Annotated in this window: 72 protein-coding genes, 1 rRNA gene and 1 other annotated feature (1 of these 74 only partly in view); of the genes, 4 read left to right on the top strand and 69 right to left on the bottom strand. The window is 48.0% G+C overall.

Going from position 1 to position 54,645, the window contains the following annotated elements; translation table 11 throughout:
• From ACETK5_RS31315 to ACETK5_RS31325, 3 genes are all read right to left on the bottom strand, one after another.
• Positions 1-401 (bottom strand): 16S ribosomal RNA (locus ACETK5_RS31315); the annotation flags it as partial.
• Between the two features lie 320 nt (positions 402-721).
• A complete protein-coding gene (locus ACETK5_RS31320; protein ID WP_009592811.1) occupies positions 722-952 on the bottom strand; it encodes a hypothetical protein in 231 nt (76 codons plus the stop codon).
• Between the two features lie 210 nt (positions 953-1,162).
• Positions 1,163-1,771 carry a stage II sporulation protein M gene (locus ACETK5_RS31325; RefSeq protein WP_100541534.1) on the bottom strand — a complete coding sequence of 203 codons (609 nt, stop codon included), beginning with the start codon at positions 1,769-1,771 and terminating at the stop codon, positions 1,163-1,165.
• 97 nt (positions 1,772-1,868) lie between these two features.
• Between ACETK5_RS31325 and pdaB the strand changes: the two genes are divergently transcribed.
• A complete protein-coding gene (gene pdaB, locus ACETK5_RS31330) occupies positions 1,869-2,672 on the top strand; it encodes a polysaccharide deacetylase family sporulation protein PdaB (protein WP_100541535.1) in 804 nt (267 codons plus the stop codon).
• Positions 2,673-2,730: 58 nt separating this feature from the next.
• On the opposite strand, the gene ACETK5_RS31335 is transcribed toward pdaB, so the two are convergent.
• A complete protein-coding gene (locus tag ACETK5_RS31335) occupies positions 2,731-3,324 on the bottom strand; it encodes a KinB-signaling pathway activation protein (protein WP_100541536.1) in 594 nt (197 codons plus the stop codon).
• Between the two features lie 243 nt (positions 3,325-3,567).
• On the opposite strand from ACETK5_RS31335, the gene gerD reads away from it, so the two are divergent.
• A complete protein-coding gene (gene gerD / locus ACETK5_RS31340) occupies positions 3,568-4,278 on the top strand; it encodes a spore germination lipoprotein GerD (protein WP_100541537.1) in 711 nt (236 codons plus the stop codon).
• A gap of 67 nt (positions 4,279-4,345) precedes the next feature.
• On the opposite strand, the gene ACETK5_RS31345 is transcribed toward gerD, so the two are convergent.
• The 8 genes from ACETK5_RS31345 to rplM all read right to left on the bottom strand — a co-directional run bounded on the left by ACETK5_RS31345 (position 4,346) and on the right by rplM (position 11,736).
• On the bottom strand, positions 4,346-5,440 hold the full coding sequence (locus ACETK5_RS31345) for an Mrp/NBP35 family ATP-binding protein (RefSeq protein WP_100541538.1): 1,095 nt from the start codon (positions 5,438-5,440) through the stop codon (positions 4,346-4,348).
• Positions 5,441-5,502: 62 nt separating this feature from the next.
• Positions 5,503-6,276 carry an N-acetylmuramoyl-L-alanine amidase CwlD gene (gene cwlD, locus ACETK5_RS31350; protein ID WP_100541539.1) on the bottom strand — a complete coding sequence of 258 codons (774 nt, stop codon included), beginning with the start codon at positions 6,274-6,276 and terminating at the stop codon, positions 5,503-5,505.
• Between the two features lie 70 nt (positions 6,277-6,346).
• Positions 6,347-7,516: a sulfate adenylyltransferase gene (gene sat / locus ACETK5_RS31355; protein WP_394059654.1), complete on the bottom strand. Its 1,170-nt coding sequence runs from the start codon at positions 7,514-7,516 to the stop codon at positions 6,347-6,349.
• A 57-nt stretch (positions 7,517-7,573) separates the two neighbouring features.
• Positions 7,574-8,266, bottom strand: a complete 693-nt coding sequence (locus ACETK5_RS31360; RefSeq protein ID WP_100541541.1) for a phosphoadenylyl-sulfate reductase — start codon at positions 8,264-8,266, stop codon at positions 7,574-7,576.
• Between the two features lie 190 nt (positions 8,267-8,456).
• Positions 8,457-10,106: an MDR family MFS transporter gene (locus tag ACETK5_RS31365; protein ID WP_100541542.1), complete on the bottom strand. Its 1,650-nt coding sequence runs from the start codon at positions 10,104-10,106 to the stop codon at positions 8,457-8,459.
• A gap of 9 nt (positions 10,107-10,115) precedes the next feature.
• On the bottom strand, positions 10,116-10,565 hold the full coding sequence (locus ACETK5_RS31370; protein WP_100541543.1) for a MarR family winged helix-turn-helix transcriptional regulator: 450 nt from the start codon (positions 10,563-10,565) through the stop codon (positions 10,116-10,118).
• A gap of 320 nt (positions 10,566-10,885) precedes the next feature.
• A complete protein-coding gene (gene rpsI, locus ACETK5_RS31375; protein ID WP_006212891.1) occupies positions 10,886-11,278 on the bottom strand; it encodes a 30S ribosomal protein S9 in 393 nt (130 codons plus the stop codon).
• Between the two features lie 20 nt (positions 11,279-11,298).
• A complete protein-coding gene (gene rplM, locus ACETK5_RS31380; protein ID WP_100541544.1) occupies positions 11,299-11,736 on the bottom strand; it encodes a 50S ribosomal protein L13 in 438 nt (145 codons plus the stop codon).
• Positions 11,737-11,798: 62 nt separating this feature from the next.
• On the opposite strand from rplM, the gene ACETK5_RS31385 reads away from it, so the two are divergent.
• On the top strand, positions 11,799-12,044 hold the full coding sequence (locus ACETK5_RS31385; RefSeq protein ID WP_165789789.1) for a hypothetical protein: 246 nt from the start codon (positions 11,799-11,801) through the stop codon (positions 12,042-12,044).
• Between the two features lie 2 nt (positions 12,045-12,046).
• Here the strand turns inward: ACETK5_RS31385 and truA are convergent, their stop codons facing one another.
• From truA to cysE, 53 genes are all read right to left on the bottom strand, one after another.
• Entirely contained in the window at positions 12,047-12,829 is a 783-nt protein-coding gene (gene truA, locus ACETK5_RS31390; RefSeq protein ID WP_100541545.1) for a tRNA pseudouridine(38-40) synthase TruA, read from the bottom strand.
• Between the two features lie 404 nt (positions 12,830-13,233).
• A complete protein-coding gene (rplQ, locus tag ACETK5_RS31395; RefSeq protein WP_071221011.1) occupies positions 13,234-13,599 on the bottom strand; it encodes a 50S ribosomal protein L17 in 366 nt (121 codons plus the stop codon).
• A 40-nt stretch (positions 13,600-13,639) separates the two neighbouring features.
• On the bottom strand, positions 13,640-14,584 hold the full coding sequence (locus ACETK5_RS31400) for a DNA-directed RNA polymerase subunit alpha (RefSeq protein ID WP_071221012.1): 945 nt from the start codon (positions 14,582-14,584) through the stop codon (positions 13,640-13,642).
• A gap of 134 nt (positions 14,585-14,718) precedes the next feature.
• The gene (gene rpsK, locus ACETK5_RS31405; RefSeq protein WP_009589209.1) at positions 14,719-15,114 is read right to left on the bottom strand and encodes a 30S ribosomal protein S11; all 396 of its coding nucleotides are present in this window, start codon (positions 15,112-15,114) and stop codon (positions 14,719-14,721) included.
• Between the two features lie 19 nt (positions 15,115-15,133).
• On the bottom strand, positions 15,134-15,502 hold the full coding sequence (gene rpsM, locus ACETK5_RS31410) for a 30S ribosomal protein S13 (protein WP_006212897.1): 369 nt from the start codon (positions 15,500-15,502) through the stop codon (positions 15,134-15,136).
• 20 nt (positions 15,503-15,522) lie between these two features.
• The gene (rpmJ, locus tag ACETK5_RS31415) at positions 15,523-15,636 is read right to left on the bottom strand and encodes a 50S ribosomal protein L36 (RefSeq protein ID WP_003333770.1); all 114 of its coding nucleotides are present in this window, start codon (positions 15,634-15,636) and stop codon (positions 15,523-15,525) included.
• A 131-nt stretch (positions 15,637-15,767) separates the two neighbouring features.
• Positions 15,768-15,983: a translation initiation factor IF-1 gene (gene infA, locus ACETK5_RS31420; RefSeq protein ID WP_006212898.1), complete on the bottom strand. Its 216-nt coding sequence runs from the start codon at positions 15,981-15,983 to the stop codon at positions 15,768-15,770.
• A gap of 2 nt (positions 15,984-15,985) precedes the next feature.
• Positions 15,986-16,291 carry a KOW domain-containing RNA-binding protein gene (locus ACETK5_RS31425; protein WP_100541546.1) on the bottom strand — a complete coding sequence of 102 codons (306 nt, stop codon included), beginning with the start codon at positions 16,289-16,291 and terminating at the stop codon, positions 15,986-15,988.
• A gap of 9 nt (positions 16,292-16,300) precedes the next feature.
• Positions 16,301-17,053 (bottom strand): type I methionyl aminopeptidase, encoded by a 753-nt coding sequence (gene map / locus ACETK5_RS31430; RefSeq protein ID WP_006212900.1) that lies wholly within the window; start codon positions 17,051-17,053, stop codon positions 16,301-16,303.
• A 5-nt stretch (positions 17,054-17,058) separates the two neighbouring features.
• Positions 17,059-17,703 (bottom strand): adenylate kinase, encoded by a 645-nt coding sequence (locus ACETK5_RS31435; RefSeq protein WP_100541547.1) that lies wholly within the window; start codon positions 17,701-17,703, stop codon positions 17,059-17,061.
• Between the two features lie 89 nt (positions 17,704-17,792).
• Positions 17,793-19,091, bottom strand: coding sequence for a preprotein translocase subunit SecY (secY, locus tag ACETK5_RS31440; protein WP_100541548.1), 1,299 nt, complete (start codon positions 19,089-19,091; stop codon positions 17,793-17,795).
• Positions 19,091-19,531, bottom strand: a complete 441-nt coding sequence (gene rplO / locus ACETK5_RS31445; RefSeq protein ID WP_006212903.1) for a 50S ribosomal protein L15 — start codon at positions 19,529-19,531, stop codon at positions 19,091-19,093. Before rplO ends, secY begins: the two co-directional genes overlap by 1 nt.
• Positions 19,532-19,577: 46 nt before the next feature.
• Positions 19,578-19,763, bottom strand: a complete 186-nt coding sequence (gene rpmD, locus ACETK5_RS31450) for a 50S ribosomal protein L30 (RefSeq protein ID WP_006212904.1) — start codon at positions 19,761-19,763, stop codon at positions 19,578-19,580.
• 12 nt (positions 19,764-19,775) lie between these two features.
• Complete coding sequence (rpsE, locus tag ACETK5_RS31455) at positions 19,776-20,273, bottom strand: 30S ribosomal protein S5 (RefSeq protein WP_009589212.1); 498 nt, start codon at positions 20,271-20,273, stop codon at positions 19,776-19,778.
• A 26-nt stretch (positions 20,274-20,299) separates the two neighbouring features.
• Positions 20,300-20,668 carry a 50S ribosomal protein L18 gene (rplR, locus tag ACETK5_RS31460; protein ID WP_071221017.1) on the bottom strand — a complete coding sequence of 123 codons (369 nt, stop codon included), beginning with the start codon at positions 20,666-20,668 and terminating at the stop codon, positions 20,300-20,302.
• Positions 20,669-20,779: 111 nt separating this feature from the next.
• A complete protein-coding gene (rplF, locus tag ACETK5_RS31465; protein WP_071221018.1) occupies positions 20,780-21,322 on the bottom strand; it encodes a 50S ribosomal protein L6 in 543 nt (180 codons plus the stop codon).
• Positions 21,323-21,351: 29 nt separating this feature from the next.
• Positions 21,352-21,750 (bottom strand): 30S ribosomal protein S8, encoded by a 399-nt coding sequence (gene rpsH / locus ACETK5_RS31470; protein ID WP_006212908.1) that lies wholly within the window; start codon positions 21,748-21,750, stop codon positions 21,352-21,354.
• 33 nt (positions 21,751-21,783) lie between these two features.
• Positions 21,784-21,969, bottom strand: coding sequence for a type Z 30S ribosomal protein S14 (locus ACETK5_RS31475; protein ID WP_074961883.1), 186 nt, complete (start codon positions 21,967-21,969; stop codon positions 21,784-21,786).
• Positions 21,970-22,015: 46 nt separating this feature from the next.
• Entirely contained in the window at positions 22,016-22,558 is a 543-nt protein-coding gene (gene rplE / locus ACETK5_RS31480) for a 50S ribosomal protein L5 (RefSeq protein ID WP_007132558.1), read from the bottom strand.
• 28 nt (positions 22,559-22,586) lie between these two features.
• Positions 22,587-22,943, bottom strand: coding sequence for a 50S ribosomal protein L24 (gene rplX, locus ACETK5_RS31485; RefSeq protein WP_006212910.1), 357 nt, complete (start codon positions 22,941-22,943; stop codon positions 22,587-22,589).
• A gap of 77 nt (positions 22,944-23,020) precedes the next feature.
• A complete protein-coding gene (rplN, locus tag ACETK5_RS31490) occupies positions 23,021-23,389 on the bottom strand; it encodes a 50S ribosomal protein L14 (RefSeq protein ID WP_006212911.1) in 369 nt (122 codons plus the stop codon).
• Between the two features lie 36 nt (positions 23,390-23,425).
• The gene (gene rpsQ, locus ACETK5_RS31495; RefSeq protein ID WP_009589223.1) at positions 23,426-23,692 is read right to left on the bottom strand and encodes a 30S ribosomal protein S17; all 267 of its coding nucleotides are present in this window, start codon (positions 23,690-23,692) and stop codon (positions 23,426-23,428) included.
• A gap of 45 nt (positions 23,693-23,737) precedes the next feature.
• Complete coding sequence (rpmC, locus tag ACETK5_RS31500; protein WP_007132561.1) at positions 23,738-23,935, bottom strand: 50S ribosomal protein L29; 198 nt, start codon at positions 23,933-23,935, stop codon at positions 23,738-23,740.
• Positions 23,925-24,359 (bottom strand): 50S ribosomal protein L16, encoded by a 435-nt coding sequence (rplP, locus tag ACETK5_RS31505; RefSeq protein ID WP_009589221.1) that lies wholly within the window; start codon positions 24,357-24,359, stop codon positions 23,925-23,927. Before rplP ends, rpmC begins: the two co-directional genes overlap by 11 nt.
• A 2-nt stretch (positions 24,360-24,361) precedes the next feature.
• Positions 24,362-25,027, bottom strand: coding sequence for a 30S ribosomal protein S3 (rpsC, locus tag ACETK5_RS31510; RefSeq protein ID WP_006212915.1), 666 nt, complete (start codon positions 25,025-25,027; stop codon positions 24,362-24,364).
• A 13-nt stretch (positions 25,028-25,040) separates the two neighbouring features.
• Complete coding sequence (gene rplV, locus ACETK5_RS31515) at positions 25,041-25,373, bottom strand: 50S ribosomal protein L22 (protein WP_015737624.1); 333 nt, start codon at positions 25,371-25,373, stop codon at positions 25,041-25,043.
• 36 nt (positions 25,374-25,409) lie between these two features.
• A complete protein-coding gene (rpsS, locus tag ACETK5_RS31520; protein WP_023964919.1) occupies positions 25,410-25,685 on the bottom strand; it encodes a 30S ribosomal protein S19 in 276 nt (91 codons plus the stop codon).
• A gap of 73 nt (positions 25,686-25,758) precedes the next feature.
• Positions 25,759-26,589, bottom strand: coding sequence for a 50S ribosomal protein L2 (rplB, locus tag ACETK5_RS31525; RefSeq protein ID WP_394059655.1), 831 nt, complete (start codon positions 26,587-26,589; stop codon positions 25,759-25,761).
• A 29-nt stretch (positions 26,590-26,618) separates the two neighbouring features.
• The gene (gene rplW, locus ACETK5_RS31530) at positions 26,619-26,912 is read right to left on the bottom strand and encodes a 50S ribosomal protein L23 (protein WP_006212919.1); all 294 of its coding nucleotides are present in this window, start codon (positions 26,910-26,912) and stop codon (positions 26,619-26,621) included.
• Positions 26,912-27,535 (bottom strand): 50S ribosomal protein L4, encoded by a 624-nt coding sequence (gene rplD / locus ACETK5_RS31535; protein ID WP_009589231.1) that lies wholly within the window; start codon positions 27,533-27,535, stop codon positions 26,912-26,914. The genes rplW and rplD overlap by 1 nt, the downstream gene beginning before the upstream one ends.
• Before the next feature lie 26 nt (positions 27,536-27,561).
• The gene (rplC, locus tag ACETK5_RS31540) at positions 27,562-28,185 is read right to left on the bottom strand and encodes a 50S ribosomal protein L3 (protein WP_009589211.1); all 624 of its coding nucleotides are present in this window, start codon (positions 28,183-28,185) and stop codon (positions 27,562-27,564) included.
• Between the two features lie 41 nt (positions 28,186-28,226).
• Positions 28,227-28,535: a 30S ribosomal protein S10 gene (gene rpsJ, locus ACETK5_RS31545; RefSeq protein WP_009589214.1), complete on the bottom strand. Its 309-nt coding sequence runs from the start codon at positions 28,533-28,535 to the stop codon at positions 28,227-28,229.
• 457 nt (positions 28,536-28,992) lie between these two features.
• On the bottom strand, positions 28,993-30,183 hold the full coding sequence (gene tuf / locus ACETK5_RS31550) for an elongation factor Tu (RefSeq protein WP_100541550.1): 1,191 nt from the start codon (positions 30,181-30,183) through the stop codon (positions 28,993-28,995).
• Between the two features lie 95 nt (positions 30,184-30,278).
• Positions 30,279-32,360, bottom strand: a complete 2,082-nt coding sequence (gene fusA, locus ACETK5_RS31555; RefSeq protein WP_100541551.1) for an elongation factor G — start codon at positions 32,358-32,360, stop codon at positions 30,279-30,281.
• Between the two features lie 48 nt (positions 32,361-32,408).
• Positions 32,409-32,879, bottom strand: a complete 471-nt coding sequence (rpsG, locus tag ACETK5_RS31560) for a 30S ribosomal protein S7 (RefSeq protein ID WP_006212929.1) — start codon at positions 32,877-32,879, stop codon at positions 32,409-32,411.
• Between the two features lie 53 nt (positions 32,880-32,932).
• The gene (rpsL, locus tag ACETK5_RS31565; protein ID WP_006212930.1) at positions 32,933-33,352 is read right to left on the bottom strand and encodes a 30S ribosomal protein S12; all 420 of its coding nucleotides are present in this window, start codon (positions 33,350-33,352) and stop codon (positions 32,933-32,935) included.
• Positions 33,353-33,492: 140 nt separating this feature from the next.
• Positions 33,493-33,744 (bottom strand): ribosomal L7Ae/L30e/S12e/Gadd45 family protein, encoded by a 252-nt coding sequence (locus ACETK5_RS31570; RefSeq protein WP_006212931.1) that lies wholly within the window; start codon positions 33,742-33,744, stop codon positions 33,493-33,495.
• Positions 33,745-33,912: 168 nt separating this feature from the next.
• Positions 33,913-37,527 (bottom strand): DNA-directed RNA polymerase subunit beta', encoded by a 3,615-nt coding sequence (rpoC, locus tag ACETK5_RS31575; RefSeq protein WP_100541552.1) that lies wholly within the window; start codon positions 37,525-37,527, stop codon positions 33,913-33,915.
• 93 nt (positions 37,528-37,620) lie between these two features.
• A complete protein-coding gene (gene rpoB, locus ACETK5_RS31580; RefSeq protein WP_100541553.1) occupies positions 37,621-41,166 on the bottom strand; it encodes a DNA-directed RNA polymerase subunit beta in 3,546 nt (1,181 codons plus the stop codon).
• 348 nt (positions 41,167-41,514) lie between these two features.
• The gene (locus ACETK5_RS31585) at positions 41,515-42,120 is read right to left on the bottom strand and encodes a class I SAM-dependent methyltransferase (RefSeq protein WP_326114816.1); all 606 of its coding nucleotides are present in this window, start codon (positions 42,118-42,120) and stop codon (positions 41,515-41,517) included.
• Positions 42,121-42,303: 183 nt separating this feature from the next.
• Positions 42,304-42,666: a 50S ribosomal protein L7/L12 gene (gene rplL, locus ACETK5_RS31590; RefSeq protein WP_076326231.1), complete on the bottom strand. Its 363-nt coding sequence runs from the start codon at positions 42,664-42,666 to the stop codon at positions 42,304-42,306.
• A 67-nt stretch (positions 42,667-42,733) separates the two neighbouring features.
• Positions 42,734-43,237 carry a 50S ribosomal protein L10 gene (gene rplJ / locus ACETK5_RS31595; protein ID WP_009591975.1) on the bottom strand — a complete coding sequence of 168 codons (504 nt, stop codon included), beginning with the start codon at positions 43,235-43,237 and terminating at the stop codon, positions 42,734-42,736.
• Positions 43,238-43,295: 58 nt separating this feature from the next.
• Positions 43,296-43,454, bottom strand: a sequence feature (ribosomal protein L10 leader region).
• 69 nt (positions 43,455-43,523) lie between these two features.
• The gene (gene rplA / locus ACETK5_RS31600) at positions 43,524-44,216 is read right to left on the bottom strand and encodes a 50S ribosomal protein L1 (RefSeq protein ID WP_009591966.1); all 693 of its coding nucleotides are present in this window, start codon (positions 44,214-44,216) and stop codon (positions 43,524-43,526) included.
• An 80-nt stretch (positions 44,217-44,296) separates the two neighbouring features.
• A complete protein-coding gene (gene rplK / locus ACETK5_RS31605; protein ID WP_076326233.1) occupies positions 44,297-44,722 on the bottom strand; it encodes a 50S ribosomal protein L11 in 426 nt (141 codons plus the stop codon).
• A gap of 71 nt (positions 44,723-44,793) precedes the next feature.
• A complete protein-coding gene (gene nusG / locus ACETK5_RS31610; RefSeq protein WP_006212939.1) occupies positions 44,794-45,327 on the bottom strand; it encodes a transcription termination/antitermination protein NusG in 534 nt (177 codons plus the stop codon).
• Positions 45,328-45,348: 21 nt separating this feature from the next.
• A complete protein-coding gene (gene secE, locus ACETK5_RS31615; protein ID WP_006212940.1) occupies positions 45,349-45,540 on the bottom strand; it encodes a preprotein translocase subunit SecE in 192 nt (63 codons plus the stop codon).
• Positions 45,541-45,564: 24 nt separating this feature from the next.
• Positions 45,565-45,714, bottom strand: coding sequence for a 50S ribosomal protein L33 (gene rpmG / locus ACETK5_RS31620; protein WP_006212941.1), 150 nt, complete (start codon positions 45,712-45,714; stop codon positions 45,565-45,567).
• Between the two features lie 573 nt (positions 45,715-46,287).
• Positions 46,288-46,932: an RNA polymerase sporulation sigma factor SigH gene (gene sigH / locus ACETK5_RS31625; protein ID WP_006212942.1), complete on the bottom strand. Its 645-nt coding sequence runs from the start codon at positions 46,930-46,932 to the stop codon at positions 46,288-46,290.
• A gap of 204 nt (positions 46,933-47,136) precedes the next feature.
• Positions 47,137-47,655 carry an NYN domain-containing protein gene (locus ACETK5_RS31630; RefSeq protein ID WP_100541555.1) on the bottom strand — a complete coding sequence of 173 codons (519 nt, stop codon included), beginning with the start codon at positions 47,653-47,655 and terminating at the stop codon, positions 47,137-47,139.
• Positions 47,656-47,660: 5 nt separating this feature from the next.
• Positions 47,661-48,413: a 23S rRNA (guanosine(2251)-2'-O)-methyltransferase RlmB gene (rlmB, locus tag ACETK5_RS31635; RefSeq protein WP_113061177.1), complete on the bottom strand. Its 753-nt coding sequence runs from the start codon at positions 48,411-48,413 to the stop codon at positions 47,661-47,663.
• An 87-nt stretch (positions 48,414-48,500) separates the two neighbouring features.
• On the bottom strand, positions 48,501-48,944 hold the full coding sequence (locus tag ACETK5_RS31640) for a Mini-ribonuclease 3 (RefSeq protein ID WP_100541557.1): 444 nt from the start codon (positions 48,942-48,944) through the stop codon (positions 48,501-48,503).
• Positions 48,941-50,347 (bottom strand): cysteine--tRNA ligase, encoded by a 1,407-nt coding sequence (gene cysS / locus ACETK5_RS31645; RefSeq protein ID WP_394059656.1) that lies wholly within the window; start codon positions 50,345-50,347, stop codon positions 48,941-48,943. Before cysS ends, ACETK5_RS31640 begins: the two co-directional genes overlap by 4 nt.
• 58 nt (positions 50,348-50,405) lie before the next feature.
• Positions 50,406-51,095: a serine O-acetyltransferase gene (cysE, locus tag ACETK5_RS31650; protein ID WP_100541559.1), complete on the bottom strand. Its 690-nt coding sequence runs from the start codon at positions 51,093-51,095 to the stop codon at positions 50,406-50,408.
• Positions 51,096-51,276: 181 nt separating this feature from the next.
• Between cysE and ACETK5_RS31655 the strand changes: the two genes are divergently transcribed.
• Positions 51,277-51,489: a hypothetical protein gene (locus ACETK5_RS31655; protein WP_326114805.1), complete on the top strand. Its 213-nt coding sequence runs from the start codon at positions 51,277-51,279 to the stop codon at positions 51,487-51,489.
• Positions 51,490-51,771: 282 nt separating this feature from the next.
• Here the strand turns inward: ACETK5_RS31655 and gltX are convergent, their stop codons facing one another.
• The 4 genes from gltX to ACETK5_RS31675 all read right to left on the bottom strand — a co-directional run.
• The gene (gene gltX, locus ACETK5_RS31660) at positions 51,772-53,235 is read right to left on the bottom strand and encodes a glutamate--tRNA ligase (protein WP_394059657.1); all 1,464 of its coding nucleotides are present in this window, start codon (positions 53,233-53,235) and stop codon (positions 51,772-51,774) included.
• A 69-nt stretch (positions 53,236-53,304) separates the two neighbouring features.
• The gene (ispF, locus tag ACETK5_RS31665; RefSeq protein WP_394059658.1) at positions 53,305-53,793 is read right to left on the bottom strand and encodes a 2-C-methyl-D-erythritol 2,4-cyclodiphosphate synthase; all 489 of its coding nucleotides are present in this window, start codon (positions 53,791-53,793) and stop codon (positions 53,305-53,307) included.
• The gene (gene ispD, locus ACETK5_RS31670; RefSeq protein ID WP_326120791.1) at positions 53,790-54,485 is read right to left on the bottom strand and encodes a 2-C-methyl-D-erythritol 4-phosphate cytidylyltransferase; all 696 of its coding nucleotides are present in this window, start codon (positions 54,483-54,485) and stop codon (positions 53,790-53,792) included. Before ispD ends, ispF begins: the two co-directional genes overlap by 4 nt.
• A 77-nt stretch (positions 54,486-54,562) precedes the next feature.
• Positions 54,563-54,645 carry the end of a PIN/TRAM domain-containing protein gene (locus ACETK5_RS31675; protein WP_100541563.1) on the bottom strand. The gene runs 1,006 nt beyond the window's last position, so only the last 83 of its 1,089 coding nucleotides appear in the window; its start codon lies off the right edge, out of view — the gene reads right to left on this strand; the stop codon is at positions 54,563-54,565.

Here is a 54,645-nt window from a genome sequence, read left to right on the forward strand (position 1 = left end):
CGTCAGGCTTTCGCCCATTGCGGAAGATTCCCTACTGCTGCCTCCCGTAGGAGTCTGGGCCGTGTCTCAGTCCCAGTGTGGCCGTTCACCCTCTCAGGTCGGCTACGCATCGTCGCCTTGGTGAGCCATTACCCCACCAACTAGCTAATGCGCCGCAGGCCCATCCCCAAGTGACAGATTGCTCCGTCTTTCATTATTCCACAATGCTGTGAAATAAATTATCCGGTATTAGCTACCGTTTCCGGTAGTTATCCCAGTCTTGAGGGCAGGTTGCCTACGTGTTACTCACCCGTCCGCCGCTAACCTTCAGGAGTGCAAGCACTCCATCAGGTCCGCTCGACTTGCATGTATTAGGCACGCCGCCAGCGTTCGTCCTGAGCCAGGATCAAACTCTCCAATAAAGTTTGACTTGCTCATTTCTTAACTGACGAGAATTTGTTCAATTCTCTATTTCAACGTCCCACCGAAGTGGTTCGTTTTACTCACTCGTTGTTCAGTTTTCAAAGATCAATCTGTGTTTCTCTTTCGTCATCCGCATCTCAGCGGCGACTTTTATAATATATCATACTTCCTATCAACTTTGCAAGTACTTTTTTTAAAAAAGTTTTTTGAAGTTTGTTTTGAAGTTTGATGGCCGCCGGTTGGCGGCATCACCTTCGAAAAGGAAGCGAAAATTAATTTACCATATACTCAGCCGGTTAGTCAACACTTTTTCGCAGAATTAATGTTTGATTTGCGGAAACTTCCCGTTACGCGCATATTTGGAGAGTTCTTTCTGCGGGGCAAACCGGGCATACATGCGGAACACCGTTTTATATCGGTTAGCTATAGCCTGCCTGATGTTTTGGTCCAATCGTTGGTCGCTCAAATCCAGCAGCATCTCATCCAGTTCTTTTCGCAGTACATAATCAAGCTCTTTGCACTCTTTTTCATTGAATAGCATTCCCAGCATGATAGGACCTCCTTGTATAGTTAAGCGAACATGTAACGTCACTCCATCGGATTAAAGCTTCTCTTGCCTATGTAATGGTGATTAACCGTGTTGGCGGGATCTCTAAACCGAATGTATGCTGTCTGCGCATGATGATGAACGCCCTGTCCACGCAGCTCTCTCTTTACTCTGCTAAGCTGCTTTATTAGGTATGCACAATTTCAGGGGAAATTATGACATCAGCCACAACGTAATTGTACTTTCGATCATTGCGGCAACGAGCAGCAGCAAGACAACCCATAAGGAGGCAGTCCCCAGCTTACGCCAAAAGCCGCGCCACTCCGCGCCTATCCCGCTTCTGCGCTCGCCTGTCGCCGTTACGCTTCTTAACACCAGCCCGCCAAAAGCAAGACCATATCCGCAAGCGATCACTATGACCGGTATCTCGATGATCCCATGAGGCAGCAGTCCTTTCACAATCAGATCAAACAGACTCTCTCCGCTCTCCCCCACGACTTTCAGTAAGAAACCAATCACCATACCATTGATGACCAGGAAGAAGAACGGTATCACGCCAAGCAGCAGGCCTGAGAACATGACCAACACACTCTTAATGCTGTTGTTAAGAAAGATAAAGACAAAGAAGCTCCATTCCGGATGCTCGGAGGAACCCAGCTGCTGGCTAATCTCCCCTAATCCTTGAAGCTGACCTAGAAGGAATTGTTCGAACCCCTCTGAACTCGCTCCCGCCACGATTCCGGCTATAAATATGACCGCTGCCAGGAGCAATGCCTTCCGGATGGATCCTAAATCTCTGAGAAAATTGCTAAAACGTAACATTCGAGAACCTCCTAAATTGGTATAACTGGCAAGTACGAGCATATGTTGAAAGTGTAAACAAGCTATTGCACACTGAAGGGAGAGGGGCGTACGTATTATGAATTCTTTTTATGTATTCAACGGCAGAAAGATTAAGCGGTTTTTCTTCGTTCTTGCCGCAGCGATCTTTGCAATCGGCGTTATTTATGTGGAGAGTGACAACATCTCGGTCTTCTCCGAGAACAACCCGTCAGCGATTTACAGCGTGTCTACGGACAAGAAACAGATCGCGTTAACGTTTGACATCAGCTGGGGCGAAAAACGCGCAGAGCCTATTTTACAGGCCTTAAAGGACAATGGAGTTCAAAAAGCAACCTTCTTCCTGTCTGCGCCATGGAGCAAAACGCATCCCGATATCGTGAATGCCATTAAGGAAAGCGGATATGAAATCGGGAGCCACGGCTTCAAGCACGATAATTACAGCACGCTCACCGATGAGGAAATACGCAAGCAGATTTCTTCGGCACATACTATTTTAACCGCAATGACCGGACAAGAACCCAAATTAATACGGATGCCTAACGGAGATTTTGACAAAAGAGTGCTCGGTATAGCCCAAAGCCTTAACTACACGGTGATCCAGTGGGATACCGATTCCAGGGACTGGAAGAATATCGGCGTCGAGAAAATTGTGGACCGCGTAGTCTCCAAAGCGCACCCGGGAGACATCGTGCTGATGCACGCCAGTGACTCCGTGAAACAAACCCATGAAGCACTCCCACTTATCATCAAGGAACTTCGTAATAAAGGCTACGAGTTCGTTACGGTAACCGATCTGCTTCAACAGGGCAGCACCCAAGGCACCGAGGTTCGCGATCACGCTTCATTGCAGAAGAGCATCGAGGATGCAGGCGGACTATAAACTCTCGAGGAAGTCCTCCTGTAATTGAATAATGCTTAACAAAAAAAGAGCTAAGGTGTTAGCTCTTTTTTTCGTCCTGTGTTACTTTATGAAGCGTCAGAATTTGGTATGCATTACAGATCAGCAATGGTACCACCATAAAAATCGTGGCGTTGCTGACTCCAATTTGCAGTACACCGATAATCTCCACAATGGAAATCGCCATCATAAAGAAAAGGGTTGGAATCCATGCATTAGCATTTGTACTCTTCACTTTAAGATAAGCCACGACAACGGCAATAATCAAAATGGAAATACCCAAAATCAAATCTTGCTGCAAGCTAGTGGATCCGCCGACAAAGGTACGGAAGAACATCAGCTCCAGCAATGCTAGAACAGCCAACACAATCTGAATGTATTGCCAGGTTTTCCTGCGGAAAATGCCTATCCCCATATAATTTAAAGTCAGGTACGCAAAAAAGCCCATCTGGGAGTATACGCTCACCAGTGCCCCAGAGCCCAACAAAATCAGCGGGTATATCAATAAATCGGCCATTCCCGTGAATTCGATCGCGCCGTTAAACAACTGCAGGATCAGACCTACAATTAATGCCGCCACTGCCCCAACGAGCAGCGTTTTCAAAAACAATTTAGACCACTTTCGTAAGCTCAACTAACTTCCACCCCCACAGATCATTATTTTACCAACGTTCACAATAAAAAACCATTCTGAATCCGACATATTTCTGCAAATCCATCACATACTATGCGAAGAAGCGTAAGAAAAACATCTATCGGCGTACTTTTACAGAGGACTGACCGCATGCAGAGGATGTTTTTCTTGCGATTATCGAATTTGTTCAGCTCCGCTGAAAACTTATAAATTCAATGATCTTGAAAAAGGAGGACAACGGTAATGAAGTGGCCGTTATTTCGTTTATGTATTATCGTCTTCGTTGCTGCCGTGGTGCTTACCGCTTGTGGTGCAGAACAAAGCTCGTCCCCGCAGCTCGGATATAAAGAGATCAAGTCCATGGTGGTCGACATTCTCAAAACCGATGAAGGTAAAAAGGCGGTAGAGGAAGCGCTTGGCGGCGGATCCGGCGGTTCCTCCGGCAGCGGAGGCTCGATGGGAATGCGGATGATGTCCGCCCAGTCAGGGGATCAAATCCGGATGGCGGTTAAGGATACACTGGTGTCGGAGGAATATAAGAAGGAAATTGAGAAGATTATGACCGATCCGCAATTCGCCGGTGATTTTGCGAAAGCCATCAATTCCGAAAGCAAGCAGCTGCATATGCAGCTCATCAAGGACCCGACGTATCAAAAAGCGATTCAGGATATGTTAAAGTCTCCGGATGTGATGAAATCGTTTCTTGAATTGACCAATACCCCGGATTATCGCAAACAGTCCATGACCGTCATGCAGGAAGCTATGCAGAACCCGCTGTTCCGCATGGAGGTGCTGGAACTGCTCAAAACGGTTGTGAAAGACGAACTTCAGCCTAAAGTGGAGAAGAAAAAACAAGGCGAAGGACAGGGACAAGAAGAGCAAGGCGGCGGTGGTGAAGGTGGCGGTGAAGGTGAAGAAAGCGGAGAAGGCGGAGGCGGCGGAGGCGGCAGCTAAGCAACACATCCCATAAACGAAAACAAGCTCCCTACCTAGGGAGCTTGTTTCATAATATGGAACTTGTCTAAACGGATTCCTCCAGCTTAGCGGCAATTCTTGCGGCTATCTCATCGTAGATCCCTGCGCTCTCGGTACCTGCCTTATACACCGATGGGGAGAAATCAGGCTCTGATGGGTGGTTGTCCGGCGCGCCTAACGGAAGCTGCGCAAGCAGCTCGGTATGAAGCGTCTCGGCAAGCTTTCCGCCGCCTCCACGACCAAATACATAATCCTTCTCCCCGCCATGGGAACAGACATAATAGGACATATTCTCCACGACGCCCAAGATTTCGTGATCGGTCTGCAAGGCCATCGCGCCCGCTCTGGCGGCAACAAAAGCCGCGGTAGCATGCGGGGTGGTTACAATGATCTCTTTGCTCTGCGGAATCATCTGATGCACGTCAAGCGCTACGTCCCCTGTGCCTGGCGGCAGGTCCAGCAGCATGTAATCCAGATCCCCCCAAGCGACATCCGCGAAAAATTGACGCAGCATTTTGCCAAGCATCGGTCCGCGCCAAATCACCGGACTATTCTCCCGGATGAAGAAACCCATGGACATCACCTTGACACCAAAACGCTCAACCGGATGGATGACGCCCTCTTCGGTTACGGACGGCCCCTCTTCAATGCCCATCATGTCCGGTACGCTGAAGCCGTAAATATCCGCGTCAATCAAACCGACCTTCTTGCCTTGGCGAGCCAAAGCTGCAGCTAAATTCACCGTAACGGTGGATTTGCCAACGCCGCCTTTGCCGCTTGCAATCGCAATGAAATGAACGCCGGACTGCTCGCTAAGGAGCGTATTCTGCTCCATGCCGGCAGCATGCCCTTTGGTTAGCTTCTCACGATCGTTATCTTCCTCCCGGGTTGCTCCGCTAACAGCGTTGTCTAGAGGGCGCATGCGGATATGTATATCCTCCGCCCCCATAGCTTCAAGAATTTCTCTGATCTGCGCTTCCAGGGAAGCGCGTACATCTTCACTACTGTAAGTCACGGATAATCGGACCGTGCGTTCCTTTACAACAATATCTCGAATACGCTGGAGCTCCATCAGGCTCTTCCCGGTTTCGGGATCGCGTAAAGGCTGGAGTATCTCCTGTACCGTTTCTCTAGTCAGCATATAAGCACCTCTGCTCTATGTAATGGAATAGACAGTGTTTCGATTTCATGTCCATTATACCATTACTCTGCAGCTTGTGACGACTCGTTGGTGGACTCTCCGGAGGTATAACGCAGAATGCCATTATACACGGAAGCTGCGACCTTTCTCTGATATTTCTCATCACGGAGCAATTCGGATTCCTCTGGATGGGACAAGAAACCGACCTCCACCAGTGCAGATGGCATGCGCAGGGCCTGGAGCAAAAATACCTTATCATCCGTTTTGGCCAGACGCTGCGTATTCTCCAGGTTATGTCTGATTTCAGCCTGAATCCATTCGGCGAGTTTTTTACTTTCCCCGTTATTCGGAGGGAAAAAGGTCTGCGCCCCTCTCCATCGATTGGACGGAATGCTGTTCAGATGCATGCTGATAAACAGATCTGCTTTACTGTCCTCGATCATCCGCACGCGTTGTTTGAGGTCTTCCGTTTTACGCTTGGAATAGCCCTTTGTGCTTTCTGCAGCCAGATCGTAATCTCCTTCTCTTGTCATAATGACGAGCGCGCCTGCCTGCTGCAAATAATCCCGTAAATACAAGGTGATCGCCAGGTTTACATCCTTCTCTATGACACCTTGTCGGCTTACCGCCCCGCCATCTGGTCCGCCATGTCCTGCATCAAGGGCGATGACTTTGCCGGCAAGCGGCAAACTCCAGGTATTCGACGTTTTGGCAGATGGGATTTCGTATGTTACAACGATAATGAGCAGTGCCAGCAGCACAGCTCCAATCATGGTTTGCTTGATTCTCTTCAACGATATCCACACCGTAACCTTGTCCGTTCTCCGCCTGGACATAACAAAACCACCTCGTCCCATGAGTTGTTCTACTCCATCATATGGGACAAGGTGGCTATTTATGCCTTTGTTATACCGTAATCTGCTCTTTCATGCCTTCGATCAGCACTTGCGCGACTTCCGGACGCGTAAATTCCGGCGGTGGGCACTGCCCTTCGCGAAGCAAGCCACGGACTTTCGTTCCCGACAAAGTCAGATGATTTTCCTTAGGGTGCGGACATGTTTTGCTTGAGGCCATGTTTCCGCAAGTGGTGCAGAAGAAGCTGTGCTCGAAGAACAGCGGGGTAATACCCAACTCTTCTGCAGTGAAATTCCTGAAAATTTCCTGCGCCTCATACGTACCGTAATAGTCACCGACTCCTGCGTGATCCCGGCCAACGATAAAATGGGTGCATCCATAGTTTTTCCGAACCATGGCATGAAATACAGCTTCCCTAGGTCCCGCATAACGCATAGCAGCCGGAAATACGCCCAGGAAGGTGCGATCCGCGGGATAGTAGCTCTCCAGCAAGGTCAGATAGCTCTTCATTCGCACATTGGCAGGAACGTCATCCGATTTGGTCTCTCCTACAAGCGGATTGAGGAATAATGCGTCTACAATCTCCATTGCACTCTTCTGAATGTATTCATGTGCACGGTGAACCGGATTACGCGTCTGAAAGCCGACAACCGTATTCCAGCCCTTGGCTTTGAACTGTTCGCGGGTCTCTGCCGGATCAAAATAAAATTCGCCAAACCGTTCAGGCTGTGGACGATTCAAGACTTGGATCGGCCCGCCTACATAGGTCGAAGGACGTTCAAAAAGCTTCTTCACGCCTGGATGCTCCGGATCATCGGTCTTAAATACTTGAACAGCCTCGACTTGCTGATCCACCTGGTAGACGCTCTCTACATCGATAACGCCATAGACGACCCCATCTTCTTCGCCTACAAGTGCCGCCTTCTCGCCGACGACAAGTTTAGCCGCTGTCTGCTCATCAACAGCCAGTGTGACCGGTATGCTCCACACCGTACCGTCCGATAAACGCATAGAGGAAACCACAGACTTGTAATCCTGCTCGTTCAGAAATCCTTGCAATGGTGAAAATGCCCCGACCCCGATCAGATCCAGGTCCGATATGGTCCAGGCGTTTACAGGGACTTTATGAAGAGTCTCGACCTGTTTCAATAAATCTTCACGCTCTGCTCCTTGGGCTACCCGCTGTACCAGCGTACCGCCATGAGGGAGTATGGCTGTCATGAATAATTCCTCCTTCTTATGCTGTAACTATACGATCCTAAGTCGTTCATGATTGGTTTATTTATGAAGTCCGCACTCCGTCTTCTCATGACCTGACCAACGTCCAGCACGTGGATCTTCGCCTGGCATGACCTGTCGTGTGCAATGTTCGCAGCCAATGCTTGGATAATTCTGATCATGCAGCGGGTTGTAGATGATCTCGTTAGCTCGGATGTAGTTCCACACATCCTCGCTAGTCCAGCCTGCGATCGGATTGAACTTCACCAATCCGAACTTGGTATCGTACTCAATCTTCTTCGAATTAGCTCGGGTAGGCGCTTGATCTCTTCGTATCCCTGTAATCCAAGCCTCATATTGAGACAGAATCCGAGTCAATGGTTCTACCTTTCGGATGTTACAGCACTCCGTCGGGTTGACGCTCCATAATGCTTCACCATGCTGAGCCGCTTGCTCTTCCGGCGTAATGAGCGGAGAGACCCGCACGAATTCCAGGCCATAACGTTCGGCCATACGATCCCGCGTCTCGTATGTCTCCTTGAAATGAAAATCGGTATCCAGATAAAAAATATCCGTCGACGGGCTAATCTTTTGAATCATATCCACCAATACCACATCTTCTGCTCCAAAACTGCAAGCAAACGTTATATTGGGAAATGTCTTGATCGCAAATGCGATGACTTCCTCTGCCGATGCATGCTCAAGCTCTTCTGCTTGCACTCGGATCAAATCCTCTTTCTCCAGCAAATTCATGATTGGATGCCTCCCCCGTAATTATTCCCGATAATCCTACTGAAATAATATGAATTAAATACAGTATAAAACATTCCTAATAAATGTCAACCATCAAATCGATACCAATAAAAACGAAAAAGCCCTTCCTGCACAAGCAGAAAGGGCCTTCCTTCTCTTCAATTTCCAAACATTTTGACAAATACCAATCTTAGTCTGTTGTTGCCACCGATACCTCTTTAGTTCTAGTACCAGCACTGGCACTTTTCCCTTCCGAATCCTCGGGTTTGGGAGCCGATCCCTGATTCGAGGTCCGCAGTGGAATTTCTTTTAAGAAGAATACGAGCAGCAGTGCGACTACGAGAACTAACGTCCCTGTGAGGAACACCATCGACAATGTATTTCCAAGTGCATCGCGGATACTATCGATCATTTGTACGAATAATGGCTGTACCTCCGCAGGAAGACTTGCCTGCGTCTGCTCAATCAGCGGTTTATTCATCAGTGTCTGCGGATTGGCGAAGGAGAGCATCTGCTGAGCCAGCTGTGGATCCACAGAGCTAAAATCAGGTGCATTAGCTGACTGAAGAGCTTCCTTCAGATTCTTTGTCAGGTTGTTCGACATAACCGTACCCATGACCGCGATCCCGATCGTCCCCCCAAGATTACGGAACAATTGGGATGAAGCCGTTGCTACACCGAGCTCATTGTGGGGTACCGCATTCTGCGTAGCCAGTGAGAATACCGGCATACCCAAGCCAAGACCGATACCGAAAATAATGGTACTAACCACAGTAAGCCAGATGTTGTCCATGAACACCATAATTCCCATACCGACCATCATAATTGGAACTCCAAGAAGTGCGTACCGTTTGTACTTACCACTCTTCGCAATGAGTTGACCTGCTACGGCACTTGTACCCATCATGAAAATCGACATGGGTATAGTTACATAACCCGCATAGGTTGGTGAGATACCAAGTACACCTTGAACATAGAAGGAAATATAAATCATGGCACCCATCAAACCAAAGTTCATAAAAAATCCAATCAGATTAGAAACCGTAACGACACTATTTTTAAACAAACTAAGTGGCAATACAGGTTCCTTCGCTTTCATCTCTACCAAGATAAAGATAAGAGCCGATACAACCGAAGCTGCGATGAGTCCAATAATCTCCGGTGATCCCCAAGGATATTCCGTACCTGCCCAAGAAAAGGCCAGCAGTAAAGGAACGATAGACGTTGTAAGGAACAGAGATCCCAGATAGTCAATGGACTGTCCAGGTTTGCGTTCAACCTTCGGAAACAGCGTCCAGATCATGATAAAGGCCACTACACCCAGCGGCAGGAAGATCCAGAACAACCAACGCCATTCGATGTTATCGACCAGATACCCGCCTAGCGTAGGACCAAGGACACTGGAAAAACCGAATACCGCGGTCATCAGCCCCATCCATTTACCACGTTCCCGAGGAGGGAATAAGTCCCCGACCGACATAAATGCGGTTGACTGGATAATACCGGCACCTATGCCTTGAATACCACGATAAATAATGAACTGGTACACGTCTGTCGATGTGCCTGTTAGGAACGCCCCTAACATGAAAAATAATATACCGATCAAAATAAACGGTTTACGTCCGAACATGTCGGACAGCTTACCCACCAATATCGTTGCGATCGTTGATGTTAACAAATAAATGTTGATGGTCCATGTATAATAATCCATACCATCGAGAATGGCGATAATCCGCGGCATTGCGGTGCTTGTTATCGTCTGGTTAATGGCTGCGAAGAACATCGCAGCCATGATCGCTATCATAATTGAAATTTTACGTTTAAGCGTTAAATGCTCCATGCTCCACCTCTACCCATTGTGATTGTCTTTATCTATGTTTGACAGCATCAAGGAGAAGATTCTTCTCAAATGCTGAATGTCTTCCTCAGAGAGGAAGTTAAAAAAACCTTGAATCATTTCCTTCTGATCCTTCTTCACTTTCTTAATGATCTCAAGACCCGGTTCCAAGAGCGTGATGTTGACAACTCTGCGGTCATCCTCAGCGCGTTCTTTCTGCAGATATCCTTCTGCAACCAATTTATCCGTCAGTCCGGTTATAGCCGGCGGTGTCAGTGACAAGACTTCAGCAAGCTCCGATACCTTCAGAGGCCCGCGCAGCTTTAATACATACAGTACCTGAAATTGAGGAAAGCTTAAATTGTATTTCCCGGCGCTCGATTTGTTCCATTCCTGAGAAATGTTCTTCATCAGTGCCCGGAACATCGACGACACCTTAAAAATCTCTTCATTGCGATCCAACTATATCCCCCCTTCCCTGCTCCGAAAATTACTTATTTAATTAATGATTAAATATTAATTATTTAAGTACTTAATTAATTCGCAATAAATAATATATCTCTATTTACATATCAAGTCAAGTGGTTAACGATGTAAGAACATCCATATGCATATCCTTCTATCCGCAGGCTGTGCACATCATGTGAACAACCTACCCACATTTGGCGAACGAATTCCAAGTGTGTTGTCAATGATGTGCATATCTTTGTGGACAAACTACTTTCTGATAATGTAAAAAAGCCCTTGACCATAATGGCCAAGGGCTTGGTAAATCGGAAATATTAACGCTTGGAGAACTGAGGAGCGCGACGAGCTGCTTTAAGACCGTATTTTTTACGTTCTTTCATACGAGGGTCGCGAGTCAGGAATCCAGCTCTTTTCAGAGAAGGACGGAATTCTGGATCTGCTTTCAGAAGAGCACGGGAGATACCGTGACGAATTGCTCCAGCTTGACCGGAGATGCCGCCACCGTGAGCGATGACAAGCACGTCATATTTGCCCAGTGTTTCTGTCAGATTCAAAGGTTGTTTAACGATCAGTTTGAGTGTTTCCAAACCGAAATATTCATTAATATCACGTTTATTGATGACAATGCGTCCTTCACCCGGTACGAGGCGTACACGTGCTACCGAGTGTTTACGACGACCTGTCCCATAGTATTGTACTTGTGCCATGAAACTGTCCTCCTTTTTAATTAACCGCGAAGTTCATAAACTTCTGGTTTTTGTGCTTCATGTGGATGTGCTGTGCCTGCATATGCTTTCAGTCTCAGCTTCATTTTCTCGCCCATGCGAGTTTTAGGAAGCATTCCGTGAACCGCGCTTTCGATTACGCGCTCTGGGTATTTAGCAATCAGGTCTTGAGCTGCAGTTACTTTCAATCCACCTGGATGCAGGGAGTGACGATAGTATTTCTTGTTCTCCATCTTTTTGCCAGTGAGGTGGATTTTCTCGGAGTTGATAACAACCACGAAATCCCCTGTGTCAACATGTGGAGTGAATTGAGGCTTATGTTTGCCGCGGATCAGAGCCGCAACTTCACTTGCCAAACGGCCAAGCGTCTTGCCTTCGGCATCAACGATGTACCATTTGCGCTCAACTTCATTTGGCTTCGCCATATAGGTGGTACGCATGTATAGTTCCTCCTTGTATTCGTCCGAAAATCATCATTAATTTTCATTATTTATCTTCGATCATGTTTAAAGCATTGTCATGGTGTTGCAGTCTTGCATTCGGTATTTTCTTAACCGGGGCTGTGGGAGAGCCGTTAAGAAAACACAACTTATATAATACAGGATTACGCCCACTTCCGCAAGTGTTTTTTGGTTTTCCACCTTACACCATGCGTGTTATTCAAACAAGTCACCCATCACGTCCAGAAGCGATTTCTTCTTCTTTTTGTGATCGCCTGGTCCGTGGTCTAAATATCGACGGTCATTGAGGTTAACCCTTCTCGGCGATATCATACTCCACTTCCCATAACATCAGGCCCTTGCCCATAGCTGTTGGACCGGCTGCTGCCCGGTTTTTGGCTTCCAGTATGACCAACATGTCATCCGGATGGCGCTTACCTTCCCCTACCTCAATCAACGTCCCCATAATAATCCGAACCATATGCTGCAGAAACCCATTCCCGGATACATACGTATGAATGACTCCTTGATCTCTCGTGCCCGGACGGCACATGGACGTATCCTTCTCGATCCAAGCATCAAAAATAGTACGAACATGGGACGGCTTCGTCGACTTCCGTGACGCAAACGTTGTATAGTCATGCGTTCCGATCAGATGAGAAAGTCCCTGCTCCATCGCTGCGATATCCAGTTTCCCATGATGGTGGATCTGGTACCGCCGGTTAAATAGATCCGGATATTGGTTTGCATTGATGGTAAAACGATAGGTTTTCCGTTTCGCTGCGTGGCGGGAATGGAATTCCATAGGTACCTCCATCGCATCCGAAACCACGATATCTTCCGGCAGCCAAGTGTTTAATGCCATACACCAACGCTCTACGGGAATTGGAGAAGCTGTGTAGAAGTTGAATACCTGGGCACGAGCATGCACCCCGGCATCTGTCCGGCCAGAAGCCGTAATCTTAAGCTGTTCACCAGACAAACGGCGGATCGCTTCCTCCAAATAATCCTGAATCGTGTGACCACCGGGCTGGGTCTGAAAGCCGTTATAATCGGTACCGTCGTAACTGACCTTCATCAGAAGATTACGCATTGCTGACCTCCTGAGTGCTTTCATCGAAATACGCCGCAACAACGAAAGCCTGTACACATTATAAGAAAACATCAATCGCGGCTTTTCTCAAGGATGAGCGACCGCGATTAGAAGGTAGGTTTTCTTGGGATATAGAATTGCATCAGCTTCGCTGACAACCTATAAATTCTATATCTATCAAAAAAGAGCCCCATAGGAGCTCCTTTTCATCATGTTAAGCCGAACCCTTCGAGTCAGCCACATGACTAGAAGGTCCCCGTTATTGTTGCCCATGGAGTAGTCGAGACGAGTCGAACCAAATGATCGACTATATCTCGCACCACTTCCCGTTCATGGCTCCAAGAATAAACATCTACGGAGCCGGGCATACATAACTACAGTCACTTCAATGGAACAAAGCTAATTTACGCGCGATCTACCAGTTCCAAGTAAACCATTGGAGCTGCGTCACCACGACGAGGACCCAGTTTCAGGATACGAGTGTATCCGCCTGGACGCTCGGAGTAACGAGGAGCGATTTCGGAGAACAATTTTTGGATTGCATCTTGTTCACCGTCTACTGTTTCACGACGCACGAATGCAGCTACTTGACGACGAGCGTGAAGATCACCTTTTTTTGCTTTTGTGATCAACTTCTCAGCGATCGAACGAACTTCTTTCGCTTTGGCTTCAGTCGTTTGAATGCGCTCATATAAGAAAAGGTCGGTTACCAGGTCACGGAACAACGCTTTACGCGCACTGGAATCGCGGCCCAACTTTTGGTATGCCATGTGTTTTTTCCCTCCTTTGCTAAGCTAAGCCGAATCTATGCTATTCTTCCGTACGAAGTCCCAGGCCCAACTCTTCAAGCTTCTCTTGAACTTCCTCCAAGGATTTGCGTCCGAGGTTCCGGACTTTCATCATATCCTCTTCGGTTTTCGTGGTCAGCTCTTGTACCGTATTAATGCCGGCACGTTTCAAGCAGTTGTAGGAACGAACGGAAAGATCCAGCTCTTCGATCGTCATTTCAAGCACTTTTTCTTTCTTGTCTTCTTCTTTCTCAACCATGATCTCCGCATCCTTCGCTTCGTCGGTCAGACCTACGAAGAGGAACAGATGCTCAGTCAAGATTTTCGCGCCGAGACTAACAGCTTCTTCCGGGCGGATGCTGCCATCCGTCCAAATTTCAAGCGTCAGTTTATCGTAGTTGGTTACTTGACCAACACGCGTATTTTCCACACCGTAGTTAACACGGCTAATCGGAGTATAGATCGAATCGACGGGAATGACGCCGATAGGCTGGTCATCGCGTTTGTTCCGATCCGCCTGGACATAGCCACGACCGCGACTGGCAAAAATACGCATATGAAGTCTTGCACCAGGGCCGAGCGTTGCAATATGAAGATCTGGGTTCAGAATCTCCACATCACTATCCGCACGGATGTCACCAGCAGTAACAACCCCTTCACCCTCCGCATCAATCTCGAACACTTTCTCTTCATCGGAATGAATTTTCAGAGACAAAGCTTTCAGGTTCAGGATGACCTCGGTCACGTCTTCCATGACACCCGGAATCGTGGAAAATTCATGCAGTACGCCATCGATTTGAATCGATGTGACTGCAGCTCCCGGTAGTGAGGATAACAAGATGCGGCGAAGCGAGTTCCCCAGCGTCGTGCCATACCCTCTCTCCAGAGGCTCAACTACGAATTTCCCATAGGTTCCATCTTCATTGACATCAACGGTCTCAATTTTCGGCTTTTCGATTTCAATCACGCAAGTACCCCTCCTTCAAACGTCGCTCCTATATGAAACTGTCATCTTATCCAGTAATCCATGTAGTAGTATGCCTAAACAACCATTATTAGCAGATTGCAACGGAATTATACCACATTAACAGGATGACTTCATTATACGCGACGACGTTTTGGTGGGCGGCATCCGTTATGTGGAATTGGTGTAACGTCTTTGATCAGGTTTACTTCGAGACCTGCTGCTTGCAGAGAACGAATTGCTGCTTCACGACCAGCACCAGGACCTTTAACCATTACTTCCACCGCTTTCATACCGTGTTCCATAGCCGCTTTGGCAGCTGTTTCAGCAGCCATTTGCGCAGCGAACGGGGTCGACTTACGGGAACCTTTAAATCCAAGGCCGCCGGAGCTTGCCCAAGAAATCGCGTTTCCGTGAGGATCCGTAATCGTTACGATTGTATTGTTGAATGTGGAGCGGATATGAGCCACGCCACTTTCAATATTTTTGCGGTCACGACGTTTAGTACGTACGACTTTTTTTGGTTTAGCCATTGTCTATTATCCCCCTTTCTTATTTCTTCTTGTTCGCTACGGTACGACGAGGACCTTTACGTGTACGAGCATTCGTTTTAGTACGTTGACCACGAACAGGCAATCCACGACGGTGACGAATACCGCGGTAGCAGCCGATCTCCGTGAGACGTTTAATATTTAAGGAAATTTCACGACGCAGGTCACCTTCTACCTTAACCATACCATCGATCGTTTCGCGCAATTTGCTGACTTCATCTTCTGTCAAATCACGGACACGAGTGTCTGCATTGATTCCAGTTTCTTTCAGTACTTTCTGGGAAGTCGTTTTACCGATTCCGAAAATGTAAGTCAAGGCGATCTCAACGCGTTTGTCACGTGGCAAATCCACACCAGCTATACGAGCCATTTTACGCTACACCCCCTTCTTTAACCTTGTTTTTGTTTGTGTTTCGGATTTTCACAGATAACCATTACGTTCCCTTTGCGGCGAATGACTTTGCATTTTTCGCAAATAGGCTTTACAGAAGGTCTTACCTTCATGCTAATTACCTCCTCCAAGTTTTACATTGTAAAACCAGCTTCGAAACTAAAGTAGTTTGTTACCGCTGCTGAGTTTTACGTCAGTAAAACCGCTTCGCAGCTTTCCTTGATTCCCCAGGGGAACCTTGAATCTATTTACGGTACGTGATACGACCTTTGGTTAAATCATACGGCGAGAGTTGAACAACCACTTTGTCTCCTGTAAGGATACGGATAAAGTGCATCCGCAGCTTTCCGGAAACATGAGCGAGAATCTGATGACCATTCTCCAGCTCGACTTTAAAGGTAGCATTCGGCAACGGCTCAATGACCGTTCCTTCGACTTCAATGACATCTTCTTTAGCCACAGTTAGTCTCCTTTCTGATCTGCCTTGGATTTATCGGATACAAACCGGTCCAGTGCGAAACGCAGTTTACCGTTTGTAACCCGACCGCTTTCTTGCAAACTGTTTACCACTTCACTGCTAATGTAGGATTGAGGTTCAAGATGAAGAACATTCTTCTTCTTGGCCCCGTCAAACTTGCGTTTGTCCCCATCCGCAATCAACACGAACCTGCTGTCCTCAATCGAAACGATAACGGCATACTGTCCGGCATCTCTACCTTTCAGTATCTTAACAATCTGACCGGGTTGAAGCATGACTTCATTATTCATGTTATCACCCTATTCCGGCAGCTTCGTCAAAATTTCCATGCCATCCGGCGTGACTGCTACCGTATGCTCGAAGTGAGCACATAGTGAGCCGTCTACCGTTACAACCGTCCAGTTGTCTTCCAGCGTCTTGACATTCCGTTTACCCGCATTGACCATCGGCTCGATCGCGAGCACCATGCCCGGTTTGAGTCTTGGTCCGCGGTCTGGGATGCCATAGTTCGGAATTTGCGGATCCTCATGCAGATCGGTACCCACACCATGACCAACGTATTCCCGGACGACAGAGAACCCTGCATCCTCGATGTGACGCTGTATGGCATGAGAGATTGTAAACAAGCGGACATCGGGTTTGATTAGCGCAAGTCCAGCATAGAGCGATCCTTCCGTTACGTCCAGCAGACGCTGGGCTTCTTCGGAAATCTCTCCTACAGCGTAGGTCCATGCCGAGTCACCATGGTAACCCTGGTACTGTGCACCGATATCAAACGTAACGATATCGCCCTCGATTAATTTGCGTTTGCCTGGAAATCCATGCACCAATTCTTCGTTGACTGATGCGCAAATGCTGGAAGGAAATCCGTTGTAGCCTTTAAAAGATGGCACAGCGCCTTGGCTTCGAATGAACTTGTCGGCCATAAGGTCAAGCTCCCCGGTCGTAATGCCCGGTTCTACATGAGCGGCAAGGAGTTTGTGGCATTCCGCCACGATCCTTCCTGCCTCTCTCATCAAGCTCAGTTCCGTTTCGGATTTACAAATGATCATTATACTTAACCTCTCAGTATAGACGCAATTTGTGATGAAACCACGTCGATTTCCTGATCACCATCGATTTGACGCAAAAGACCTTTGTTCTCATAAAACGTGAGGAGTGGTGCTGTTTTGTTGATATATTCGTCTAAACGAATGCCGACGCTCTCTTCGTTATCATCGGAGCGCTGGTACAATTCGCCGCCGCATTTATCACAAATGCCTTCCTGTTTAGGAGGATTAAAGATCACATGATAAGTCGAACCACAGTTTTTGCAAATCCGGCGGCCGGTAAGGCGAGCCAGAAGCTTTTCCCGATCAACTTTCAGGTTGATGACGTGATCGAGACCAGTATTCAAGCGGGCGAGAATCTCATCCAGCGCTTCCGCTTGCGAAAGGGTTCTTGGAAAACCGTCCAATAAAAAACCTTTTTCGCAATCGGACTGCTGCAAACGCTCCTCCACAATACCAATCGTTACGTCATCCGGTACCAGCAGCCCCTGATCCATGAATTCCTTCGCTTTAATCCCGATGGGAGTTCCTTGTTTGATCGCCAGACGAAATGCATCGCCTGTTGAAATATGAGGAATACCGAATTCATTCACGATGTTTTCTGCTTGCGTCCCTTTTCCTGCCCCAGGAGGACCCATGAATAAGATGTTCACCTTACGTCACTCCCTCCCCTTGATTGACTAGCAAGAACAACACAATAGGCGCCGGGAAGCGATACAGACCACTCGCCGGAACCTATCGCCTATTTATTGATAAAACCTTTGTAGTGACGTTTGATCAGTTGGCTTTCGATCTGCTTCATCGTATCCAGTGCAACACCGACCACGATCAAGAGGGACGTACCACCAATCTGAACTGTACGAGGAAGACCTGCAAGTGATCCAAAGAACACCGGAAGCACGGAGATCACGGCCAGGAACAATGCTCCTGTCATGGTCAAACGGGTCATAACCCGAGTCAGATACTTCTCGGTAGCTTTACCAGGACGAATGCCCGGTACATAGCCGCCGTTCTTCTTCATATTATCAGCCATTTGGTTCGGGTTCATCTGCACGAAGGTGTAGAAGAACGTGAAACCAATGATCATGAGTACATACAGTACCATTCCAAGCGGGCTGTCATAAGCCAGGTTCGCCGTAATCCACTTTGCCCAATTCATGTGTGCCCAGAAGCTGGCGAGGATAACCGGGAATTGCAGCAATGACATCGCAAAGATTACCGGAATAACGCCTGCTCCGTTAATCTTGAGTGGAATGTGTGTGTTCTGTCCGCCGTACATTTTGTTTCCTACAACACGCTTCGCGTATTGAACCGGAATCTTACGGATACCTTGCTGAATGAATACAACACCGGTAATGATCAAAATCAAAATCAGAAGGATGATAACACCCTTCAGAATGTTCATAAACACTTGACCATCCTGAATGAAGTTCGATTCAATCGTTGTCCGAATGTGCATTGGAATACCAGCAGCGATACCAGCAAAGATAATGATCGAAATACCGTTACCGATTCCGCGTTCCGTAATCTGTTCACCGAGCCACATCAAGAATGATGTACCTGCAGTAAGCACGATCGCGATAACAACAAAGTCGATAAAGGTTGCTCCAGGAACCATTTCGGCACCATACAGGCGGTTAAACCCGACGGACATACCGAACGCCTGAATCAAACCCAATATTACCGTACCATAACGAGTAATTTGAGCCAACTGCTTCTTCCCGTGTTCCCCTTGTTTGTTCCATTCCGCAAACTTTGGAATGACGTCCATCGACAGCAACTGCACGATAATGGACGAAGTAATATATGGAAATATCGAAAGGGCGAAGATCGAAAACTGCGATAGTGCGCCCCCCGAGAACGTGTTAAGAAGACCGAACAACTCATTGCCTGCCTGATTCGTCTGGGTAAAAACATCTTTGTTAACACCGGGAACCGGAACAAATGATCCAATACGGAAGATGATCAGAACGAATAAGGTGAACAAGATACGCTTGCGAAGGTCATCCACACGCCATATATTTTTCAGGGTCTTAAACATTAGATCACCTCGGTTTTACCGCCGGCAGCCTCGATCTTCTCTACCGCAGATTGAGAAAACTTATTAGCTTTTACAGTCAAAGAAACGGTAACTTCACCGTTGCCAAGAATTTTGATTCCGCTCTTTGTATTGTTAACAATACCGCTCTCAACCAAAACTTCTGGAGTCACTTCAGTACCTGCTGCAAAGCTGTTAAGTTCTTCGATGTTCACAATCGCGTACTCTTTCCGAGTTGGGTTTACGAAACCGCGCTTCGGAAGACGACGATACAATGGGTTCTGTCCACCTTCGAAGCCTGGACGTACACCACCGCCGGAACGAGAGTTTTGTCCTTTGTGACCGCGACCCGACGTTTTACCCGTACCGCTACTAGTACCGCGTCCAACGCGCTTGCGTTCTTTGCGGGATCCAGGTGCTGGGCTCAGCTCATGTAACTTCATCGTTCGTTGCACCTCCTTAATATGTCCGGGAATAAACTGCCCGGGATTAACCTTCGATTTCTTTAACAGAAACCAGGTGATTTACTTTCTTGATCATTCCGCGAATTGCAGCATTGTCGCTTTGAACCACGGAATGGTTGATTTTGCGAAGTCCGAGTGTTTTCACGGTTGCACGCTGATCCTCTGGACGACCAATCACGCTGCGTACGAGGGTGATTTCAAGTTTAGCCATGAGATTCCCTCCTTAACCCAACAGCTCTTCGACGGATTTGCCGCGAAGCTTGGCAACATCTTCAACACGCTTCAGGCGGGACAACCCTTCCAAAGTCGCATTGACCATGTTCATGGAGTTCGAAGAACCTAGAGATTTTGTCAAAATGTCGCCTACGCCAGCCAGTTCAAGTACTGCACGAACCGGTCCGCCAGCGATAACTCCAGTACCTTCAGATGCCGGCTTCAACAATACTCGGCCTGCTCCGAAGTGACCTGTTACGAGGTGAGGAATAGTTGTTCCAACAAGTGGAATGTGAATCAGGTTTTTCTTAGCATCTTCAATACCTTTGCGGATTGCATCCGGTACTTCGCCTGCTTTACCGATACCTGCTCCTACCCAACCTTTGCCATCACCGACAACTACCAGTGCGCTAAAGCTAAAGCGACGTCCGCCTTTTACAACTTTAGCAACGCGGTTAATGTTTACTACTCTTTCAGTCAGTTCTAAAGTGTTAGGATCTACACGCAAGTCGTTTACCTCCTTTTGAAAATATCTTAGAATTCAAGGCCTGCCTCGCGAGCTGCCTCTGCAAGTGCTTGAATACGTCCATGATACAAGTAGCCACCACGATCGAATACGATCACTTTGTAACCTTTGTCTGCAGCACGTTTTGCAACGAGTTCGCCGACTTTACGAGCGGATTCAACGCTTCCGCCGTTCTTGATGTCGTTAGCCAGTTCTTTATCCAGCGTAGAAGCTGATGCCAAAGTCACGCCAGCCACGTCGTCGATCAATTGAGCATAGATGTGTTTCGAAGAACGGAACACGTTCAGACGTGGACGTTCTGCTGTGCCTTGGATTTTCTTACGGACACGCAGGTGTCTTTTCAGACGAGCTTTGTTCTTGTCTTGTTTCGTGATCATGCTTCCATTTCCTCCCTTCAGTTTTGCCTTAAGAGCTTCACTTTTAGACGCATCGGGTAAGTATGGGAGAAGAAGTAAGTTATCCACCAAGTGAATCCCCGGTTAACTAACTTATTTCTTCTTACCAGCTTTACCTTCCTTACGGATAATGCGTTCACCTTCGTATTTAATCCCTTTACCTTTGTATGGCTCAGGCTCACGTACGGAACGAATCTTAGCAGCGTATGCACCTACGCGCTCTTTATCGATACCGCGAACCGTGATTTTCGTGTTTGCCGGTACGTCGAACTCAATACCTGGCTCCGGTGTAATTTCAACTGGGTGGGAGTAACCCACGTTCAGAACGATTTTATCTCCGGATTTGCTTGCACGGTATCCGACACCTACCAACTCAAGGTTTTTCGAGAATCCTTCAGTTACACCGTTGACCATATTCGAGACAACGCTGCGGGTCGTGCCGTGAAGAGAGCGATGTGTTTTGTTGTCGGAAGGACGAACAACATTGATCTCGTTGTTTTCTACTGTAATTTGCATGTCTTTATGCAGTTCACGAGTCAAGGTACCTTTAGGTCCTTTAACAGTGATTACAGTGTTATCCAGTGTGACTTCCACACCGTTTGGAATAGCAATTGGTTTACGACCAATACGGGACATTCATTACACCTCCTATCTTGTGACGTTGATTACCATACGTAGCAGAGAACTTCTCCGCCAGCTTTGGATTGACGAGCTTCTTTGTCGGTCATAACTCCCTTAGACGTGGAGATGATCGCAATACCCAAACCACCAAGTACGCGAGGTACTTCGTTGCTCTTCGTGTAAACGCGAAGACCTGGTTTGCTGATTCTTTTCAGACCTGTGATTACACGTTCGTTGTTGGAACCATATTTCAGGAATACACGAATGATCCCTTGTTTATTGTCTTCCACAAACTCTGCATCACGGATGAAGCCTTCACGCTTCAAAATGTCAGCGATTTGTTTTTTAATCGTCGAAGCAGGCATTTCTACTGTTTCGTGGCGAACCGTGTTCGCGTTACGAATACGAGTTAGCATATCTGCAATTGGATCGGACATAGTCATGTAGGATAAACCTCCTTCCCGTTTATAAACTTCTTACCAGCTTGCTTTTTTCACGCCAGGAATCTGGCCTTTATAAGCTAATTCACGGAAACAAATTCTGCAAATTTTAAACTTCTGCAGTACCGAATGTGGGCGACCACAACGTTCACAACGGGTATATGCCCGTACTTTGTATTTCGGTGTACGTTGTTGTTTAACTTTCATCGAAGTTTTTGCCACTTAGCCTGACACCTCCTAAATAGTTTCGGAGAAAAGGACAACCGTCTTATTTCGCGAAAGGCATGCCCAGTTGAGCAAGCAGTTCACGGGATTCTTCGTCGGTTTTAGCAGTCGTTACGATAACGATATCCATACCGCGAACTTTATCCACTTTGTCATACTCAATTTCAGGGAAAATGAGTTGCTCTTTCAGACCGAGCGTATAGTTACCGCGTCCGTCAAATGCTTTGGTGGACACGCCTTGAAAGTCACGTACACGTGGAAGTGTAACGTTGAACAGCTTGTCGAGGAAGTAGTACATACGCTCACCGCGCAATGTTACCTTCACACCGATTGGCATGTTCTCACGCAGTTTGAATCCCGCGATGGATTTCTTCGCACGGGTGATAACCGGTTTTTGACCAGCAATCAGCTGCATGTCGTTCACAGCGGAATCAAGCACCTTTGAGTTAGCTACAGCGTCACCTACACCCATGTTGATGACAACCTTCTCGATTTTTGGTACTTGCATTACTGTCTTATAGCTAAACTTCTGCATCAGAGCAGGAGTTACTTCGTTCAAAAAACGTTCTTTCATTCTTGCTGCCATGATTCAAGGACCTCCTTTCTAAACCGTCTTATTTATCGATAACTTCTCCGGATCTTTTTGCTACGCGAACTTTTTTGCCGTTGTCCAGTACTTTGTAACCGATACGGGTTACTTTTCCGCTCTTCGGATCAACGTGCATAACGTTCGATACATGGATCGGAGCTTCCTTCTCGATGATACCGCCTTGTGGGTTCATTTGGTTTGGCTTCTGGTGCTTCTTGATCATGTTCACACCTTCAACCAAAACACGATTTTCACGAGGGTACGCTGCGATGACACGGCCTTTTTTGCCTTTGTCTTTACCGCTGATGACGATAACTGTATCATCTTTTTTCACGTGCAGTTTGTTGCTATGGGATTCCAGAACTTTTTTCACTTTAGGCATTCGTTACACCTCCTATGACTAGCCAGTTCAACTATTTATCGGGTTCCCGAAAAGTTACGTCACTTTTTGGGGTGTTATTAGATTACTTCCGGAGCCAAGGAAACGATTTTCATGTAGTCTCTTTCGCGAAGTTCGCGAGCAACTGGTCCGAAAATACGAGTTCCGCGTGGGCTTCTGTCGTCTTTAACAACAACAGCTGCATTCTCGTCAAATGAGATGTAAGATCCGTCTTTACGACGTACAGAACGTTTCGTACGAACGACTACCGCTCTTACTACATCACCCTTTTTGACAACGCCGCCTGGTGTTGCTTGTTTGACGGAACATACGATCAAATCACCGATTTGAGCTGTACGACGACCAGTACCACCCAATACGCGGATACACATCAGTTCCTTCGCACCGGAGTTGTCAGCAACAGCTAAACGTGTAAATGGTTGAATCATTTAAATTTCCTCCTTCCATCAAAAACTGATCATATCTTAGATGATAACCGCTTTTTCAACCACTTCTACCAATCTCCAGCGCTTGTCTTTGGAGAGAGGGCGAGTTTCCATAATTTTAACGGTATCTCCGATTTGAGCTTGATTGTTCTCATCATGCGCTTTAAATTTTTTCGTGTATTTAATGCGTTTGTGATACAAGTCATGCTTCTTATAAGTTTCAACAGCTACAACAATGGTTTTATCCATTTTATCGCTGACAACTTTACCAATTTGCACTTTACGAGCATTGCGTTCTTCGCTCATTTGTTAGCCTCCTTCCTGAATACAGAACACGACGTTTCTGTTTCATTAACTAATCCCAAGTTCTCTTTCACGGATAACGGTTTTAGCACGAGCTATTTCTTTGCGAACGTCACGGATCCGAGTCGGGTTGTCAAGCTGGCCTGTGGCCAATTGAAAACGGAGGTTAAAGAGTTCCTCTTTAAATCCGGCGATTTTTTGCTCGATTTCTGCAGTGGTTAAGTTGCGCAGTTCATTAGCTTTCATTTGCTTCACCACCCACTTCTTCACGTTTCACAAACTTCGTTTTAACAGGCAGCTTGTGAGCGGCGAGACGCATCGCTTCGCGGGCGATTTCCTCGGACACGCCTCCAAGTTCAAACATGATCTTGCCTGGTTTTACAACGGCAACCCATTTCTCAACGTTACCTTTACCGCTACCCATCCGCACTTCGAGAGGCTTTTGAGTAATCGGCTTATCTGGGAAAATCTTGATCCATACTTTACCGCCACGACGGATGTAACGAGTCATCGCGATACGAGCAGCTTCGATCTGACGGTTCGTGATCCAGCCTGGTTCTGTAGCTTGCAGACCGAATTCGCCGAAGTTCAGTTCAGTACCGCCTTTAGCTTGACCTCTCATATGGCCGCGCTGTTGTTTGCGGTGTTTTACACGTTTTGGTACCAACATGATTAGTTGCCTCCTTCCTGAGCAGCTTGTTTCTTAGCCGTAGGAAGAACCTCTCCACGATAGATCCATACTTTCACGCCGATACGGCCGTAAGTCGTATGCGCTTCTGCTGTACCATAGTCGATGTCTGCACGAAGCGTATGAAGTGGAACAGTTCCTTCACTGTAGCCTTCCGTACGAGCAATCTCGGCTCCGCCAAGACGTCCGCTGACCGATGTTTTAATCCCTTTTGCTCCAGAGCGCATAGTTCTTTGAATCGCTTGCTTCAGTGCACGACGGAAAGATACACGACGTTCCAACTGTTGTGCAATGCTTTCAGCAACAAGAATAGCGTCCAGTTCAGGGTTTTTGATTTCAGAAATGTTGATGTGAACTTTTTTACCGCCGGCAATTTTAGTCACTTGTCCGCGCAGTACTTCTACTTCGGAACCACCTTTACCGATAACCATACCTGGCTTCGCAGTGTGGATCGTCACGTTCACACGATTAGCCGCTCTCTCGATTTCGATACGGGATACAGCGGAGTCTTTCAATTTATTTTTCAGGTATTCACGGATTTTCACGTCTTCCAGCAAAAGATCACCGAAGTCTTTGCCTGCATACCATTTGGATTCCCAATCACGGATAATACCGATACGGAGTCCTACTGGATTTACCTTTTGGCCCACACGTTTTCCCTCCTTATTTTTCAGCTACCACCAAAGTAATGTGGCTGGTGCGTTTATTGATCCGGCTTGCACGTCCCATCGCACGCGGGCGGAAACGTTTCATAGTCGGTCCCTGGTTGACATAAGCTTGCGTCACAACCAATTTAGTTACATCCAAAGAGTAGTTATGCTCAGCGTTTGCGATAGCCGAGTTCAAAAGCTTCTCAACAACCGGAGATGCAGCTTTCGGAGTGTGACGAAGAATTGCGATCGCTTCGCCGACTTGCTTACCGCGGATCAAGTCAACAACGAGTTGAGCTTTACGAGGAGCAATACGAATCGATCTAGCATGTGCTTTTGCTTCCATATGTTTAACCTCCTCTCAAACAAAGAGCTTCATTAATTATCTTCTTGTTTTCTTATCATCTTCATGACCTTTGTAAGTACGAGTTGGAGCAAACTCACCCAACTTGTGTCCTACCATGTCCTCTGTTACATATACAGGTACATGCTTACGGCCATCGTATACTCCGAACGTGTGACCGATAAATTGCGGGAAAATAGTGGAGCGGCGGGACCAGGTTTTGATCACAGCCTTTTTGCTTGCGCTGTTCATGTCCTCCACTTTTTTGAGCAGATATCCGTCAATAAAAGGTCCTTTTTTCAAACTACGGCTCATATTGAAATCCTCCCTTCACCAAATTGTCTCGTTACCTTCGAGCCTGTCACGAAGTTATGCACTTAATCGCGCATTACTTCGTGCGGCGGCGAACGATATATTTGTCAGAAGCTTTACCTTTTTTACGTGTTTTGTAACCAAGGGTTGGTTTACCCCATGGAGACATAGGCGATTTACGTCCGATTGGAGCGCGGCCTTCACCACCACCGTGAGGGTGATCGTTAGGGTTCATTACCACACCACGTACTTCAGGGCGTTGTCCAAGCCAGCGGCTACGACCAGCTTTACCGATTTTGATCAACTCATGGTCTTGGTTACCCACAGAACCGATGGTTGCACGGCAAACTTTCAGGATGCGCCGAACTTCACCGGAAGAAAGACGAACAGTTACGTACTTATCTTCTTTACCGAGAAGTTGAGCTTCTGTACCAGCAGCACGAACCAATTGTCCGCCTTTACCTGGTTTCAATTCAATGTTGTGGATAACGGTACCTACCGGAATGTTTTCCAGTGGAAGTGCGTTACCGATCTTGATGTCAGCACCTACTCCAGATACTACTTGGTCTCCAACTTTCAGACCTTTAGGAGCGATGATATAACGCTTTTCACCATCTACATAGTGAATCAGAGCGATGTTGGAAGTACGGTTCGGGTCGTATTCGATTGTAGCAACGCGACCTGGAATGCCGTCTTTATTCCGTTTGAAGTCGATGATACGGTATTTACGCTTGTGTCCGCCGCCATGGTGACGAACCGTAATTTTACCTTGGTTGTTACGGCCAGCTGTTTTGCTCAGCGGAGCCAGCAACGATTTCTCCGGCTGATCCGTGGTGATTTCTTCGAAAGTCGACACGGACATATTGCGTCGAGCCGGGGATGTCGGTTTATACTTTTTAATAGGCACTGAATTTTCCCTCCTTACTTAAAAAATTCTTATTCAACCGATTCAAAGAACTCGAGCGGTTTGCTGTCTGGAGCCAAAGTCACGATTGCCTTTTTCCATTCGGTTGTGTAACCGGAATAACGGCCATAACGCTTTGGTTTAGCAGGGACACGCATCGTATTCACGTTCGATACTTTAACTTTAAAAATAGATTCGACAGCTTGCTTGATCTCGGTCTTGTTAGCACGGATATCCACTTCAAAAGCATATTTCAGCTCTGCCATGTAGTCAGCCGTACGTTCCGTGATCACCGGGCGCTTGATTATATCGCGTGGGTCTTTCATTACGCGAGCACCTCCTCTACCTTCTGAACTGCTTCCTTCGTAATGATCAGTTGATCGTACGACAGTACGTCAAGAACATTAATGCCGTCAGCCGCTACGAATTTCACACCAGGAATATTACGTGCGGAAAGGGCTACATTATCATCATAGCTTGGAGCAACGATCAGAGCTTTACGGCCTACTTTCAGGTTGCTAAGAATGTTAGCAAACTCTTTCGTTTTCGGCGTATTCAGCGTCAATTGATCCAATACGATAATTGCGTTGTCAATCACTTTGGAAGACAAAGCGGATTTGATAGCCAAACGACGAACTTTCTTAGGAAGTTTAAATGTGTAGCTGCGCGGAGTCGGTCCAAAAACCACGCCGCCGCCTTTCCATTGTGGAGAACGGATCGAACCTTGACGAGCACGGCCAGTCCCTTTTTGTTTCCAAGGCTTACGTCCGCCGCCGCGTACTTCAGAACGTCCCTTTACTTTGTGGGTACCGCGACGAAGGGAAGCGCGCTGCAGCAATACTGCGCTGTGCAGTACGTGTGCGTTCGGCTCGATGCCGAATACAGCTTCATTCAATTCTACTTCACCAACTTGGCTACCGCTGACATTATAAAGTGCTACTTTAGGCATTGTTTGTTCCTCCTTTCTTTAGGCGATTATTTCTTCACCGTTTCTTTGATTTGAACAAAACCTTTTTTAGGTCCAGGAATGGAGCCTTTTACAAGGATTACGTTACGCTCTGCATCGACTTTAACAACCTCGAGCTTTTGAATCGTAACTGTCTCATTGCCCATGTGACCTGGCAGGCGTTTTCCTTTAGGAACACGGTTTGCCTGGATCGAACCCATGGAACCTGGTCTACGGTGATAACGGGAACCGTGAGACATTGGTCCGCGGCTTTGGCCCCAACGTTTGATTACACCTTGGAAACCTTTACCCTTGGAAATACCCGTTACGTCAACAAATTCGCCTTCTGCGAAGACATCAGCCTTCAGCTCTTGTCCAACCTCGACACTCGCGAGGTCAACACCGCGAATTTCGCGAACGTAGCGCTTAGGCGCAGTGTTTGCTTTTTTCGCATGGCCTGCTTCTGGTTTGTTAGATCTGTTCTCTTTCTTATCAGAGAAACCGACTTGAATCGCTTCGTATCCGTCGTTTTCCAGATCTTTCTTTTGAAGAACAACACAAGGACCTGCTTCGATAACCGTTACAGGAATTACAACACCCTCAGGGGTAAACACTTGAGTCATTCCGAGCTTTCTACCTAAGATACCTTTCATGTTGACACCTCTTTTCTCTTCTCTAATTCGTTATGCAATGCTTACAGTTTGATTTCGATATCTACACCGGACGGCAGGTCCAAGCGCATCAAGGCATCCACAGTTTGTGGAGTCGGGTTCACGATGTCGATCAAGCGTTTATGTGTACGCATTTCGAACTGTTCCCGAGAATCCTTATACTTGTGTACCGCACGGAGAATGGTAATTACTTGTTTCTCAGTTGGAAGCGGGATCGGACCGGATACACCAGCACCCGAACGTTTTGCTGTCTCAACAATTTTCTCAGCGGATTGATCAAGAACTCTGTGGTCGTATGCTTTCAAGCGAATACGAATTTTTTGCTTTGCCATTTTATTCCCTCCTTCTATCGCCCAATTTGGTATCGGACATACTCCGCGAAAATTTTCCAACCACCTGCCTCATGGCAAAGGGGCCGGGTGTGTCGGTAACCTCTCGCATCATCGCAACGTCGCAGAACAACATTCACTATTATATATAAAAGATAGGCGTATTGCAAGCACTAATTCATAATTAATATGTATTTGCATCTTTAACCGGAAGTTGCAGGACTTGGTTAATAGATTCCATCGTTTTCGCATATCATATTGTACCGGGATCTTTCTTCTATATAATAGATTGTCCCGAATCTAAGTACTGACATCCACCAGAGATTGTAAACAGGTAATTTGGGCTGAGTCCAATAGAAAAAGAGCCTGATCCAAAGGACCAGACTCTTTTATCAGGACATCACATTGTTGCTCGTTACAATACACTGTTGCTATATTCAAGGCTATTCGTAAGCCTTAATTATTTAATGATGGTAGCAACGGAACCAGCACCTACGGTACGGCCGCCTTCACGAATGGAGAATTTAGTTCCTTCTTCAATCGCGATTGGGTTGATCAGGTTAACCGTTACAGTGATGTTATCACCAGGCATAACCATTTCAGAACCCTCTGGCAAGTTGATCACACCAGTTACGTCCGTAGTACGGAAGTAGAACTGTGGACGGTAGCCAGTGAAGAAAGGCTTATGACGTCCGCCTTCTTCTTTGCTCAGTACGTATACTTGAGCTGTGAACTCTGTGTGTGGTTTAACGGAAGCAGGCTTAGCAAGTACTTGACCGCGCTCGATTTGAGTACGCTCAACACCACGAAGCAATGCACCGATGTTGTCACCAGCTTGTGCGGAATCCAGCAATTTACGGAACATCTCAACGCCCGTAACAACGGATTTCTTAGTTTCTTCAGCGATACCAACGATTTCGATCTCGTCACCAACTTTGATCGTACCACGCTCTACACGACCTGTAGCAACGGTACCACGACCAGTGATGGAGAATACGTCCTCGACAGGCATCAAGAAAGGCTTGTCAGTGTCGCGCTCAGGCAATGGGATGTACTCGTCGATTGTTTTGAACATTTCAACGATTTTTTGTGCCCATTCGCCTTCTGGGTTTTGCAGAGCTTCACGAGCGGAACCACGAGTGATCGGAGTGTCGTCGCCTGGGAAGTCATACTCGCTCAGCAGGTCGCGAACTTCCATCTCAACCAATTCCAAGAGCTCTTCGTCTTCAACCATGTCGCATTTGTTCAAGAATACAACGATGTAAGGAACGCCTACTTGGCGGGACAACAGGATGTGCTCGCGAGTTTGCGGCATTGGGCCGTCAGCTGCGGATACAACCAGGATCGCTCCGTCCATTTGAGCAGCACCAGTGATCATGTTTTTAACATAGTCAGCGTGACCTGGGCAGTCAACGTGTGCATAGTGACGAGTATCAGTTTCGTATTCAACGTGGGAAGTCGAAATTGTGATACCGCGCTCGCGCTCTTCTGGAGCTTTGTCGATTTGGTCGAAAGACATTGCAGCACCACCGTAAGTTTTGGACAATACAGATGTGATTGCAGCTGTCAAAGTTGTTTTACCATGGTCAACGTGACCGATAGTACCGATGTTAACATGGGGTTTCGTACGTTCGTATTTAGCCTTTGCCATTTGAACAATTCCTCCTTAAGGGGATATATATGTTAGGCCGGAAGCGGAGTTAACGGGATGTTGGTCCCGCCTCCTATCCAGCAGGTAAAACGTTATTACTCTCCGCCTTTGATCTTGGACACAATTTCATCGGAGATATTCTTAGGAACTTCTTCGTAGTGGGAGAGTTCCATGGAGAACACACCGCGTCCTTGTGTACCGGAGCGAAGGGTAGTGGAGTAACCGAACATTTCGGAAAGAGGCACTTTCGCACGGATAATTTGAGTACCACCACGGGAGTCCATACCTTCGATACGTCCACGGCGGGAGTTCAGCATACCCATTACGTCGCCCATGTATTCCTCAGGCACGGTAACTTCAACTTTCATGATTGGCTCAAGCAGGACAGGCTTACACTTGTCTTTAGCTGCTTTCAAAGCCATGGAACCGGCGATTTTAAACGCCATTTCATTGGAGTCAACATCATGGTACGAACCGTCGACGATCGTTGCTTTAACGTCAACAAGCGGGAAGCCGGCGAGTACACCGTTCTTCATTTGCTCTTCAATACCTTGCTGTGCAGGACCAATGTATTCTCTTGGTACCGAACCACCGACAACTTTGCTGTCGAATTGGTTACCGCTACCTGGTTCCAGAGGTTCGAACTCAACCCATACGTGACCGTATTGTCCACGACCACCGGACTGACGAACGAATTTACCTTCAACGCGAGCTGGTGTACGGAATGTTTCGCGGTAAGCTACCTGTGGTTTACCCACGTTAGTTTCTACCTTGAACTCACGACGCATACGGTCGATGATGATGTCCAAGTGAAGCTCACCCATACCTGCCAGGATCGTTTGGCCTGTTTCTTCATCAGTATGCGCACGAAGAGTTGGATCCTCTTCAGTCAACTTACCGAGAGCCACACCCATTTTATCTTGGTCAGCTTTTGTTTTAGGCTCAACTGCGATTTCGATAACCGGATCAGGGAAGTTCATGGACTCCAAGATAACCGGGTTTTTCTCATCACATAGTGTATCACCTGTACCCGTATCTTTCAAACCTACGGCAGCTGCGATATCTCCGGCGAATACTTCGGAAATTTCTTGACGGCTGTTCGCATGCATTTGAAGGATACGACCAATGCGCTCACGCTTGCCTTTAGTTGCATTCAGTACGTAAGAGCCGGATTGCAGTACACCGGAATATACGCGGAAGAATGTCAGCTTACCAACATAAGGGTCCGTAGCGATTTTGAATGCCAAAGCCGAGAACGGCTCTTCATCGGAAGAATGCCGAATAGCTTCAGTTCCGTCTTCAAGGGTACCCTTGATGTCTGGAACGTCAGTTGGAGCCGGCAAATAATCGATTACGGCATCAAGCATCAACTGAACGCCTTTGTTACGGTAAGAAGATCCACAGATAACCGGGAAGATCTTAACTTCGACAACACCTTTACGCAGAGCAGCTTTCAACTCAGCGATGGTGATTTCTTCACCTTCAAGATATTTCATTGTCAAGTCTTCGTCAAGTTCTGCTACCTTCTCAACCAACTCGTTGCGAAGCTCTTCCACTTGATCCTTGAATTCTGCTGGAATTTCGGTTTCTTCGATATTTTGACCGAGGTCATCCTTATACATATAAGCTTTTTCCTCGATAATATCGATGATGCCAATGAAATCATTCTCTGCACCGATCGGAAGCTGAATCGCTACCGCATTCGCTTGCAGACGCTCTCTCATATCTTTAACTACGTTCAAGTAGTCGGCACCGATAATATCCATTTTGTTTACGTATGCGATCCGCGGAACTCCATAACGGTCTGCTTGTCTCCAAACCGTCTCCGACTGAGGTTCAACGCCCTCTTTCGCACTGAATACACCTACTGCCCCATCCAATACACGAAGGGAACGTTCAACTTCTACTGTGAAGTCAACGTGCCCCGGGGTGTCGATAATATTAACGCGATGACCCTTCCAAGAAGCGGTAGTCGCAGCGGATGTAATCGTGATACCGCGCTCCTGCTCCTGCTCCATCCAGTCCATTGTAGCTGCACCCTCGTGAACTTCCCCGATTTTGTGCGTACGGCCTGTATAGAACAAAATCCGCTCTGTAGTGGTCGTTTTACCAGCGTCAATATGCGCCATGATCCCGATATTACGTGTATTTTTCAAGGAGAACTCTCTTGTCGCCATGCGAATAGTCTCCCTTCAAAATTAGAAGTATTAATTAGTTGCTGGATCCTACCAACGGTAGTGAGCAAACGCTTTGTTCGCTTCAGCCATTTTGTGTGTATCTTCGCGTTTCTTAACGGAAGCGCCTGTGTTGTTGGAAGCATCGATGATCTCAGCCGCCAAACGCTCTTCCATGGTTTTCTCGCCGCGGTTGCGGGAGTAGTTTACGAGCCAACGTAATCCAAGGGATGTACGTCTCTCTGGTTTAACTTCGATTGGAACCTGGTAGTTTGCACCGCCGACACGACGAGCTTTAACTTCCAATACTGGCATGATGTTCTTGATAGCTGCTTCAAACACTTCCATCGGATCATTACCAGTACGTTCCTTGATGATGTTGAATGAATTGTAAAGGATGCTTTGAGCAACACCTCTTTTACCATCCAACATGATGCGGTTGATCAGACGAGTTACCAGCTTGCTGTTATACACTGGATCTGGCAGCACGTCTCTTTTAGTTACTGGACCTTTGCGTGGCATGGATATCCCCCTTTCTTCAGTCATGAGTCATGTTACGAAAACATGAGCATCAATTAGCTTTTTGCTTTAGGACGCTTCGTGCCGTATTTGGAACGAGCTTGCATCCGGTTGTTTACACCAGCGGTATCAAGTGCGCCGCGAACGATATGGTAACGTACACCCGGAAGGTCTTTTACCCGTCCACCGCGAACTAATACAACACTGTGCTCTTGCAAGTTATGTCCGATACCCGGAATGTAAGCCGTCACCTCAATGCGGTTCGTCAAGCGAACACGAGCATATTTACGAAGTGCGGAGTTCGGTTTTTTCGGCGTCATTGTGCCTACACGAGTGCATACACCGCGTTTTTGCGGAGCGCTCAAGTCGGTCTCCTCACGTTTCAAAGCGTTAAAACCTTTTTGAAGAGCTGGAGATTTCGATTTGTAAACTTTGGCTTGACGGCCCTTGCGAACCAGTTGGTTAATTGTTGGCATGCTAGCCACCCCCTTCCCGTATTTATCATTCGATTACAAACCCCGTTTAAGTCCACAGACCCAGGCGGTTCATAAAAGAACAAATGAAAAGTTTTTGCCGAGAGAAGTAACGTCTTCTCCAACAAAAACGATTTCTCAAATCATGATTTCAAGACAGCTACCATAGCTGCACCAACTTCAATACCGCATGCTTCTCCAAGCTCTATCATCGTGGGTACATAGTTGATATGCACGCCATTCTTATCACACTCGGATACGACTTTTGAAATCAAACGTTGGTCGCAATCTTCGGCCACATAAACCTCTGCAGCCAAACCGGATTCAACGGCCTTCATCGTTTGTTTGGTGCCAATCTTGATGTGTGCATCCTGTAATCCTTTATCATTAGACATAAGTCATTCCTCCAAAAGAACAGGGAACAAAGAAACTATTCACGCACCTTTGCTATATTAGCATCTGCCCTAATCGATGTCAAGCTATTAAATGAGGAAAAAAGAAACTTTGGGACGGAGAGCTTCCGCATCTTAAGATACGGAAATTCCCCATCACCTGACTGTCTCTTAATCTATAGAAGCTGTTTCGAGTTCCTGACTTTCGTCATTCACATCGTTTTGTCCCGTGAACTTCACGCTGCGATAACGGTTCATACCGGTACCTGCAGGGATCAGTTTACCGATGATAACATTCTCTTTCAGACCAAGCAGCTGATCGACTTTACCTTTAATGGCAGCGTCAGTCAACACGCGAGTCGTCTCCTGGAAGGAGGCTGCTGACAAGAACGAATCGGTTTCGAGAGATGCTTTTGTAATCCCGAGGAGAACCGGTTTGGCAACCGCAGGTTCTTTCCCGGAGAGAATAGCATCTTTATTTGCTGCTTCGTATTCATGCATATCCACGAAGGAGCCTGGCAGCAGGTTCGTATCTCCCGCATCAACGATACGGAATTTACGCAGCATCTGTCTGATCATAACTTCAACGTGTTTATCGTTAATTTCTACGCCTTGGTTACGGTATACGCGTTGTACTTCCTGTAGGATGTAGTTCTGCACGCCACGGATACCTTTGATGCGAAGCATTTCCTTCGGATCAATGGAGCCATCGGTCAGTTCATCCCCGGCTTCAATTTGCTTGCCTTCGCTTACGCGCAGACGGGAGCCATAGGTAACCGCGTAAACCTTAGTCTCAGCTTCACCTTGTATTTCGATTTCACGACGGTCTTTCGTTTCGCGGATCTCTTTAACCACACCGTCGATCTCACTAATGGTCGCTTGACCTTTAGGATTACGGGCTTCAAAGAGCTCCTGGATACGCGGAAGACCTTGCGTAATATCATCACCGGCAACGCCGCCTGTGTGGAACGTACGCATCGTGAGCTGTGTTCCCGGTTCGCCGATGGATTGAGCCGCGATAATACCAACCGCTTCACCAATCTCAACATGCTTACCAGTAGCCAGGTTACGACCGTAACATTTTTTGCAGACGCCATAACGTGCACGACAGCTCAAGATGGAACGGATTTGAAGCTTCTCAACGCCAGCTGCTACGATTTCTTCAGCTTTGTCGGAGTCAATCAATTCGTTACGATTTACGATGATCTCTTTCGTTTCCGGATGGCGGACGGTTTCAAATGCATAACGTCCCTCAATACGGTCATAGAGATCCTCGATAACTTCTTTACCGTCCTGAATACGGCTAACCGTAAAGCCTTTATCCGTGCTGCACTCATCTTCGCGAACGATAACATCCTGGGCTACGTCAACAAGTCGACGAGTCAAGTAACCGGAGTCAGCGGTACGAAGCGCAGTATCGGCAAGACCTTTACGCGCACCGTGCGTGGACAGGAAGTACTCGAGTACCGTCAGTCCTTCACGGAAGTTCGATTTGATTGGGAGTTCGATGATACGTCCCGACGGGTTCGCCATCAGACCCCGCATACCACCGAGCTGAGTGATCTGCGATTTGTTACCCCGTGCTTTCGAATCAACCATGAGCATGATGGAGTTAAAGCGGTCCATCGATTTCATGAGTACATCCGTAATATCGTCCTTGGTCTTGGACCAGATATCGATAACACGGTCATAACGTTCTTCATTCGTAATCAAGCCGCGGCGATATTGGTTCGTTACCACTTTAACCTTCTCGTCGGACTCTTTCAGAATTTCATTCTTCTCGTCAGGTACGATAACGTCGGATACCGCAACGGTTACGCCTGCACGAGTAGAATAGGTGAAACCGAGCTGCTTGATTTTATCCAAAATCACAGAAGTTTCCGTGGTATGGTACGTTTCGAAGCAGCGTGCAATGATGGAACCCAGATATTCCTTACCAACAGCACCGCTGATTGGCAGTTCCTGAATCACTTTTTGAATATCTGCGCCCTTCTCGTATACGAAATACTTCTCAGGCGTGCCTTGCAGCAAGTTCGTACGTGTCGCTTCATTGATGTAAGGGAAGCTGGCAGGGAAAATCTCGTTAAAGATAATCCGGCCGATTGTCGTAACCAAAATCGCATCCTGCTGTTTTTCCGTAAAGCTGGTCTTGCCCAGGGCTTTAACCGGAATCGCTACGCGTGCATGCAGACCGGCTGCTTCACGCTGATAAGCGGAAACCGCTTCGTTCACGCTGCCCAGAATCATGCCGGTACCTTTCTCTTCCTTGTTATCCATCGTCAGATAGAAGGAACCCAGTACCATATCCTGAGACGGCGTAACAACCGGCTTGCCGTCTTTCGGGTTCAGAATGTTACCCGATGCCAGCATCAACAGACGCGCTTCAGCTTGAGCTTCAGCGGACAAAGGAACGTGAACCGCCATTTGGTCACCGTCAAAGTCAGCGTTATATGCTGTACATACGAGCGGATGGAGACGGATCGCATGGCCCTCAACCAGAATCGGTTCAAATGCTTGAATACCGAGTCTGTGAAGCGTCGGTGCACGGTTCAGAAGAACCGGATGCTCTTTAATGACCTCTTCGAGCACATCCCATACTTCTGGACTTACACGTTCTACTTTGCGTTTCGCACTCTTGATATTATGAGCCAGGCCTTTGTTGACCAGTTCTTTCATAACGAACGGCTTGAAGAGCTCAAGCGCCATTTTCTTAGGCAGACCGCACTGGTACATTTTCAGGTAAGGACCTACAACGATAACGGAACGACCGGAATAGTCAACCCGTTTACCGAGCAAGTTCTGACGGAAACGTCCTTGTTTACCTTTCAGCATGTGGCTGAGGGATTTAAGCGGACGGTTACCTGGGCCTGTGACCGGACGACCGCGACGGCCGTTATCGATCAATGCATCGACAGCTTCCTGCAGCATGCGCTTCTCGTTCTGTACGATAATATCCGGCGCGCCGAGATCCAGCAGTCTTTTCAGACGGTTGTTCCGGTTAATAACACGACGGTACAGATCGTTCAAGTCGGAGGTCGCAAAGCGTCCACCATCAAGTTGAACCATCGGGCGAAGCTCCGGCGGAATGACCGGCAGCACATCCATGATCATCCACTCCGGATTGTTGCCGGAGTTACGGAACGCCTCAATCACTTCCAGGCGTTTGATGGCCCGGTTGCGGCGCTGACCCTGTGCAGTGCGCAGTTCTTCCTTAAGGAACTCAAGCTCTTTGTCAACATCGATGTCTTGAAGAAGCTTCTTAACCGCTTCAGCACCCATGCCGGCCTGGAATCCGTAGCCGTACTTCTCACGATAGCTGCGATATTCCTTCTCGGACAACAGCTGCTTCTTCTCCAGCGGTGTATCTCCTGGATCGGTTACAACATAAGATGCGAAGTAAATGATCTCTTCCAGAGATCTTGGGGACATATCCAGAGCCAGACCCATACGGCTTGGAATGCCTTTGAAATACCAAATATGCGATACAGGAGCCGCAAGCTCGATATGGCCCATCCGTTCACGACGGACTTTAGCGCGTGTTACTTCAACGCCACAGCGATCGCAGACTACTCCTTTATAACGGACACGCTTATACTTACCGCAATGACATTCCCAGTCCTTCTGCGGACCGAAAATCCGCTCACAGAACAGGCCTTCTTTCTCCGGCTTCAATGTACGGTAGTTAATCGTTTCCGGCTTCTTCACCTCTCCGCGAGACCAAGAGCGAATTTTTTCCGGTGAAGCAAGACCGATTTTCATGTACTCAAAATTGTTAACGTCCAACAAGGAGCAACCCTCCTCAACCTAGTCCTATTTATGTGCTATACGACCATAACACCACCGCCGACTTATAAGCCGACGGGGGTGAATGATTGACCGTTATTCCACTCCGACTTCAGTGCCTTCCAAGTTAAGGCTCAGTTTATCACCTTGAGCATCGTCTTCGTCGTCGAGTTCTTTCATCTCGATTTCCTCTTCATTCTCGCTCAGGATTTTCACGTCCATACCGAGAGACTGAAGCTCTTTAATCAATACCTTGAACGATTCAGGAACACCCGGTTCCGGAACGTTCTCGCCCTTGACGATGGATTCGTAGGTTTTCACCCGGCCGACCACGTCATCCGACTTGACGGTAAGAATTTCTTGCAGCGTATAGGCAGCACCGTAAGCTTCAAGTGCCCACACTTCCATCTCACCGAAGCGCTGTCCGCCGAACTGAGCTTTACCACCCAGCGGCTGCTGCGTAACAAGTGAGTATGGTCCCGTAGAACGGGCGTGAATTTTATCATCAACCATGTGCGCGAGCTTGATCATATGCATGACGCCGACGGTAACTTCACGTTCAAAACGTTCACCCGTCCGTCCATCGTACAATACGGTCTTACCATTGCGCTGCATGCCTGCTTCTTCCATCGTATCAAACACGTCATACTCGCTTGCACCGTCAAATACCGGTGAAGCCACGTGAATGCCGAGCTGGAGCGCAGCCATACCCAAGTGAACCTCGAGCACCTGACCGATGTTCATCCGTGACGGAACCCCTAGAGGGTTCAACACAACTTGAACCGGCGTGCCATCTGGCAGGAACGGCATATCTTCTTCAGGCAAAATACGGGCAACGACACCTTTGTTACCGTGACGTCCAGCCATTTTGTCACCTTCGGAGATTTTACGTTTCTGTGCGATGTAAACGCGAACCAGTTGGTTAACGCCCGGCGGCAATTCGTCGCCGTTCTCACGTGTAAACACCTTAACATCTACGATGATCCCGTCACTACCGTGAGGAACGCGCAGCGAGGTATCGCGTACTTCGCGAGCCTTCTCACCGAAGATCGCATGCAGGAGACGCTCTTCTGCCGTCAGTTCGGTTACACCCTTAGGTGTTACCTTACCCACGAGGATGTCTCCGGCGCTGATTTCGGCACCGATGCGGATGATTCCGCGCTCGTCAAGGTTCTTCAACGCTTCTTCCCCTACGTTAGGAATATCACGCGTAATTTCTTCCGGTCCAAGCTTCGTGTCACGAGCCTCGGATTCGTACTCCTCGATATGAATCGAAGTGTACACGTCCTCTTTGACCAGTTTCTCGGAGAGAAGAATCGCATCCTCGTAGTTGTAACCTTCCCAAGTCATGAACGCAACAACGACGTTGCGGCCCAGTGCCAATTCACCCATCTCTGTGGATGGACCGTCTGCGAGGATGTCACCTTTTTTGATTACATCGCCGCGTTTAACGATTGGACGTTGGTTGATGCATGTTCCTTGGTTCGAACGCATAAATTTGTGTAATTTATGTTTAATAAGATCGCCTTTGACTTCTTGTCCGTCGACATTTTCCACACGGCGGACCCAGATTTCATTAGCGGATGAACGTTCGATAATCCCGTCATATTTGGACACAATACATACACCGGAGTCTTTTGCAGACTTGTGTTCCATTCCGGTTCCGACCAGCGGAGCTTTAGGAATAAGAAGCGGAACAGCCTGCCGCTGCATGTTGGATCCCATCAGCGCGCGGTTGGAGTCATCGTTCTCAAGGAACGGAATGAGCGCCGTCGCTACCGACACGACCTGCTTAGGCGATACGTCCATGTAGTCTACACGGTCGCTCGGCATAGGAAGGATGTTATCGGATTGCTTGTTATAACGGACGATAACCATTTCGTCAGCGAAGGTTCCGTCTTCGTTGAGTTCGGCATTCGCCTGGGCAACGATATAGTTATCCTCTTCATCTGCAGTCAGGTAATCGATTTGGTCCGTTACTTTACCGGTCTTCGGATCCACCCAACGATACGGAGCTTCAATGAAGCCATATTCGTTGATGCGCGCAAACGTCGACAAGGAGTTGATCAGACCGATGTTCGGTCCCTCCGGCGTCTCGATCGGACACATACGGCCATAGTGACTGTGGTGAACGTCCCGCACTTCAAAGCCCGCACGCTCACGCGTCAAACCGCCGGGTCCGAGAGCAGACAGACGACGTTTATGCGTCAGTTCCGCAAGCGGGTTCGTCTGATCCATGAACTGGGACAGCTGGGAGCTGCCGAAGAACTCTTTAATCGATGCGATAACCGGACGTATGTTGATGAGCGCCTGCGGCGTAATCACATTAGCATCCTGAATCGACATTCTTTCACGAACGACACGTTCCATCCGGGACAAACCGATACGGAACTGATTTTGAAGCAATTCGCCTACGGAGCGCAGACGACGGTTACCCAGGTGGTCGATATCATCCGTGTTGCCGATTCCATGCAGCAAGTTAATGAAGTAGCTGATGGAAGAAATGATATCTGCCTGCGTAATATGCTTCACGGATTTATCAATGTTTGCGTTCGCGATGACCTTCACGACTTTTGCATCCTCGATTGGAGAGAATACATCGATCGTTTGCAGCGGGATATCCTCGCTGTCCATTACGCCGCCGGTAACATGATAATTCTTAAAGCCTACGCTCTTCTCAAGGTAAGGCATGATCTCGTCCAAAAGACGGCGATCTACGGTTTGACCAGCTTCCGCAATGATCTCACCCGTATCGGTGTCTATCAAACTCTCTGCCAAACGTTGATTAAAGAGACGGTTCTTAATATGAAGCTTCTTGTTGATCTTGTAGCGACCAACGTTAGCCAAATCATAACGCTTCGGATCGAAGAAACGGGCAACGAGAAGGCTCTTCGCATTCTCCAGTGTTGGCGGCTCGCCCGGACGAAGGCGTTCATAGATTTCGATGAGCGCTTTTTCCGTAGAGTCGGTGTTGTCTTTATCCAGCGTGTTTTGAATATATTCATCATTGCCCAGAAGATCCAGAATCTCGGCATCTGTACCAAAACCAAGTGCACGTAAAAGTACCGTTACAGGGATTTTACGGGTACGGTCGATCCGGACATAGATAATGTCCTTCGCGTCCATCTCCAGTTCCAGCCAAGCGCCGCGGTTAGGGATAACTGTTGCAGTGTACGTCGTCTTACCGTTTTTATCCACTTTTGTGCTGAAATAGACGCTGGGAGAGCGAACCAACTGGCTGACAATAACCCGTTCGGCACCATTGATAATGAATGTTCCGGTTTCCGTCATTAACGGGAAGTCTCCCATGAACACTTCCTGCTCCTTGACCTCTCCGGTCTCCTTGTTAATGAGCCGGACTTTCACGCGGAGCGGCGCCGCATAAGTAACGTCGCGTTCTTTCGCGTCATCGACGGTGTATTTCGGTTCTCCAAGGCTGTAGTCAATGAACTCTAGTACCAAATTACCTGTGAAATCCTGGATCGGCGAGATGTCCTGGAACATTTCGCGGAGTCCTTCCTCCAAAAACCATTCATAAGATTTTTGTTGGATTTCAATCAGGTTCGGAACTTCGAGTACCTCGTTAATACGAGCATAACTTCGCCGAGTGCGTCGACCATATTGAACAAGATGTCCTGCCAACTTAAACTCACCCCTCATGTCTACTCACTTTAAAAATTTCATTGCGAACCTCTGTTTGTAACACTATAATGGAACATACAGAGTACACTCCCATAAATAGAGAAAAGCCCTTATCGAATACCTTTTCGAAAAAAGAGCAGCTTATCCATGGTTATGATAATCATCTCATATCCTGTAGATTTGCCCAAAATGTACATATTATACGTCAATATGATCGACTTTATGCATCTTTCCACACATTAAGTCTTGACATTTCAGTCAACTAAAGACAAAGAGACCATCCTAATACTGACATTTTATAATAATACCATACCAGCATACCCAAGTCAACAGCCTAGTCGAACTATTTTAAGAAGATTTAGTCGCTTTAAATATCCGGTATCCTTTATCCTTCGTTACTTCCTCTACCTGATGAAATAAACTCTCCAGTTTCGCTTTCGCTGAAGGTGCGCCTTGCTTCTTCTGAATCACAACCCACAGCTGCCCATCCTCGCGCAAATGCTTCCACGATTCTTCGAATATGGCATGTACCGTCTCTTTCCCGGCACGAATCGGCGGATTGGTTAGAACCACGTCAAATTGCTGACCCTGCACCGCAGCAAACAAATCGCTCTCCAAGATGGTCACATTGGATATACCGTTACGTTTTGCATTCTCCTTGGCTAATTCGACAGCACGGCTATTGATGTCGATCATCGTCACATGGCCTTGCGCAACCATTCTTGCCGCCGACAAACCGATCGGACCATATCCGCAGCCTACATCCAACACTTCGGCATGCTGGCTAAAGTTCATAGCCTCTATTAATACCTTGCTGCCATAATCCACGCCGCTCTTAGAGAATACGCCCGCGTCACTGATAAAGTTGAAAGTCTGCCCCCGAAGCTCCGTCTTTAACTCCTTACGGTCATGAGCAATTTCCGGCTGATTCGAGTAATAATGTTGATTCGGCATCATTTCCTCCGTCTTGAATCAAAGTCTGCCCGCCTGAGCTATTTCGCTCTTAAGCACTCTTATTCCCAGTATAACCTTTCTTGCGGTGAATCAGTACCCCGTGATCTCCCCGCCACAATAACAAACCCCTTGAACAAATATTCAAGGGGTTTGATTCTTGCTGCGTGAATCTCAAGAAGCTAATTACTTAACTTCTACGGATGCGCCTGCTTCTTCCAATTTAGCTTTAACAGCTTCTGCTTCTTCTTTAGCTACTTTTTCTTTCAATGGTTTTGGAGCGTTGTCAACCAGTTCTTTTGCTTCTTTCAAGCCAAGACCTGTGATTTCGCGAACCACTTTGATTACGTTGATTTTGGACGCGCCTGCGCTAGTCAGGATTACGTCAAATTCGGATTGCTCAGCAGCTTCAGCTGCACCAGCGCCACCTACAACAGCTACTGGAGCTGCAGCAGTTACACCAAATTCTTCTTCGATTGCTTTTACGAGATCGTTCAGTTCCAGAACGGACATACCTTTAATTGCTTCCAAGATTTGCTCTTTGCTCATTGGGTTGAACCTCCATTTATTATTAAGATTTTATAGTTGTTGTTACACAGCTTTAGCAAGACAAAGCTTATGCGCCTTGTTCTTCCTTCTCAGCAACAGCCTTAACTGCAAGCGCGAAGTTGCGCACTGGAGCTTGAAGCACGCTGAGGAGCATGGAGAGGAGACCTTCGCGGGACGGAAGTTCTGCCAGAGCTTTAATTTCGCTCTCTCCGATTACACGGCCTTCTACTACGCCGCCTTTCAATTTCAACGCGTCGTTTTTCTTAGCAAAATCGTTGAGGATTTTTGCTGGAGCGACAGCGTCATTGGTACCAAATGCAACAGCTGTTGGACCAGTCAAGACTTCGTCCAGATCAGTCAGCTCTGCTGCCGCAGTTGCACGGCGAAGCAGCGTGTTTTTCAGTACTTGGAACTCGACGCCAGCTTCACGAAGCTGTTTACGAAGTTCAGTTACTTGCGCAACGTTCAGTCCGCGATAGTCAGCAACTACTGTCGATACGCTTTCGCGCAGCTTAGCAGCAACGACATCAACCGCTTCTTGTTTCGCTTGAATCACTTTTGCGTTTGCCAATGATTACACCTCCTGGTTGTATTAGTAGCGTAAGAGCACCAAGCTCTCCACTCTTCCTACGGGCACTAAAAAAGCCTCCGTAGAATCACGAAGGCCTGATGAATCATCATTTGGCCGGTGTAACCGGACAAATTGTTGACGTTCTATCATAACACCTCGGTAGGAAATTAAGCCTGCTTAGGGCACCTACTGTCTACGGTAAGCATATTCAACTTTAAGGGTCAGTCTCGAAGACTCACAACTGTTACATAATATCAAACCTCATTGACCAAAGTCAATGGTAATATTATCTGTAAACGGTTGTGTTCACGCGAGCGCTTGGTCCCATTGTCGAGGAAACAGCGATACCTTTCAGGTATACACCTTTAGCAGCAGCTGGTTTCGCACGATTCAATGCATCGATGAGAGCTTTAAGGTTCTCATTCAGTTGAGCTGCATCGAAAGACACTTTGCCGATTGGCGCGTGAATTTGACCTGCTTTGTCCAGACGGTACTCGATTTTACCGGCTTTGATTTCTTGAACAGCCTTAGCAACATCGAATGTAACCGTACCAGCTTTAGGGTTAGGCATCAGGCCTTTACCACCGAGCAGACGGCCAAGTTTACCGACTTCACTCATCATATCAGGTGTAGCTACGCAGACATCGAACTCGAACCAGCCTTGTTGAATTTTGTTGATCATGTCTTGATCGCCAACAAAATCAGCGCCAGCAGCTTCTGCCTCTTTCGCTTTTTCACCTTTTGCAAATACCAGAACGCGTTGTGTTTTACCTGTGCCGTGAGGCAAGACAACAACACCACGAACAGCCTGGTCTTGTTTACGTGGGTCTACACCCAAACGTACAGCCGCTTCAACAGTTTCGTCGAATTTGGCAGTTGCAGCCTTCTTCACAAGCTCTACAGCTTCCAAAGGCTCATAAGTTGCTTCGCTGTCAATCAGCTTCGCAGCTTCAACGTATTTCTTACCGTGTTTAGCCATGTTTGTTTTCCTCCTTTGTGGTGTTAGCGGAAATTCCTCCCACATAATCCGAACCTAGTCCGGTTTCAATCGAAAGACAATTAGTCTTCGATTGTGATACCCATACTACGGGCAGTACCTTCTACCATCTTCATTGCAGCTTCAACAGATGCAGCGTTCAGGTCAGGCATTTTTGTTTCAGCGATTTGACGAACAGCGTCACGCTTAACGGTAGCAACTTTCTTCTTGTTAGGCTCGCCGGATCCTTTTTCGATCTTAGCAGCCACACGAAGCAGAACAGCAGCCGGTGGAGTTTTAGTGATGAATGTAAAGGAACGATCTTCAAACACCGAAATTTCAACCGGAATGATCAGACCAGCTTGATCAGCAGTACGTGCGTTGAACTCTTTACAGAATGCCATGATGTTGACACCCGCTTGACCCAATGCAGGACCTACTGGAGGAGCCGGATTCGCTTTACCTGCAGGAATTTGCAGTTTCACAATCTTGATAACTTTCTTAGCCATGGTTGACACCTCCTTGCATCAATAGTGGTAGCGGACGCTTTGATACGCCCTCCCACAAGAAACCTGAAGAATTAGATCTTCTCCACTTGAGTATAATCCAACTCCAGCGGGGTTTCCCGTCCAAACATGTTGACGTGAACTTTCAACTTGCTCTTTTCAGCCAAAATCTCTTCCACGGAGCCCACAAAATTCGCAAAAGGACCAACCTTGATACGAACGGATTCCTTGATGTCGAATTCGATCTTCGGTTTCGGCTCTTCCATGCCCATATGCTTCAGAATCTGTTCTACTTCTTCTGGAAGCAAAGGCGTCGGTTTAGAACCGGACCCTGTCGAACCAACAAAACCGGTCACTCCTGGTGTATTGCGGACAACATACCAAGAATCATCGGTCTGAATCATTTCGACCAAGACATATCCCGGGTAAACTTTACGCATGACGGTTTTTTTCTTGCCGTCTTTGTTTACGATTTCTTCTTCCATCGGAACAAGAACGCGGAATATTTTGTCCTCCATGCCCATGGACTCGACACGTTTTTCCAAATTGGCTTTGACTTTATTCTCATACCCAGAGTAGGTATGAACTACGTACCATCTTTTTTCCATATCAAGCCACCTGGGACCCTTCTAAATTATCGCTTCGATCACAGCGGAAATACCGATGTCTACAACCCAAAAATAAATCGTGACAAACACAATGGTGCCGAGAACAATTAAAGTATAGTTCGTCAGTTCTTTACGATTAGGCCAGCGAACTTTTTTAAGTTCCGCCCAGCTTTCAGAGAAAAAGGAAAACAGAGACTTGAAACCACGTTTCACGCCGACTACACCTCCAAAAGAAAACTATCTGGTTTCGCGATGAGGAGTTTGCTCGTTACAGAACTTGCAAAATTTCTTCATCTCCATGCGGTCGGGGTGATTTCGCTTGTTTTTGGTGGTTGTGTAGTTTCTTTGTTTGCAGCTTGTACAAGCCAAAGTGATAATTACCCGCATGATGTGCACCTCCCGAAGACGTCCTTCTTTGTCAGAAGAATCGATATTGATCCTAGTAGAAACAACCTTGTTCTCATCGAAACCCGGTTATTTCTGCGAGATGAATAAAACCGTTGTTCCAAAAGCTGTAACAACGATCCATTCATAAAACACGCGAATTTAGGCCTACCTAAAACACTTTATCACAAGGATAGCGCCATTTCAAGCCTTTTTCTCTCTGATTGCGGGCTGCAATAAATGCCATTGCCAGCTAAACCAGGGAATGAGTCCCCGGAATATTGTAAACAACTCGCTGTAAAAAACTGTGGCGTTTCACAGTCTTTGTCCATCCTGCATAGCATTTAGTCTATATCCAGTATGTTCAATCTTCCAACAGATGAAACACCAAATATTACACATTTTGCGTTTTGCGAAAATGAACATCTTTGAATATCGTCCTATCCTATCTGCCAACAAATGATACTAACGACAAAGGATACGCAGATCCTTCGCCGGCCATTCTGATTTAAAAACGATCAGGCAATTAAAAAAAGGCTCTGATTGAGCCTTCTGCTTCTTATCCGACACTTGCTATTAATTATCCCTGACTTCCAGATAACGTTCAAGCTTTCGCTTTACCCGTTGGAGTGCATTGTCAATCGATTTTACATGACGCCTTAAATCTACCGCAATCTCTTGATAGGATCGACCGTCCAAATAGAGCATCAGGACTTTTCGTTCCAGATCGCTTAAGATTTCTGACATCTTGTCTTCCAGGCCGACAAATTCCTCTTGATTAATGATCAGTTCCTCCGGATCGCTTACCGCAGTACCGCAAATGACATCCAGCAGCGTACGGTCCGAATCCTCATCATAAATCGGCTTGTCCAATGAGACATACGAATTGAGCGGAATATGCTTCTGTCTCGTAGCGGTCTTAATTGCCGTAATAATCTGTCTGGTAATGCAGAGCTCGGCAAAGGCCTTGAACGAGGACAGCTTATCCCCTTTAAAATCACGAATTGCCTTGTACAGCCCGATCATGCCTTCCTGGACAATATCTTCCCGGTCAGCACCAATCAGAAAATAAGAGCGGGCTTTAGCACGTACAAAATTCCGGTATTTATTGATCAAATACTCCAGCGCCCCGCTATCACCCTCGCGGACCGCCTCGACAATGTCTTCATCGCTTATCACATCATACCCTGACAACATGACTTCCTTGAGGTCCACACTCAATAGAATCCCTCCGGCCCGGAACGCACGGTAGCCCGTCACTCGCTTGAAATATATGACAAGTATATATGATGTCTACTAGACCGTCAACCACGTTCTACCTAAAATAGACTGATAATAACATTTAATGTAAACTTTTTCGTAGATTCATATACCGTTTCATTCTCCAAATGAGCCGACCTTTCGTCCCTATTGTGTAAAACAACACTATTCCCTTCGCCAGCGCTCGAACATCTGTCTCACATCCGGCGGCAGCTTCCCGTCAAGTGTATTCCTGCTCTTGGTCTGCTCTTTCGTTATTTTCTGCTTCACTTCGCGCTCGCTCTGCTCCACTTCGTTCAGCAATTCCCGGGCGGACAGCCGGAGTGCTCCCCGAGCAAAAATCACGTGCTGCTCAATTAAATCGCTGGTCGCCACATAAATTTTTCGCCGGCGGTGGCTGAACTCTCCGACTAACCGTTCAATGCACTCATCGGCCGTTTCCTTCTCCTTCGTAAAAAACACCTGAACCTTGCCTTGCGTGTAGGATTTCCCCAATCCAGGAACCCGGTATGCGTCAAAAATCACCACGACTCTGAGGCCTGAATACGCCTGGTAATCCGCTAATTTCTCAAGCAGCATGTCTCGCGCTTCATGCATGCTGCTATTGGCGAGCTTCGCAAGAAATGGCCAGCCGCCGATCATATTATAACCGTCGACCAGCAGCACATCCCGCCAATCGGCCATCATTGCTAACCTTGAAGGCGGCGACGGCGAAGCACTTCGTACATGACGACACCTGCGGCAACCGAAGCATTAAGCGAGTTGATTTTTCCGGCCATCGGCAGTTTCACAAGCACATCGCATTTCTCACGGATCAGACGCCCCATCCCTTTATTCTCATTACCGATAACGATAGCGACCGGTCCGTCAAAAACCTCGGTGTCATACAATTCCTGTACCGCGTCAACGACGGTGCCGACAACCCACACGCCCATTTCCTTCAGCTGATCGATGGTTTGGCCCAGATTGGTCACTCTGGCTACGGGCACATACTCTACTGCGCCGGCTGATGTTTTGGACACCGTTGCCGTAACTTGTGCCGATCTGCGCTTAGGCAGTATGACGCCATGAGCACCCGTGCAGTCTGCCGTTCGGAGAATCGAACCCAGATTGTGCGGATCCTCGATCTCATCAAGAAGCAGCAGGAAAGGCGGTTCGCCTTTTTCCTCCGCGACCTTCAGCAAATCTTCCACTTCCACATAAGCATAGGGTGCCGCTTGGGCAACCACGCCTTGATGCTGAACCCCCGGAACCATCTGATCCAGCTTGCGTTTGTCCACATGCTGAATGACAATGCCCAATTTCTTCGCTTCCGCGATGATCGGCAGGGTCAGATGCTTTTGCGCATTTTCGGCAATCCATATTTTGTTGATCGTACGTCCTGATTTGAGCGCTTCCGTTACGGAGTGCTTACCAGCCACTACTTCCTCTTCTTGCAACATGTAGGTCTCCTCCTGCATATCAGCCGGCGTCCCCTGAAGAAACACCGGCTGTATCGTTTCAATGTTGATGCCATATTGTCCTACGGTCTATTTAACAGACCCCTCAATAAACTCGATGCTCTTCCCGATCAGCTCACGGAGACGGTCCTGCTCCCCCGTATAATATAAATACCCAACAAGCGTCTCAAATGCCGTTGCATGCCGATATTCGAGAACGTCTGCATTTTTGGGGATGCTGCCTGATTTGGCATTGCGTCCCTGACGAACAACATCACGCTCTTCTTCCGTCAGCTCCGGATCCAAAAAAGCCAATATCCGACTCTGTGCCTTCGCCGACACAAATCCTGTTGCCGTCCGGTGCAAGTGATGAGGGCGGAGATTCGCTCTTGATATCAAAAACTGCCGCACCGCCACCTCATAAATGGCATCCCCGATATAGGCAAGCACGATCGGCGGGATTAACCGGGCGGGCTTTGACGGCGGAAAATCGAACCAGCCTACTGCGGGATCATGATGCTCAGGCCCGCTCATTTACGCCGCCAGCGCATACCTTGCGCCGTATCCTCAAGCACGATGCCTTCGTCCGCCAGCTTGTCGCGGATTTCATCCGCTCGGGCCCAGTTTTTATTCTTCCGGGCTTCGATACGTTCGGCAATCAGAGCTTCAATCTCCTCATCCAGCAATTCATCCGTGCCTGTATTTACGATGCGCAGCACGCCGTTCATATCGTTGAAAGCGCGCAGCACTTCATACAGGTCAGCCGCAGGAATCGAAGCCTCCTTCAGCAGCTGATTCGCCTCGCTGGCCCATTGGAACATGGCGGTGATGGCGTCCGGCGTGTTGAAATCATCCTGCATTTTCTGGTGAAATTCGACAAGCACGGCCGATATTTTATCCGCAACTTCCCGGCTTACGTTATCGTCCTTCGAGCCGATCGCAGTACTCAATCGATGCTCGACATTAGCCGCCGCATTCGCGAGGCGGTCCACGCTGTTCTGCGCCTGCTCCATCACATCATCGCTATAATTGAGCGGGTTGCGGTAGTGGGTGGACAACATGAAATAGCGGATCGCTTCTTTTGTATATTGTTCACGAAGTTCCTTAACCAATACACCGTTTCCTAACGATTTCGACATTTTCTCGTTATTGATGCGGATATATCCATTGTGCATCCAATAGTTCGCCAGCGGTTTGCCCGTCAGCGCCTCGGACTGCGCAACCTCGCATTCATGGTGCGGGAACTGCAGATCCTGGCCGCCGCCATGGATATCCAGCGTATCCCCGAGATAACGACGGGCCATGGCAGAGCACTCAATATGCCAGCCCGGGCGGCCGTCGCCCCAAGGACTGCTCCAATAGATCTCTCCGGGCTTCGCGGCTTTCCATAGAACGAAGTCCTCCGGGTTTTCTTTCCGCTTATCCACCTCAATCCGGATACCGAATTGCAGCTCATCGAGATTTTGCTGGGACAGCTTGCCGTAATCGTCAAATTTGCGGGTCCGGTAGAATACATCTCCCCCGTTCTCATAAGCAAAGTCGCGGTCAATGAGTTCCTGGATGAATTCGATAATGCTCTCCATATTGTCCGTTACCCGCGGATTTAATGTCGCCCTTGGTATGCCGAGACCGTCCAGATCCTCGTAATAGGCGTTAATAAACTTATCCGCAACCTCCGGAACGGTAGTCCCGGTTTGCTCGGCTTTCCGGATCATTTTGTCATCCACATCCGTAAAGTTCACCACGTAATTCACATCATTACCCTGATTCTCAAAGTAAGCTCGAACCACGTCGAAAAAGATCATCGGCCGAGCATTCCCGATATGGATATAATCGTACACGGTAGGACCGCACACGTAGATCTTTACTTTCCCAGGTTCCTGAGCAACAAATGTTTCTTTCATACGGGTTAACGTGTTATAGATTTGCAGTGCCATAGGGTATCATCTCAATCCTTTCATTCCATCGCTTATTATTCCTTCACGGCTTACGCGCTTACTCTTCTTTGACCGAAGACACAGCAGCCTCGGGTACCATGCCTTGAGGCTGGTTTCGTTTGCTCTCATGAAGCTCCGCCCGGAGCTGATCGATCTCCTTCTGCATCGAACGGAGCATATCCACAATCGGATCGGGCAGATTCGTGTGATCCAGCCGGTCGCGCACCCGCTCCCCGTTCTGTTTCACAATTTTCCCCGGATTGCCGACAACGGTGCTGTTTTGGGGAACAGGCCTTAATACGACTGCATTGGAACCAATGTTACAGTTATCCCCAATCGTAAAGGAACCTAGCACTTTCGCCCCCGATCCGATGACCACGTTGTTACCGATGGTTGGGTGCCGCTTGCCTTTTTCCTTACCGGTTCCACCGAGGGTAACCCCCTGGTAGATCACCACGTCATCCCCAATCTCACAGGTCTCTCCAATGACAACCCCCATCCCATGGTCAATGAACAGCCGATGCCCGATACGGGCTCCCGGATGAATCTCGATCCCTGTCATAAACCGGCTGAACTGGGATATCAACCGGGCCAGCGTATACCATCGCCGCTTAAATAATGCATGAGCTACCCGGTGCGCCCACAGTGCGTGAAGCCCCGAGTAGGTGAATACCACTTCAAAAAGTCCCCGGGCAGCCGGGTCATTCTCGAACACTGTCCGAATATCCGATTTCATCTGTTTAAACATGAACGCTCCCTCTTTCCCCTCTTCCAATCGCGCATGCAACTTGCTATCCATCGTTATTCCTGTAAATAAAAAACGCCCCTGCAGCTTATCGCTGCAGAGGCGCTAGACCGCGGTTCCACTCTGCTTAGAACCGGCACAAGCTTCCTCCCTTCGTCAGGGACGGATTCTACCGATTCTCTTCATGTCATTAACGGCAGACGACCGGCATGATCTAACGATTGTGTTCGCTTCAACCATGCAGCTCACAGGTGCATTTCCGCTGCAGGCGACGGGACAACTCTCAGCCGGCAAATTCAAGTGGTCCTTGTCTTCTGCCGATTGTCCTCTCTGGAACGTGCCTGTTTTACGCGTACTTCTCCTGATCGTAGCTTTTAATACGTTTTATATTTGTTGATCTAGGTTTCATAAATGACCGCGTTGCTCACTAGGGACGCTGCGCTGACGGATCGTGCTTCCGATCGCTGTTGCCTTCCGATTTTTTTAACGATATCACATAGGTGGAAATCGGAAGACAAAGGCGAACGCTTCGCTTCTACAGCACAATTCCGTCCTCTCCGCTGCTTCTCCGTAGTTGCTACCTAACCTAGATCAAAGAATATTTCACTTATAGTTTGGTGTAATTATAACTGATCATATACGGGCTGACAAGGAACGTTTATCGGTGAAGCCGCCCGAATTATGCGCCTTTGATCTGAGAGCGCAAACGGTCAAGCACGCGATCCCTGCCCAGCAGCCAGATCGTCTGGTTCAGGTCGCGGCCATGGGTTTGTCCCGTCAAGGCTACCCGGATCGGCATAAAGAGCTGTTTGCCCTTAAATCCGGTCTCTTTCTGGACTTCCTTGATCAGCGCCGCAATCTTCGGAGCGTTAAACTCATCACTCTGCTCGATCTTCGCAAGGAATGCCGACAATACGGCTGGCACCTGCTCGCCGCCCATCACTTCAATCCCTTCGGCGTCCAGTTCCAGATGCGTACGGAAGAACACTTCCGACAGATCCACGATATCCGAAACAGCGGTCATCTGCTCCTGATAGAGCGCGACGAGCGCGCGCGCCCATTCCTCTTGCTCGGCCGTAAGCTCGGACGGCAAGCGGCTGGCTTTCTGCAAGTGCGGAATGGCTAGATCCGCAATCCGATCCGGATCCGCATTCTTGATGTACGTGTTGTTGAGATGAGCCAGCTTGTTCGTATCGAATACCGCCGGGCTCTTGGATAGACGTTGCTCATCAAAGATCGAGATCAGCTGCTCTTGGGAGAACACTTCCTCTTCCCCTTCCGGAGACCAGCCAAGCAGCGAGATGAAGTTGAACAGCGCTTCAGGCAAATAGCCAAGCTGGTCATACTGCTCAATGAACTGGATGATCGATTCATTACGCTTGCTCAGCTTCTTGTGATCCTCGCCTACGATCAGGGTCATATGTCCAAACTGAGGCGGCTCCCAGCCAAAAGCTTCATAGATCATCAGCTGACGCGGCGTATTGGAGATATGGTCCTCCCCACGGAGCACATGGCTGATCTTCATCAGATGATCGTCTAATGCTACCGCGAAATTGTAGGTAGGAATGCCGTCTTTTTTGACGATGACGAAGTCGCCCGTCTCTTTGCTGTTAAACGAAATCGTGCCCTTCACCATGTCATCGAACGTGTAGATACGATCTTCCGGAACGCGGAAGCGGATGCTCGCCACACGGCCTTCAGCCTCAAGCGCTTGCTGCTGCTCTTCCGTCAAATCCCGGTGCTTTCCGGAATAGCGCGGCGTTTCGCCGCGAGCCATCTGCTCTTCCCGCTCCTGCTCCAGCTCTTCCTCCGTGCAGTAGCAGCGGTAAGCAAGCCCTCGATCCAAGAGATCCTGCCAATATTCTTTATAAATATCAAGACGCTCGGTCTGGCGATAGGGTCCGTACTCGCCTCCGACATCCACGCTCTCATCCCAGTCCATGCCCAGCCATTTCAAGTATTTCAACTGGCTTTGCTCTCCGCCTTCTACGTTGCGTTTTACATCCGTATCCTCGATGCGGATAATGAATTTCCCGTTGTTCTTGCGGGCGAATAAATAATTGAATAATGCCGTTCTGGCATTGCCGATATGTAAATGTCCCGTTGGACTCGGTGCATAGCGCACGCGGACTTCTCCGGTCATTGTAACCCCTCCGCTTCCCTATTCTTTCAAAATTCCCAGCTCAAAAAACTCCCTTATTGAACACATACTTCAAGATGATAGCATACCTTTTACGAGGCAGACAACCGATTGCGCGGCGATTCCTTCGCCCCTACCGGTAAACCCGAGCTGCTCGGTTGTGGTCGCCTTCACGTTAACCTGCTCCACATCGGCATCCAGCGCTTTGGCGATCACTTCCGCCATTTGCGGAATATAGGGTGCCATCTTCGGCTTCTGTGCAATTATCGTAGAATCGATATTACCAAGTGTATACCCGCGTTCCTTCGCCATGATCCATACCTGTTCCAAAAGCTTCAGGCTGTCGGCGTCTTTAAAGGCAGGATCGTTATCGGGAAAGTGACGACCAATGTCGCCAAGCCCAAGAGCCCCCAGGATCGCGTCCGTTACGGCGTGCAGCAGCACGTCAGCGTCGGAGTGCCCGAGAAGCCCCTTGTCATAAGGAATAGTAACGCCTCCAATGATGCACGGCCTTCCTTCTACGAGCTGATGTACGTCAAACCCCTGTCCTACTCGAATCATCCCATGTCCTCTCCCTTACGATTCTGTAAAAAAGCTGCATATTCCAGATCCTCCGGTGTGGTGATCTTAATATTGCTGTATTTCCCCTCCACCACGGTTACCGGATGTCCTGCTCGCTCCATCAGCATGGCATCGTCAGTGCCTGTAAACCCATCCTTCGCTGCAGCCTCATGTGCAGACAGCAGATCGGAAAGACGAAAAGCCTGTGGGGTCTGGACGGCCCACAGACTTTGACGGTCCGGGGTTCCTGTAATCAACCCCTCACCGTTCACCTGTTTAATCGTATCCTTCACGGGAACCCCAAGTACCGAGGCGCCCTCACGGATTGCCGCATCGCGGCAGGCTTCAATTTCCTCTTGCGTTACAAACGGCCTTACGCCGTCATGTATCATTACCCACTCTGAAGAAATTTGCTTGATGCCTTGGTATACGGACTGCTGCCTCTCGCTTCCCCCCGGAATTACAGCGGACACCTTGTCCAAACCGTATTCCTGAATCCAGGATTCGCAGCGAGGGACATCCTCCATCCCCGTCACAAGCACAATTTCCTGCAGCCATGGTATCCGGCTGAATGCTTCAAGCGTATGAACGATAATGGGCTTTCCGTTCAGAGCCAGGTACTGCTTGCTCTCCCGGGTGCCCATTCTCGTTCCTTTTCCCGCCGCTACAATGACAGCGCCAAAGTTACTCATCAAGCACCAAACTCCTGTCTCACCCAACACGTCACAAACGGACGAATAGCGGATATGTATATCCCCATCATACCCCTTTACTGGGCTTTTTCCAACAGTTTTGGTTTCGCGAAGATCATCCGGCCCGCCGAGGTTTGCAGTACGCTGGTAACGAGCACCT

Source organism: Paenibacillus ilasis (assembly GCF_043195395.1).
Taxonomy (GTDB): domain Bacteria; phylum Bacillota; class Bacilli; order Paenibacillales; family Paenibacillaceae; genus Paenibacillus_AQ; species Paenibacillus_AQ lautus.

What these genes read in the sequence shown, in the direction of transcription:
- ACETK5_RS31570 (WP_006212931.1), bottom strand. Translation starts at nt 33,744, where the DNA reads ATGTCTAATGATAAAGGATTACAGGATGCACACATCAAGATTGGCACC.
- rlmB (WP_113061177.1), bottom strand. Translation starts at nt 48,413, where the DNA reads ATGTTGCAAGAAGAGGAAGTAGTGGCTGGTAAGCACTCCGTAACGGAA.
- rplR (WP_071221017.1), bottom strand. Translation starts at nt 20,668, where the DNA reads ATGATCACGAAACAAGACAAGAACAAAGCTCGTCTGAAAAGACACCTG.
- rplO (WP_006212903.1), bottom strand. Translation starts at nt 19,531, where the DNA reads ATGAAGTTACATGAGCTGAGCCCAGCACCTGGATCCCGCAAAGAACGC.
- rplQ (WP_071221011.1), bottom strand. Translation starts at nt 13,599, where the DNA reads ATGGCATACCAAAAGTTGGGCCGCGATTCCAGTGCGCGTAAAGCGTTG.
- fusA (WP_100541551.1), bottom strand. Translation starts at nt 32,360, where the DNA reads ATGGCGACAAGAGAGTTCTCCTTGAAAAATACACGTAATATCGGGATC.
- rplC (WP_009589211.1), bottom strand. Translation starts at nt 28,185, where the DNA reads ATGAAAGGTATCTTAGGTAGAAAGCTCGGAATGACTCAAGTGTTTACC.
- ACETK5_RS31365 (WP_100541542.1), bottom strand. Translation starts at nt 10,106, where the DNA reads ATGGAGCATTTAACGCTTAAACGTAAAATTTCAATTATGATAGCGATC.
- rpsM (WP_006212897.1), bottom strand. Translation starts at nt 15,502, where the DNA reads ATGGCTCGTATAGCTGGTGTGGATTTGCCACGTGACAAACGCGTTGAG.
- rplL (WP_076326231.1), bottom strand. Translation starts at nt 42,666, where the DNA reads ATGAGCAAAGAGCAAATCTTGGAAGCAATTAAAGGTATGTCCGTTCTG.
- ACETK5_RS31640 (WP_100541557.1), bottom strand. Translation starts at nt 48,944, where the DNA reads ATGAGCGGGCCTGAGCATCATGATCCCGCAGTAGGCTGGTTCGATTTT.
- rpsQ (WP_009589223.1), bottom strand. Translation starts at nt 23,692, where the DNA reads ATGAGCGAAGAACGCAATGCTCGTAAAGTGCAAATTGGTAAAGTTGTC.
- rplX (WP_006212910.1), bottom strand. Translation starts at nt 22,943, where the DNA reads ATGCCTAAAGTGAAAAAAGTTCTGGAATCCCATAGCAACAAACTGCAC.
- tuf (WP_100541550.1), bottom strand. Translation starts at nt 30,183, where the DNA reads ATGGCAAAGGCTAAATACGAACGTACGAAACCCCATGTTAACATCGGT.
- ACETK5_RS31360 (WP_100541541.1), bottom strand. Translation starts at nt 8,266, where the DNA reads ATGAATTTGCTGGAGAAAGAGGATTTGATCCGAGTGCAAGCAGAAGAG.
- ACETK5_RS31585 (WP_326114816.1), bottom strand. Translation starts at nt 42,120, where the DNA reads ATGCCGAATCAACATTATTACTCGAATCAGCCGGAAATTGCTCATGAC.
- nusG (WP_006212939.1), bottom strand. Translation starts at nt 45,327, where the DNA reads ATGGAAAAAAGATGGTACGTAGTTCATACCTACTCTGGGTATGAGAAT.
- ACETK5_RS31325 (WP_100541534.1), bottom strand. Translation starts at nt 1,771, where the DNA reads ATGTTACGTTTTAGCAATTTTCTCAGAGATTTAGGATCCATCCGGAAG.
- ACETK5_RS31630 (WP_100541555.1), bottom strand. Translation starts at nt 47,655, where the DNA reads ATGGCCGATTGGCGGGATGTGCTGCTGGTCGACGGTTATAATATGATC.
- rpmJ (WP_003333770.1), bottom strand. Translation starts at nt 15,636, where the DNA reads ATGAAGGTAAGACCTTCTGTAAAGCCTATTTGCGAAAAATGCAAAGTC.
- gerD (WP_100541537.1), top strand. Translation starts at nt 3,568, where the DNA reads ATGAAGTGGCCGTTATTTCGTTTATGTATTATCGTCTTCGTTGCTGCC.
- ACETK5_RS31345 (WP_100541538.1), bottom strand. Translation starts at nt 5,440, where the DNA reads ATGCTGACTAGAGAAACGGTACAGGAGATACTCCAGCCTTTACGCGAT.
- ACETK5_RS31655 (WP_326114805.1), top strand. Translation starts at nt 51,277, where the DNA reads ATGTCATTAACGGCAGACGACCGGCATGATCTAACGATTGTGTTCGCT.
- ACETK5_RS31425 (WP_100541546.1), bottom strand. Translation starts at nt 16,291, where the DNA reads ATGAATAATGAAGTCATGCTTCAACCCGGTCAGATTGTTAAGATACTG.
- rplV (WP_015737624.1), bottom strand. Translation starts at nt 25,373, where the DNA reads ATGGAAGCAAAAGCACATGCTAGATCGATTCGTATTGCTCCTCGTAAA.
- sat (WP_394059654.1), bottom strand. Translation starts at nt 7,516, where the DNA reads ATGACAGCCATACTCCCTCATGGCGGTACGCTGGTACAGCGGGTAGCC.
- truA (WP_100541545.1), bottom strand. Translation starts at nt 12,829, where the DNA reads ATGCGTAATCTTCTGATGAAGGTCAGTTACGACGGTACCGATTATAAC.
- rplD (WP_009589231.1), bottom strand. Translation starts at nt 27,535, where the DNA reads ATGCCTAAAGTAGCACTTTATAATGTCAGCGGTAGCCAAGTTGGTGAA.
- rplA (WP_009591966.1), bottom strand. Translation starts at nt 44,216, where the DNA reads ATGGCTAAACACGGTAAGAAATACGTTGAAGCTGCGAAGCTGATTGAC.
- cysE (WP_100541559.1), bottom strand. Translation starts at nt 51,095, where the DNA reads ATGTTTAAACAGATGAAATCGGATATTCGGACAGTGTTCGAGAATGAC.
- rplK (WP_076326233.1), bottom strand. Translation starts at nt 44,722, where the DNA reads ATGGCTAAGAAAGTTATCAAGATTGTGAAACTGCAAATTCCTGCAGGT.
- rplM (WP_100541544.1), bottom strand. Translation starts at nt 11,736, where the DNA reads ATGCGTACCACCTATATGGCGAAGCCAAATGAAGTTGAGCGCAAATGG.
- ispF (WP_394059658.1), bottom strand. Translation starts at nt 53,793, where the DNA reads ATGATTCGAGTAGGACAGGGGTTTGACGTACATCAGCTCGTAGAAGGA.
- rpsH (WP_006212908.1), bottom strand. Translation starts at nt 21,750, where the DNA reads ATGACTATGTCCGATCCAATTGCAGATATGCTAACTCGTATTCGTAAC.
- rpsG (WP_006212929.1), bottom strand. Translation starts at nt 32,879, where the DNA reads ATGCCACGCAAAGGTCCAGTAACTAAAAGAGACGTGCTGCCAGATCCA.
- rpsI (WP_006212891.1), bottom strand. Translation starts at nt 11,278, where the DNA reads ATGGCACAAGTACAATACTATGGGACAGGTCGTCGTAAACACTCGGTA.
- rpsL (WP_006212930.1), bottom strand. Translation starts at nt 33,352, where the DNA reads ATGCCAACAATTAACCAACTGGTTCGCAAGGGCCGTCAAGCCAAAGTT.
- rplF (WP_071221018.1), bottom strand. Translation starts at nt 21,322, where the DNA reads ATGTCCCGTATTGGTCGTAAACCAATTGCTATTCCAAACGGTGTGGAA.
- rplW (WP_006212919.1), bottom strand. Translation starts at nt 26,912, where the DNA reads ATGAAAGACCCACGCGATATAATCAAGCGCCCGGTGATCACGGAACGT.
- pdaB (WP_100541535.1), top strand. Translation starts at nt 1,869, where the DNA reads ATGAATTCTTTTTATGTATTCAACGGCAGAAAGATTAAGCGGTTTTTC.
- rpmG (WP_006212941.1), bottom strand. Translation starts at nt 45,714, where the DNA reads ATGCGGGTAATTATCACTTTGGCTTGTACAAGCTGCAAACAAAGAAAC.
- ACETK5_RS31320 (WP_009592811.1), bottom strand. Translation starts at nt 952, where the DNA reads ATGCTGGGAATGCTATTCAATGAAAAAGAGTGCAAAGAGCTTGATTAT.
- cysS (WP_394059656.1), bottom strand. Translation starts at nt 50,347, where the DNA reads ATGGCACTGCAAATCTATAACACGTTAACCCGTATGAAAGAAACATTT.
- map (WP_006212900.1), bottom strand. Translation starts at nt 17,053, where the DNA reads ATGATCATTTGTAAATCCGAAACGGAACTGAGCTTGATGAGAGAGGCA.
- rpsJ (WP_009589214.1), bottom strand. Translation starts at nt 28,535, where the DNA reads ATGGCAAAGCAAAAAATTCGTATTCGCTTGAAAGCATACGACCACAGA.
- rplN (WP_006212911.1), bottom strand. Translation starts at nt 23,389, where the DNA reads ATGATTCAACCATTTACACGTTTAGCTGTTGCTGACAACTCCGGTGCG.
- rpmD (WP_006212904.1), bottom strand. Translation starts at nt 19,763, where the DNA reads ATGGCTAAACTTGAAATCACCCTCGTACGCAGCGTGATTGGTCGTCCA.
- rplE (WP_007132558.1), bottom strand. Translation starts at nt 22,558, where the DNA reads ATGGCAGCAAGAATGAAAGAACGTTTTTTGAACGAAGTAACTCCTGCT.
- cwlD (WP_100541539.1), bottom strand. Translation starts at nt 6,276, where the DNA reads ATGTCCAGGCGGAGAACGGACAAGGTTACGGTGTGGATATCGTTGAAG.
- rpmC (WP_007132561.1), bottom strand. Translation starts at nt 23,935, where the DNA reads ATGAAAGCTAATGAACTGCGCAACTTAACCACTGCAGAAATCGAGCAA.
- ACETK5_RS31385 (WP_165789789.1), top strand. Translation starts at nt 11,799, where the DNA reads ATGTTTAAAGCATTGTCATGGTGTTGCAGTCTTGCATTCGGTATTTTC.
- rplP (WP_009589221.1), bottom strand. Translation starts at nt 24,359, where the DNA reads ATGTTGGTACCAAAACGTGTAAAACACCGCAAACAACAGCGCGGCCAT.
- rpsS (WP_023964919.1), bottom strand. Translation starts at nt 25,685, where the DNA reads ATGAGCCGTAGTTTGAAAAAAGGACCTTTTATTGACGGATATCTGCTC.
- gltX (WP_394059657.1), bottom strand. Translation starts at nt 53,235, where the DNA reads ATGACCGGAGAAGTCCGCGTGCGCTATGCACCGAGTCCAACGGGACAT.
- rpsK (WP_009589209.1), bottom strand. Translation starts at nt 15,114, where the DNA reads ATGGCTAAACCAAAAAAAGTCGTACGTACTAAACGTCGTGACCGCAAA.
- secY (WP_100541548.1), bottom strand. Translation starts at nt 19,091, where the DNA reads ATGTTTAAGACCCTGAAAAATATATGGCGTGTGGATGACCTTCGCAAG.
- ispD (WP_326120791.1), bottom strand. Translation starts at nt 54,485, where the DNA reads ATGAGTAACTTTGGCGCTGTCATTGTAGCGGCGGGAAAAGGAACGAGA.